Source organism: Sphingopyxis sp. (assembly GCF_035998965.1).
Taxonomy (GTDB): domain Bacteria; phylum Pseudomonadota; class Alphaproteobacteria; order Sphingomonadales; family Sphingomonadaceae; genus Sphingopyxis.
Genome location: NZ_DASYHE010000092.1, coordinates 1 through 42,543 on the forward strand (window position 1 = coordinate 1; position 42,543 = coordinate 42,543).

General features: G+C 64.4%; 51 protein-coding genes and 1 tRNA gene. 21 read left to right on the forward strand and 31 right to left on the reverse strand.

Annotated features, from left to right (window positions below):
- From VGN68_RS15960 to VGN68_RS15975, 4 genes are all read right to left on the reverse strand, one after another.
- A partial coding sequence (locus VGN68_RS15960; RefSeq protein WP_327477898.1) for a nicotinate-nucleotide adenylyltransferase occupies nt 1-549 on the reverse strand: 549 nt, incomplete at its 3' end.
- A complete protein-coding gene (locus VGN68_RS15965) occupies nt 546-833 on the reverse strand; it encodes a type II toxin-antitoxin system RelE/ParE family toxin (RefSeq protein WP_327477900.1) in 288 nt (95 codons plus the stop codon). The genes VGN68_RS15960 and VGN68_RS15965, both read right to left, overlap by 4 nt.
- Complete coding sequence (locus tag VGN68_RS15970; protein ID WP_327477902.1) at nt 833-1,102, reverse strand: ribbon-helix-helix domain-containing protein; 270 nt, start codon at nt 1,100-1,102, stop codon at nt 833-835. Before VGN68_RS15970 ends, VGN68_RS15965 begins: the two co-directional genes overlap by 1 nt.
- Before the next feature lie 31 nt (nt 1,103-1,133).
- A complete protein-coding gene (locus VGN68_RS15975) occupies nt 1,134-2,420 on the reverse strand; it encodes a glutamate-5-semialdehyde dehydrogenase (RefSeq protein ID WP_327477905.1) in 1,287 nt (428 codons plus the stop codon).
- 79 nt (nt 2,421-2,499) lie between these two features.
- Here VGN68_RS15975 and VGN68_RS15980 point away from each other — a divergent pair, with 79 nt between their 5' ends.
- On the forward strand, nt 2,500-3,624 hold the full coding sequence (locus tag VGN68_RS15980; protein ID WP_327477907.1) for a DUF3667 domain-containing protein: 1,125 nt from the start codon (nt 2,500-2,502) through the stop codon (nt 3,622-3,624).
- 82 nt (nt 3,625-3,706) lie between these two features.
- A complete protein-coding gene (locus tag VGN68_RS15985) occupies nt 3,707-5,338 on the forward strand; it encodes an alkaline phosphatase D family protein (RefSeq protein ID WP_327477909.1) in 1,632 nt (543 codons plus the stop codon).
- On the opposite strand, the gene VGN68_RS15990 is transcribed toward VGN68_RS15985, so the two are convergent.
- Nucleotides 5,335-6,258: a crotonase/enoyl-CoA hydratase family protein gene (locus VGN68_RS15990; protein WP_327477911.1), complete on the reverse strand. Its 924-nt coding sequence runs from the start codon at nt 6,256-6,258 to the stop codon at nt 5,335-5,337. The genes VGN68_RS15985 and VGN68_RS15990 overlap by 4 nt on opposite strands.
- Before the next feature lie 244 nt (nt 6,259-6,502).
- Here VGN68_RS15990 and purC point away from each other — a divergent pair, with 244 nt between their 5' ends.
- A complete protein-coding gene (purC, locus tag VGN68_RS15995) occupies nt 6,503-7,282 on the forward strand; it encodes a phosphoribosylaminoimidazolesuccinocarboxamide synthase (RefSeq protein ID WP_293697885.1) in 780 nt (259 codons plus the stop codon).
- A 102-nt stretch (nt 7,283-7,384) separates the two neighbouring features.
- Entirely contained in the window at nt 7,385-10,276 is a 2,892-nt protein-coding gene (locus VGN68_RS16000) for a M16 family metallopeptidase (protein ID WP_327477915.1), read from the forward strand.
- A 154-nt stretch (nt 10,277-10,430) separates the two neighbouring features.
- On the opposite strand, the gene VGN68_RS16005 is transcribed toward VGN68_RS16000, so the two are convergent.
- From VGN68_RS16005 to VGN68_RS16015, 3 genes are all read right to left on the reverse strand, one after another.
- A complete protein-coding gene (locus VGN68_RS16005) occupies nt 10,431-10,850 on the reverse strand; it encodes an addiction module antidote protein (protein ID WP_327477917.1) in 420 nt (139 codons plus the stop codon).
- A 207-nt stretch (nt 10,851-11,057) separates the two neighbouring features.
- On the reverse strand, nt 11,058-11,540 hold the full coding sequence (gene bfr / locus VGN68_RS16010) for a bacterioferritin (protein WP_327477919.1): 483 nt from the start codon (nt 11,538-11,540) through the stop codon (nt 11,058-11,060).
- Nucleotides 11,541-11,638: 98 nt separating this feature from the next.
- On the reverse strand, nt 11,639-11,812 hold the full coding sequence (locus VGN68_RS16015; protein ID WP_327477921.1) for a (2Fe-2S)-binding protein: 174 nt from the start codon (nt 11,810-11,812) through the stop codon (nt 11,639-11,641).
- Nucleotides 11,813-11,993: 181 nt separating this feature from the next.
- On the opposite strand from VGN68_RS16015, the gene purS reads away from it, so the two are divergent.
- Together purS and purQ are read left to right on the forward strand one after the other, a co-directional pair.
- Nucleotides 11,994-12,224, forward strand: coding sequence for a phosphoribosylformylglycinamidine synthase subunit PurS (gene purS, locus VGN68_RS16020; protein WP_327477923.1), 231 nt, complete (start codon nt 11,994-11,996; stop codon nt 12,222-12,224).
- A gap of 14 nt (nt 12,225-12,238) precedes the next feature.
- Nucleotides 12,239-12,904: a phosphoribosylformylglycinamidine synthase subunit PurQ gene (gene purQ, locus VGN68_RS16025; protein WP_327477925.1), complete on the forward strand. Its 666-nt coding sequence runs from the start codon at nt 12,239-12,241 to the stop codon at nt 12,902-12,904.
- On the opposite strand, the gene VGN68_RS16030 is transcribed toward purQ, so the two are convergent.
- Both VGN68_RS16030 and VGN68_RS16035 read right to left on the reverse strand, forming a co-directional pair.
- Nucleotides 12,866-13,261, reverse strand: a complete 396-nt coding sequence (locus VGN68_RS16030) for a hypothetical protein (protein WP_327477927.1) — start codon at nt 13,259-13,261, stop codon at nt 12,866-12,868. The two genes, purQ and VGN68_RS16030, sit on opposite strands and share 39 nt — an antisense overlap.
- Before the next feature lie 3 nt (nt 13,262-13,264).
- Nucleotides 13,265-14,053, reverse strand: a complete 789-nt coding sequence (locus VGN68_RS16035; protein WP_327477929.1) for a queuosine precursor transporter — start codon at nt 14,051-14,053, stop codon at nt 13,265-13,267.
- A gap of 58 nt (nt 14,054-14,111) precedes the next feature.
- Between VGN68_RS16035 and VGN68_RS16040 the strand changes: the two genes are divergently transcribed.
- Nucleotides 14,112-14,188 (forward strand) — tRNA-Arg (locus VGN68_RS16040).
- 376 nt (nt 14,189-14,564) lie between these two features.
- Here VGN68_RS16040 and VGN68_RS16045 read toward each other — a convergent pair.
- Nucleotides 14,565-15,260 carry a type 1 glutamine amidotransferase domain-containing protein gene (locus tag VGN68_RS16045; RefSeq protein WP_327477931.1) on the reverse strand — a complete coding sequence of 232 codons (696 nt, stop codon included), beginning with the start codon at nt 15,258-15,260 and terminating at the stop codon, nt 14,565-14,567.
- Between the two features lie 53 nt (nt 15,261-15,313).
- On the reverse strand, nt 15,314-16,066 hold the full coding sequence (locus VGN68_RS16050) for an SDR family NAD(P)-dependent oxidoreductase (RefSeq protein ID WP_327477933.1): 753 nt from the start codon (nt 16,064-16,066) through the stop codon (nt 15,314-15,316).
- Nucleotides 16,067-16,414: 348 nt separating this feature from the next.
- On the opposite strand from VGN68_RS16050, the gene VGN68_RS16055 reads away from it, so the two are divergent.
- Nucleotides 16,415-17,341, forward strand: a complete 927-nt coding sequence (locus VGN68_RS16055; RefSeq protein WP_327477935.1) for a LysR substrate-binding domain-containing protein — start codon at nt 16,415-16,417, stop codon at nt 17,339-17,341.
- Between the two features lie 191 nt (nt 17,342-17,532).
- On the opposite strand, the gene VGN68_RS16060 is transcribed toward VGN68_RS16055, so the two are convergent.
- The 5 genes from VGN68_RS16060 to VGN68_RS16080 form a co-directional block, all read right to left on the reverse strand.
- Nucleotides 17,533-19,602, reverse strand: coding sequence for a PBP1A family penicillin-binding protein (locus tag VGN68_RS16060; protein WP_327477937.1), 2,070 nt, complete (start codon nt 19,600-19,602; stop codon nt 17,533-17,535).
- A 175-nt stretch (nt 19,603-19,777) separates the two neighbouring features.
- Nucleotides 19,778-20,185, reverse strand: coding sequence for a peptide-methionine (R)-S-oxide reductase MsrB (msrB, locus tag VGN68_RS16065; protein ID WP_327477939.1), 408 nt, complete (start codon nt 20,183-20,185; stop codon nt 19,778-19,780).
- Between the two features lie 94 nt (nt 20,186-20,279).
- The gene (locus VGN68_RS16070; protein ID WP_327477941.1) at nt 20,280-21,377 is read right to left on the reverse strand and encodes an NAD(P)/FAD-dependent oxidoreductase; all 1,098 of its coding nucleotides are present in this window, start codon (nt 21,375-21,377) and stop codon (nt 20,280-20,282) included.
- Nucleotides 21,374-22,087, reverse strand: coding sequence for a methyltransferase domain-containing protein (locus VGN68_RS16075; RefSeq protein ID WP_327477944.1), 714 nt, complete (start codon nt 22,085-22,087; stop codon nt 21,374-21,376). Before VGN68_RS16075 ends, VGN68_RS16070 begins: the two co-directional genes overlap by 4 nt.
- A complete protein-coding gene (locus VGN68_RS16080) occupies nt 22,084-23,157 on the reverse strand; it encodes a type III polyketide synthase (RefSeq protein ID WP_327477946.1) in 1,074 nt (357 codons plus the stop codon). Before VGN68_RS16080 ends, VGN68_RS16075 begins: the two co-directional genes overlap by 4 nt.
- A 95-nt stretch (nt 23,158-23,252) precedes the next feature.
- Between VGN68_RS16080 and VGN68_RS16085 the strand changes: the two genes are divergently transcribed.
- Nucleotides 23,253-23,765, forward strand: a complete 513-nt coding sequence (locus VGN68_RS16085; protein ID WP_327477948.1) for a DUF4402 domain-containing protein — start codon at nt 23,253-23,255, stop codon at nt 23,763-23,765.
- An 8-nt stretch (nt 23,766-23,773) separates the two neighbouring features.
- On the opposite strand, the gene VGN68_RS16090 is transcribed toward VGN68_RS16085, so the two are convergent.
- On the reverse strand, nt 23,774-24,724 hold the full coding sequence (locus VGN68_RS16090; RefSeq protein ID WP_327477950.1) for a beta-propeller fold lactonase family protein: 951 nt from the start codon (nt 24,722-24,724) through the stop codon (nt 23,774-23,776).
- A gap of 164 nt (nt 24,725-24,888) precedes the next feature.
- Between VGN68_RS16090 and VGN68_RS16095 the strand changes: the two genes are divergently transcribed.
- From VGN68_RS16095 to VGN68_RS16105, 3 genes are all read left to right on the forward strand, one after another.
- Nucleotides 24,889-25,035: a hypothetical protein gene (locus VGN68_RS16095; RefSeq protein WP_327477952.1), complete on the forward strand. Its 147-nt coding sequence runs from the start codon at nt 24,889-24,891 to the stop codon at nt 25,033-25,035.
- Between the two features lie 72 nt (nt 25,036-25,107).
- Nucleotides 25,108-26,118: a HEAT repeat domain-containing protein gene (locus VGN68_RS16100; RefSeq protein ID WP_327477954.1), complete on the forward strand. Its 1,011-nt coding sequence runs from the start codon at nt 25,108-25,110 to the stop codon at nt 26,116-26,118.
- 83 nt (nt 26,119-26,201) lie between these two features.
- Complete coding sequence (locus VGN68_RS16105; RefSeq protein WP_327477956.1) at nt 26,202-27,113, forward strand: transposase; 912 nt, start codon at nt 26,202-26,204, stop codon at nt 27,111-27,113.
- Between the two features lie 206 nt (nt 27,114-27,319).
- Here VGN68_RS16105 and VGN68_RS16110 read toward each other — a convergent pair whose 3' ends face one another.
- A complete protein-coding gene (locus tag VGN68_RS16110; RefSeq protein ID WP_327477958.1) occupies nt 27,320-28,687 on the reverse strand; it encodes an N-6 DNA methylase in 1,368 nt (455 codons plus the stop codon).
- A gap of 518 nt (nt 28,688-29,205) precedes the next feature.
- On the opposite strand from VGN68_RS16110, the gene lepA reads away from it, so the two are divergent.
- The 3 genes from lepA to VGN68_RS16125 all read left to right on the forward strand — a co-directional run bounded on the left by lepA (nt 29,206) and on the right by VGN68_RS16125 (nt 32,684).
- Nucleotides 29,206-31,029: a translation elongation factor 4 gene (gene lepA, locus VGN68_RS16115; RefSeq protein ID WP_327477960.1), complete on the forward strand. Its 1,824-nt coding sequence runs from the start codon at nt 29,206-29,208 to the stop codon at nt 31,027-31,029.
- Between the two features lie 20 nt (nt 31,030-31,049).
- On the forward strand, nt 31,050-31,967 hold the full coding sequence (locus VGN68_RS16120; protein ID WP_327477963.1) for an alpha/beta hydrolase: 918 nt from the start codon (nt 31,050-31,052) through the stop codon (nt 31,965-31,967).
- Between the two features lie 69 nt (nt 31,968-32,036).
- Nucleotides 32,037-32,684 carry a GNAT family N-acetyltransferase gene (locus VGN68_RS16125; protein WP_327477965.1) on the forward strand — a complete coding sequence of 216 codons (648 nt, stop codon included), beginning with the start codon at nt 32,037-32,039 and terminating at the stop codon, nt 32,682-32,684.
- A gap of 224 nt (nt 32,685-32,908) precedes the next feature.
- Here the strand turns inward: VGN68_RS16125 and VGN68_RS16130 are convergent, their stop codons facing one another.
- The 3 genes from VGN68_RS16130 to VGN68_RS16140 all read right to left on the reverse strand — a co-directional run bounded on the left by VGN68_RS16130 (nt 32,909) and on the right by VGN68_RS16140 (nt 34,052).
- The gene (locus tag VGN68_RS16130) at nt 32,909-33,184 is read right to left on the reverse strand and encodes a hypothetical protein (protein ID WP_327477967.1); all 276 of its coding nucleotides are present in this window, start codon (nt 33,182-33,184) and stop codon (nt 32,909-32,911) included.
- A 185-nt stretch (nt 33,185-33,369) separates the two neighbouring features.
- A complete protein-coding gene (locus VGN68_RS16135) occupies nt 33,370-33,669 on the reverse strand; it encodes a DUF1153 domain-containing protein (protein ID WP_088442398.1) in 300 nt (99 codons plus the stop codon).
- A 2-nt stretch (nt 33,670-33,671) separates the two neighbouring features.
- Complete coding sequence (locus VGN68_RS16140) at nt 33,672-34,052, reverse strand: hypothetical protein (protein WP_327477972.1); 381 nt, start codon at nt 34,050-34,052, stop codon at nt 33,672-33,674.
- A 132-nt stretch (nt 34,053-34,184) separates the two neighbouring features.
- On the opposite strand from VGN68_RS16140, the gene mnmA reads away from it, so the two are divergent.
- The 4 genes from mnmA (at nt 34,185) to VGN68_RS16160 (ending at nt 36,803) form a co-directional block, all read left to right on the forward strand.
- Complete coding sequence (gene mnmA / locus VGN68_RS16145) at nt 34,185-35,336, forward strand: tRNA 2-thiouridine(34) synthase MnmA (protein ID WP_414713050.1); 1,152 nt, start codon at nt 34,185-34,187, stop codon at nt 35,334-35,336.
- A 66-nt stretch (nt 35,337-35,402) separates the two neighbouring features.
- Nucleotides 35,403-35,840 (forward strand): hypothetical protein, encoded by a 438-nt coding sequence (locus tag VGN68_RS16150; protein ID WP_327477974.1) that lies wholly within the window; start codon nt 35,403-35,405, stop codon nt 35,838-35,840.
- 106 nt (nt 35,841-35,946) lie between these two features.
- Nucleotides 35,947-36,093 carry a hypothetical protein gene (locus VGN68_RS16155; protein ID WP_327477976.1) on the forward strand — a complete coding sequence of 49 codons (147 nt, stop codon included), beginning with the start codon at nt 35,947-35,949 and terminating at the stop codon, nt 36,091-36,093.
- A 17-nt stretch (nt 36,094-36,110) separates the two neighbouring features.
- Nucleotides 36,111-36,803 (forward strand): DsbA family oxidoreductase, encoded by a 693-nt coding sequence (locus tag VGN68_RS16160; protein ID WP_327477978.1) that lies wholly within the window; start codon nt 36,111-36,113, stop codon nt 36,801-36,803.
- 20 nt (nt 36,804-36,823) lie between these two features.
- Here VGN68_RS16160 and VGN68_RS16165 read toward each other — a convergent pair whose 3' ends face one another.
- Nucleotides 36,824-37,501: a hypothetical protein gene (locus VGN68_RS16165; protein ID WP_327477980.1), complete on the reverse strand. Its 678-nt coding sequence runs from the start codon at nt 37,499-37,501 to the stop codon at nt 36,824-36,826.
- A gap of 146 nt (nt 37,502-37,647) precedes the next feature.
- Between VGN68_RS16165 and VGN68_RS16170 the strand changes: the two genes are divergently transcribed.
- Both VGN68_RS16170 and VGN68_RS16175 read left to right on the forward strand, forming a co-directional pair.
- A complete protein-coding gene (locus VGN68_RS16170; RefSeq protein WP_327477982.1) occupies nt 37,648-37,887 on the forward strand; it encodes a DUF2171 domain-containing protein in 240 nt (79 codons plus the stop codon).
- A 91-nt stretch (nt 37,888-37,978) separates the two neighbouring features.
- Entirely contained in the window at nt 37,979-38,533 is a 555-nt protein-coding gene (locus tag VGN68_RS16175; protein ID WP_327477984.1) for a hypothetical protein, read from the forward strand.
- A gap of 61 nt (nt 38,534-38,594) precedes the next feature.
- On the opposite strand, the gene VGN68_RS16180 is transcribed toward VGN68_RS16175, so the two are convergent.
- The 8 genes from VGN68_RS16180 to VGN68_RS16215 form a co-directional block, all read right to left on the reverse strand.
- Nucleotides 38,595-39,305, reverse strand: a complete 711-nt coding sequence (locus tag VGN68_RS16180) for a hypothetical protein (protein WP_327477986.1) — start codon at nt 39,303-39,305, stop codon at nt 38,595-38,597.
- 271 nt (nt 39,306-39,576) lie between these two features.
- On the reverse strand, nt 39,577-39,861 hold the full coding sequence (locus VGN68_RS16185) for a GIY-YIG nuclease family protein (protein WP_327478002.1): 285 nt from the start codon (nt 39,859-39,861) through the stop codon (nt 39,577-39,579).
- Nucleotides 39,862-39,938: 77 nt separating this feature from the next.
- A complete protein-coding gene (locus tag VGN68_RS16190; protein WP_327477987.1) occupies nt 39,939-40,370 on the reverse strand; it encodes a hypothetical protein in 432 nt (143 codons plus the stop codon).
- Nucleotides 40,367-40,699 carry a helix-turn-helix transcriptional regulator gene (locus tag VGN68_RS16195; RefSeq protein ID WP_327477989.1) on the reverse strand — a complete coding sequence of 111 codons (333 nt, stop codon included), beginning with the start codon at nt 40,697-40,699 and terminating at the stop codon, nt 40,367-40,369. The genes VGN68_RS16190 and VGN68_RS16195 overlap by 4 nt, the downstream gene beginning before the upstream one ends.
- Before the next feature lie 40 nt (nt 40,700-40,739).
- Nucleotides 40,740-41,153, reverse strand: coding sequence for a hypothetical protein (locus tag VGN68_RS16200; protein WP_327477991.1), 414 nt, complete (start codon nt 41,151-41,153; stop codon nt 40,740-40,742).
- 117 nt (nt 41,154-41,270) lie between these two features.
- Nucleotides 41,271-41,495, reverse strand: a complete 225-nt coding sequence (locus VGN68_RS16205) for a hypothetical protein (protein ID WP_088442384.1) — start codon at nt 41,493-41,495, stop codon at nt 41,271-41,273.
- Nucleotides 41,492-41,746, reverse strand: a complete 255-nt coding sequence (locus tag VGN68_RS16210; RefSeq protein ID WP_327477995.1) for a DUF2442 domain-containing protein — start codon at nt 41,744-41,746, stop codon at nt 41,492-41,494. Before VGN68_RS16210 ends, VGN68_RS16205 begins: the two co-directional genes overlap by 4 nt.
- 145 nt (nt 41,747-41,891) lie before the next feature.
- Nucleotides 41,892-42,543: ribonucleotide-diphosphate reductase subunit beta (locus VGN68_RS16215; protein WP_327477997.1), on the reverse strand; the 652-nt coding region annotated here is incomplete at its 5' end.

Here is a 42,543-nt window from a genome sequence, read left to right on the forward strand (position 1 = left end):
TATCGCAGTTGCGGATCGCACATCGGGCGAAAATCGCAGGAACACGAGGGCGGGCGGTCTCCAGTCCGTCCAATGCAATTTCTGGTCCGCGGGCCGGACGAAGCGCCGAAGCCAACCCATCGCACGTCTTGCGTGGGCGCGATCATTATAGCCCGGACGCGCGATAACCGCAATCGGCATGAGTCGGGCGATCCCCCGCCAGTCGCGCCATTGGGGCAGTTGGACCAGATTGTCGGCGCCCATGATCCAGATAAACTGCCGATCGGGGTAGCGACGGACGAGTTTTTTGAGCGTGTCGATGGTGTAGCGGGTGCCAAGCTCGGCCTCGATTCCGGACGCGCGAATCGGTGCACGCCGCGCCATATGCCGCGCCGATGCGAGCCGCGCACGTAGCGACGCCATGCCCTTTGCAGGCTTCAGCGGATTGCCTGGCGACACCAGCCACCACAGCTCGTCGAGTCCGAGTGCGTCGATCGCGTTCAAGCTGATTGCACGATGCCCGCCATGCGCGGGATTGAAGCTGCCGCCAAGGAGGCCGGTGGGGATCACTTGACCGGGTGCCAATCTTCGCGATTATGGTGGACGCGCACAATGCGAATATCTGTCTTTTCGATGCGATAGAAAAGAATGAAGGGTGTCGTGCGAACCGGCCATTTGCGAAACGGCTGATGGTCGAGCGGTGCACCCGCGCGCGGGTTCGCGAGCAGAAATCGAGCGGCTTCGACAACCGCATCCGATAATCGGTCAGCGAATTCCGGATCGACTGATTGATAATAGTCATCAATGCGCGCAAAATCCCGGCGGGCCGGTCCCGACCATTTGATCAGCGCCATCAGCCCGCTGCATGCCCTTGTTCGGCACGGTTGGCCCGACGCTCGGCCAACCAAAGTTCCATTTCTTCCTGGGTGCAGTAATCGCCATTTGTAATGGCGTCGTCGCCTTCCTGAAGGAATGCCAGCATCGCCGATTCCTGCTCAACATAGTCGACCACGGCTTTGTTCACGAACCACGCGCGACTGCGCCCCTGCGCTGCGGCGATTTTGTCGACGAGCGCCAAAGTTTCGGCGTCTATGCGGGCGGAGATAACCGAATGCTTGCTCATAGAGCACTTGTATCATTTGTATACAAATGATTCAAGGTCGCGTCTGGCCGCTGCCCCGCACTAGCCATTTATACGTCGTCAGCCCTTCGAGCGCGACCGGCCCCCGGGCGTGAAGACGACCTGTGGCGATGCCGATTTCGGCGCCCAAGCCGAATTCGCCGCCGTCGGCGAACTGGGTCGAGGCATTGTGCATGACGATTGCGCTGTCGACCTCGGACAGGAAGCGCTCTGCGGCGGAAATATCCTCGGTGACGATCGCGTCGGTGTGGCGGCTCGAATGCGCGTCGATATGCGCGAGCGCGCCTTTCAGACCATCGACCATGGCGATCGACACGATCGCGTCGAGATATTCGGTGTCCCAATCGCCCGTTGACGCAGCTTCGACGTGCGGGCTCAGCGTCGCAATAGCCCCGTCGCCGCGCACTTCGCAGCCCGCCGCGACCAGTGCATCGATAATTCCAAGCGGGGCGGGATAGGCACGGTCGATCAGGATCGTCTCGGTCGCGCCGCAAACGCCGGTGCGGCGCATCTTGGCGTTGACCGCAAGTTCTGCGGCTTTCGCCGGATCGGCGTCGGCGTCGATATACAGATGATTCACCCCGTCCAGATGCGCCAGCACCGGCACGCGCGCCTCGTCCTGCACCCGCGCGACCAGCCCCTTGCCGCCGCGGGGGATGATGATGTCGATCAGTCCCTGCGCGCGCAGCATGGCGCCGACCGCGGCGCGGTCCTGCGTCGGCACCAGTTGTACCGCGTCGGCGGGCAGCCTGGCTTCGACCAGCCCCGCCGCGAATGCGGCATGGATCGCGCGGTTCGAATTTACCGCTTCGCTGCCGCCGCGCAGGATCACGGCGTTGCCTGACATCAGCCCCAGCGCCGCGGCGTCGGCGGTCACATTGGGACGACTTTCGTAAATGATGCCGATCACGCCCAGCGGCACCCGCACGCGGCTCATCATCAGCCCGTTGGGGCGCGTCACGCGGTCGATCTCGGTGCCCGCCGGATTGGGCAGCGCGGCGACGGCATCGATCGCATCGGCAATCGCGGCCAGCCGCCCTTCGTCCAGCCGCAGCCGGTCGAGCATCGCGCCGGACAGGCCGTTTGTCCGTCCCGCCGCCATATCGTCGGCATTGGCGGCCAGGATTTCGCTCGCCCGCGCGCGGATTGCGGCCGCTGCGGCCACCAGGCCGGCGGCCTTGTCCGCGGTCGGGGTCTGCGCCAGCCGTTTGGCTGCGATGCGCGCCTGGGCGCCCATGTCAGCAATCAGGGCGGCGGCATCGCCGGGCATCGGCGGCGGGGTGAGGGCTTCGGCGTTCATGCTTCGGCCACTATCACGTTTCGCTGGGCGCCCGAAAGCCCCGTTGCACCCGGACCTGTACGGCTTTAGGCAAGGTGCCATGAGCGGGGACGTGGAAGGCATCGGGGCGGCGGTGACGGCGGGGCTGGCGGGCCGCGCGGTCGAACCGCAGCATGGCGGTTTCGGCGAATCGCACGGCGCCCTTCGCTGCCTCAACTGCGGCACCAGCCTCACCGGATCGCACTGCCATCACTGTGGCCAGCGCGCCGATGTCCACCGCAGTTTTGGCGCGATCGGGCATGATCTGGTCCACGCGATCTTTCATTTCGAGGGCAAGATCTGGAACACGCTGCCTCTCCTCGCGTGGCGGCCGGGCGACCTGACGCGCCGTTACATCCATGGCGAACGCGCGCGCTTCATCTCGCCGCTCGCGCTGTTCCTGTTCGCAGTGTTCCTGACCTACGCGGTGCTCGCGATGGTTGGCAGCGGCGGCGGGGTGGGCGAGGGGATTGCCAAGGCAGCGGCCGAACAGACGCGCTCGAACGCGCTGAAGGAAAGTTTCGAGAGCGAAATCGACCGCGTCGATGTGCGGCTGGCCGACAAGGCGTTGCCCGCTGCCGAACGGCAGGCGCTGGAGGACGAGCGCGCCACGCTTCAGAAAAGCGCCCATTATCTTGGCGTTGCGCGGCGCCTGAGCCAGGCGGAGCTAGATCAGGGACCGCCCGTCCTTGAAAACCCGGTCGATCAGGTAATGACCGGCGCCGATTTCCTGTCGCGCACCAAGGTCGATACCGGTATCCCCTTCATCGACCAAAGCCTGCAAAAGGCGATCGCCAATCCAGCGCTGATGTTCTACAAACTGCAAGCGAACGCCTATAAATTCGCCTGGGCGCTGATCCCGTTATCCTTGCCGTTCATGTGGCTGCTGTTTCCGTTCAGCCGCCGCTTTCATACCTACGACCATTTTGTGTTCGTCACCTATTCGATCAGCTTCATGCTGCTTCTGTTCGTGGCCGTCCGGCTGTTCAACCTTTCACTGTTCGGCGACGTCGCGACAGCGTTCGCGATGCTCTACATCCCCTTTCATATGCATCGCCAGTTGCGCGGCGCCTATCGCTCGTCGCGGTTCGGGGCGTTTGTCCGCACCAGTTTGCTGCTGTTTTTCAGCCTGTTTTCGGTGATGATGTTCATGTTCCTGCTGCTCGCACTCGGGCTGATGGGCTAGGGTCAAGGCCTTCGTTCGCCGCGCGCGCCGAATCGTAACAAAGGCCGGGCAAAGAACCCGCCGGTCGACGAGGAGATTTGTGATGCATCACCAATGGGGCGAAATGGATCGGCGCCAGTTGATCGCGCTGGGGACGGCAGGGCTGGCGGCGCTGTCGTTGCCCGGCGCCGCGAAAGCGATGATGGCGCAGGGCTTTACGCACGGCGTCGCAAGCGGCGAACCGGCGGCGAATTCGGTGCTGCTGTGGACACGCTATGCCGCGGCAAGCGATACGGCGCTGACCGCCGAAATGTCCGAGACGTCGGACTTCGCCAAAATTGTCGGCGGCGGCAATGTCATCGCGACCGGCGATCGTGACCACACCGCGAAGCTGATTGTTTCCGGCCTCGAACCGGGCCGCTGGTATTTTTATCGCTTCATCGCCCCCGACGGGACGAAATCGCTGACCGGTCGCACCCGCACCCTGCCGGACGGACCGACCGGTGCGTTCAACATGGCGCTCTTTTCCTGTTCGAACCTGCCGTTCGGCTGGTTCAACGCCTATGCCCATGCGGCGGCGCGGCAGGACATCGACCTGGTCGTTCATGCCGGCGACTATCTCTACGAATATCCGATCGGTGATTATCCTTCGCTCAAACAGGCGCTGCCGGGACGCGATATCCAGCCGGCGCACGAGATGGTGGCGCTCGCCGACTATCGCCTGCGCTACGCTGCCTACCGCAGCGACCCCGACCTCGCGCGGCTGCACGCGCTGTTCCCGATGATCGCTCAGTGGGACGATCATGAGATGACCAACGACGCGTGGAAGGGCGGCGCCGAAAACCACAATGCGGGCGAGGGCGAGTGGGCGGATCGTGTGATCGCCGCCGAACGCGTCTATCGCGAATGGATGCCCGTCGCCGACGCGCGCTGGCGCCAGTATCAGGTCGGCGATCTGGCGACGATCTTCCTGCCTGAAACGCGCGTCACCGCGCGCGACCGCCAATTCGAGGTCGACGAGATTATCGCCGGCGGCGACAATGCCGCGGCAAAGCTGAAACAATTTGCCGAAACCACCTATCGCGATCCGGCGCGTCAGATGCTGGGCGCGGAACAGGAAAAATGGCTGTTCGGCGGCTTCGCAGCCTCGACCAAGGCGGGCACCCGCTGGCAGGTTTGCGCGCAGCAGGTGGTGATGGGAACCATCTTCACCCCGCCGGAAACCCGCGATTGGTTCGGCGGCAACCAGCCTGACTTTATTCGCCGCCGGGTCGAGGCGGGGCAATTGGCTGCAAAGGCCGGGCTGCCGCTGAATCTCGACGCCTGGGACGGCTATCCCGCGGCGCGTAGCCGCCTGCTCGCCGCGGCGCAGCGCGCCGATGCCGACCTTGTCACCTTGACCGGCGACACGCACAACGCCTGGGCGCTCGACCTGGCCGAGGACGGCCGACCGGCCGGGATCGAAATCGCCGGACACAGCGTCACCTCGCCGGGCTTCGAATCCTATATCAAGGGCGTCTCCGACGAGGCGCGCGTTGCCGCGCTCCGCCGTTCGTCGCCGCAGCTGAAATGGGCGAACACCCAGGATCGCGGTTATGTGACCGTCCAGCTGACCCGCGACCGGGTCACCGCCAACTGGCACAATGTCGAAACCATCCGCACCCACACGCCAGCGCTGAAAAACACGCACAGTATGACCGCGGCACGCGGGCGGCGAAAATATGACGCGGCCTAGCTATAGGGCGGCGTGTCCTCAAATTCGGCGAACCACGGATAATCATTGGCTACGCTGACCGTGAAATTGGCAGGGCGTTTTTCAAGGAAGCTCGACACGCCCTCTGCCGCATCGGCGCTGCGGCCGCGCGCAAAGATCGCGCGGCTGTCCCAGCGGTGCGCGCTCATCGGATGCGGCGCGCCCAGCATCCGCCACAGCATATGGCGGGTCAGCGCGACCGATACCGGCGCGCTATGATCGGTCAGTTCACGCGCCTTGGCGATCGCGGCATCGATCAGCGCGCCGGGCGCGTGGACCGATTGCACCAGCCGTTTCTCATGCGCTTCCGCCGCATCGATCAACCGGCCCGAATAGCACCAATCGACCGCATTCTGGATGCCGACCAGCCGCGGCAGGAACCAGCTCGACGCGGCTTCCGGCACGATCCCGCGCCGTGCAAACACAAACCCGTAACGTGCCGTCTCACTGGCCAACCGCGCGTCCATCGACAATGTCATCGTCGCGCCGATGCCCACCGCGGCGCCGTTGATCGCGCCCAGCACCGGCTTTTTGCAGTCAAAGATGCGCATCGACACCCGCCCGCCCGAATCGCGGATCAGCGGATGCGACCAGTCGATCGTGCCGTCGTCGCCGACGGGGCTGGCTGCCATGCCATCGGGCAGCAGCGCCGCCTTGTCGGTGCGCTTGTCATAATCGAAGGTCGCGGCGCCCTGACCCAGATCGGCACCCGCGCAATAGGCGCGGTCGCCTGACCCGGTAAAAATCACCGCGCGCACGGCGTCGTCGGCGTCGCATTCGTCGAGCGCGGCGACAATCTCCAGCATCATTTCCGTGGTAAAGGCGTTCATCCGGTCGGGCCGGTGCAGCGTCAGCAGCGCGATGCCCTCGTGGCGGTCGAGGCGAATCTGGTCGAAGCTCATATCTCTCTCCCTTGGTTGCGGCCATGGTTGCAAGAGAGGCGGGCGAGTGCAAGCTCTAGTTGACGTAAACGTAAGGGCGAGCGTCGTAGCTTTTTTCCTCGCTCAATGGGAGAAGGATAGAGAGAAGCGAGGGATGACGCGCCCCCGCTTTGCCGCTATAGGCCGCCCGACCGCCCCGGCGCCGCCTCTTCCTGAGTCGCTTGCCGGGGCCATTCATTTGGTTCCGGCAGAAAGTTTGTACGCCATGTCCCGTCGCCGCCAGATCTACGAAGGCAAAGCCAAAATCCTGTATGAAGGCCCCGAACCGGGTACGCTGATTCAGTATTTCAAGGACGACGCGACGGCGTTCAATGCCCAGAAAAAGGGCACGATCAGCGGCAAGGGCGTGCTCAACAACCGGATTTCCGAGCATGTGTTCACGCTGCTCGGCAATATCGGCGTACCGCATCATTTCATCCGCCGCCTGAACATGCGCGAACAGCTGATCCGCCAGGTCGAGATCGTGCCGATCGAGGTGATTGTGCGCAACGTGGCCGCGGGTACGCTGTCGAAGCGGCTCGGGATCGAGGAAGGCACCCAGCTTCCCCGCACCCTGATCGAGTATTGCTACAAGGACGATGCGCTCGGTGACCCGTTGGTGGCCGAGGAGCATATCGCCTGCTTTAACTGGTGCAGCCAGGAAGAATTGCACGATATCCAGGACATGGCGATCCGCATCAACGACTTCATGTCGGGCATGTTCGCGGCGGTCGGCATCCGCCTCGTCGATTTCAAACTCGAATTCGGGCGGCTGTACGATGGTGATTTCAGCCGCATCATCCTGGCCGATGAAATCAGCCCCGACGGCTGCCGCCTTTGGGACATGACGACGAACGAAAAGCTCGACAAGGACCGTTTCCGCCGCGACCTTGGCGGCGAAGTCGAAGCCTATCAGGAAGTTGCCCGGCGCCTGGGCCTGCTGCCCGAGGGCGGGGACAATGCCGTGCTCGACCTCGAAAGCCATCGGAAGAAAAAGGGCAGCTGAGCGCACGGTCGCCCTCGGTCGGCCATGTCGCCGGTCGAAGGCACAGGCTGGCCCGGCGAACCCGTTCTTGACCGCAGGCGCGGCGGTGGCCAAACCGGCCTCATGACCAGCTCTTTTGTCCGGCGCGCTTCGACCGCGCTTTCGCCGCTTGCCCTTCTCGCCGTTATCGCTGCACCGGCGCATGCCCGGGAAGCATTGACCACGACCGCAACGGCGGCGGTGAATCCGCAGAGCGAGGCTGCCAAGGCGTGGAACTTCGCGGCCAGCGACGTGCCGGTCGATCCAAATATCGTGTTCGGCGTGCTGCCCAACGGGATGAAATATGCGCTGCTGCAAAACAGCACGCCCAAGGACAGCGTCGTGCTGCGGATGCGTTTCGACGTCGGCAGCTTTGCCGAGGCCGACGACCAGCGCGGCCTCGCCCATTTCCTCGAACATATGGCGTTCAACGGTTCGACCAATGTGCCAGAGGGCGAGATGATCAAGCTGCTTGAGCGCAAGGGGCTGGCTTTTGGCGCCGACACCAACGCCTCGACCGGGTTCGACGAGACGGTCTACAAGCTCGATCTGCCCAATGCGTCGGACGATCTGATCGACACCGGGCTGATGCTGATGCGTGAGACGGGCAGCGAGCTGACCATCGACCCCGCCGCGGTCGATCGCGAACGCGGCATCATCCTGTCGGAACGCCGGGCGCGCGACACCTATCAGCTGCGCAACCTGATCGACCAGCTCGATTTCCAGATGCAGGGGATGAAGGTCGCCAGCCGGATTCCGGTCGGCACCGAAGAGGTGATCCGCACCGCTCCCGCGGCGCGCCTTCGCGACCTGTACGACCGTTATTACCGCCCCGAGCGCGCAACGCTGGTGATGGTCGGCGATTTCGATCCGGCGGCGGTCGAGGCCAAGATCAAGGCACGCTTTGGCGACTGGAAGGGGCGCGGCCCCGCGGGCGCCGATCCCGACATCGGCAATGTCGATTATCGGCGCCCCGCCGCGGCCGACGATTTCATCGACCCCGCGATCCAGGATTCGGTCACGATCGCGGCGTTCAGACCGTGGATCGAAGAAGCCGATACCAAAGCAAAGCGCGCCCGCACGCTGGCCGAAGACATCGGCGAGGCGATCGTCAGTCGCCGACTGGCCAAGATCGCCCTGAACGAGGATTCACCAATCCTGGCGGGCTATTTTGCCGAAGCCGGCGGCTGGAAAATTTTTGACCAGGTTACCTTCGGCGCGATTGCCAAAGAAGGCGCGTGGAAAGAGGCGCTGGCGCTGATCGAACAGGAACAGCGCCGCGCCATCGAACATGGCTTCACCCAGGCCGAGGTCGACGAGCAGCTGGCGAACCGCCGCACCGCGCTGCGCAACGCCGTTTCCGGGGTGACGACGCGGCGCAGCGATGCGCTCGCCGACACGCTGATCACAGCTGCCAAAGGCGATTTTGTTTTCGTCCGCCCCGAAACCTCGCAGGCTTTGTTCGAAGCGACCGCGCCGTCGCTCAGCGCTGCGGCGGTGACCGCCGCATTCCGTAAGCGGATGAACGGATTCAGCGCCCCGCTGGCGCGAGTGTCGGCCAAGAAACCGATTGAGGGCGGCGCCGATGCGATCCTCGCCGCGCTGCGCAGCTCGGCCCAAGTCGCGGTGGCAGCGCCGACCGAGGCCACCAATGCGGCCTTTGCGTATGACAATTTCGGCACGCCGGGCAAAATCGTCGCCGATGACCGGATCGACGATCTTGGCATCCGCCGCGTCCGCTTCGCCAATAATGTGATGCTCAACATCAAAAAGACCGATTTCCAGAAGGACCGCGTGCTGCTGTCGCTGCGCGTCGATGGCGGCAATCTGCTCGCGACGCGCGAGGATCCGACCCGGGTGTCGCTGGCGGGTTCGCTGATGCTCGGTGGGCTCGGAGCGCACAGCCTCGACGAACTGCGTTCGATCCTTGCGGGCAAGACCGTCAGCCCGAGTTTCGGCAATGCCACCGACGCGTTCGGCGGCAGCGCGCTGACCTCGCCCGAGGATTTCGGGCTCCAGGCCAAGTTGATGGCGGCGTATCTGACCCATCCCGGCTATCGCCCCGACGGCCTCGCGCTGATCCGCCGCGCGCTGCCCCAGCAATATGCCGCGAATGATGCGACCCCGGCGGCGGTGATCGGCCGCGATGCGGGCGGCATATTGGCCAATGACGATCCGCGCTCGCAAACCCCGCCGCTCGAAAAACTCATGTCGCTCGACTGGGCGCAGCTGAAACCGGTGGTCGCCGACAGCTTTGCCAATGGCGCGATCGAGATCGGTGTCGTCGGCGACATCGATGAACAGGCGACGATCGACGCGATCGCGGCGACCTTCGGCGCGCTGCCGGCCCGCCGCGCCGCCTTCGATCCGCGCCCCGACGCGCGGGTGCGCGAATATGCCAGGGACCGCAGCGAACGGACGCTGATCCACAAGGGACCGGCCGAACAGGCCGAATTGCGCGTCTATTGGCCCGCCCGCGACGACAGCGATCTGGCGGAGGCGATGCGCCTCAACTTGCTCGCGCGGGTGATGCAGCTCAAACTGACCGAGGAACTGCGCGAGCGGCTCGGCGAAAGCTATAGTCCCGGCGCTGCCGCCAGCCTGTCGGACGAGTTTCCCGGCTATGGCCATGTGTTCGCTGCGAGCAACGTCGATTTTAAGGATCTTGCGACAACGCGCGCCGCGATCTTTGCTATCGCCAAGGAATTGCGCGACACCCCTGTCGATGCCGACCTGCTCGACCGTGCGCGCAAGCCGCTGGTCGAAGCGATGACCAAATCGCGGCGTGAAAATGCCTATTGGCTGCCCTACGTCGCCGAGGCCGCCAGCCAAAGCGCACGCCTCGACCGCAGCCGCAACGGCATCCGCGAAGTCGAGGCCGCCACCCCTGCGGACTTGCAGGCGCTGGCAAAGCGCTATCTGGTCGATGACAAGGCGCTGGTGATCAAGGCGGTGAGTGACAAGGCGGGGAAGTAGAGGGGGCTGTTGGCGGTCGAGAAAAGATATTTACGCGATCGTCATCCCGGAGAAGGCCGGGATCTCATCCTCTCGGTTTGCGGCACCGGCGAGATCCCGGCCTTCGCCGGGATGACGAATAGGTAAGGTCAGGAGTTCATTCCAACAACGCCGCCTAAACCCGCCCTGGCGCCCTTGCCCGGATGAAATTCTCCAGCGCGACAAAGATCATCTCGCGCGCATCGCTGCCCAGCATCTCTGCGGTCAGCACATCAAACTGCACCCGGTCGCCCTGCGCCGCGGCGCTGACCATGTTCGCCAGCAGCGCCTCGTCGAAACTCGCGCGCGGGCAGCAGGGCGGGGCGACGGCAAAGGGGTCGGGCCAGCTGTGGCCGATCGTCTCGACGACCAGCCGGTACCGCCGCGCCGCCAGCACATTGCCCCACCGCCGCTCCAGCTCGGGCATCGGGTCGCGGTCGCCCCGGCGACAGACGATGCAATACCGCAGCGCCAGCACCGCCTGCGCGGCTTCGACCGAGAGCTCGCGGATCAATGGCTGCTGGGTCAGTTGCCGGATCAGGGTGCTGCTTTGCATGGCTTTATGGTCTCCCGGCGGTGCCGTCCTCTGTCTCCGCTGTCGAAAAAGATGCCGGTCACTGCATAGGGCAGCGACCGGCAGGAGGGGACTGCCTCACCTTGCTATTGAGAATTATTCGCAAGTGCAAGCGAAAAAAGAGGCGCCCGAAAGCGCCCCTGAAAATTCCACGAAATCCCTACCCTTCAGGGGAGGGCGAACAAAGCGTCAATCCTCGCCCGACGGTTTCGACTGCAGCTGGATATAATTCTCGATGCCCATGCGTTCGATCATCTCGAACTGTTTTTCCAGCTCGTCGACATGATGTTCTTCGCTTTCGAGGATCGACCCGAACAGGTCGCGGCTGACATAGTCACGCACGCTCTCGCTATGCGCCATCGCATCCTTGAGCAAGGGGATCGCTTCTTCCTCAAGCGCCAGATCGGCTTTCAGGATTTCCTCGACCGTCTCGCCAACGCGCAGGCGGCCCAGCATCTGAAAATTGGGCAGGCCACCCAGAAACAGGATGCGGTCGGCCAGCTGATCGGCGTGTTTCATCTCGTCGATCGATTCTTCGCGCTCGAACTTGGCGAGCCGCGCGACACCCCAATTGTCGAGCATGCGATAGTGCAGCCAGTATTGGTTGATCGCGGTCAGCTCGTTCTTCAGCGCCTCGTTCAGAAAATCGATGACCTTTTCGTCGCCCTTCATGTGTAATCCTGTCATTTTATCTTGGAATGGAATGGACGCATTATACGCGCCCGGGACCCATCAGGCCAAGGTCAAAAATGGCAGAAAACCAAGAAAAATCAGGCGGTCGCGGCGACGTCGCTGATGATATTGCGAGCGAAAGGCAGGCATTGTCCGCACTTGGGTTTGCGACCCAATTGCGCGTAGGCGGCCTTGGCGCAGCGCAGCTGGCCATTGCGCGCGACGTCGCGCAGCTGGCTTTCCCTTATTGCGTTGCAGACACAGACGACCATGTGCGAATCCTTCTCAACAAGATCGATGTAGGGATAGTGCGATAGATTCGCAACAGGAAAGATGCGACTGGTTCGCAGTCTGAACAGCCCCTTTTTTCGCGGTTGCGGCCCTTGCCCGAAAAGCGATTCGCGGGCATAGGCGCGCGCATCTTCCCTGCACTCCTTTGCAAAGGTCCGTCCCATGAAAGTGAATGTCTATGTGACGCTCAAGCCGGGGGTTCTCGACCCGCAGGGCAAGGCGATCCATCATGCGCTCGAAGGGCTGGGCTTCGGCGGCGTTGCCGATGTGCGCGCCGGCCGCTTTATCGAACTCGATGTCGCCGACGGGACCAGCGATGCCGATCTCGACGCAATGTGCGCCAAGCTGCTCGCCAACACGGTGATCGAAAACTACCGCATCGAACGCCTGTAACGGGAGCCCAACCCATGAAGACCGCCGTCATCGTCTTTCCTGGCTCCAACTGCGACCGCGACATGGCGGTCGCGCTGGAACAGGTCACCGGCCGCGCCCCCGCAATGGTGTGGCACCGCGATACCGACCTGCCCGACGGCACCGATTTTATCGCGCTGCCCGGCGGCTTTTCCTATGGCGATTATCTGCGCTCGGGCGCGATGGCGGCGCGCTCGCCGATCCTGCGCGCGGTCGCCGATGCTGCGGGCCGCGGCGTGCCGGTGCTCGGCGTGTGCAACGGTTTCCAGGTGCTGACCGAGGCGGGGCTGCTGCCGGGCGCCCTGATGCGCAATGCGGGCCTCAACTTCGTGTGCCGTACGGTGCCGCTCAAAGTGGAGAACAACCAGTCGCTGTTCACCGCCAGCTATAACGCGGGCGAAGAAATCAACATCCCGGTCGCGCATCACGACGGCAATTATTTCGCCGATGCCGCGACGCTCGACCGGATCGAGGGGGAAGGGCGCGTCGCGTTCCGGTACGCCGACCGCGTCAACGGGTCGGCGCGCGACATTGCCGGGGTGCTGAGCGATGCGGGCAATGTACTGGGGATGATGCCGCACCCCGAACGCGCGATTGACCGCGCGCATGGCGGCACCGATGGGTTACGCTTGTTCGAAGCGGCGCTCGGCGTTCTCGCCTGACATTTCGTCCACTGTCACCGCGGCCTCCTTGGCACGCGGTTGCAGCCAGCGCCCGACGAGCAGCAGCACGGTGGGCCAAAACATAGTGTTCCAGATGTCGTGCCAATGCGCGGCGTCGGGCTGGATCGTCGAGCGCCCGTGTTCGACGGTCAAGTCGAGCCATTCGCCGCCACAGGCCATCGCTAGGACCGCCAGCCAGGCGACGAACCAGCCGCCGCGCCACCGCCAGACCAGCCGTACCGCCAAGAACAGCGCCATCCCGAAATAGACATGCAGCGCGTCCTTGCCGAGACCGCTCGCTTCGATGACCGAGAGTTTCTGTTCCTCGAACAGCGAGGCGATTTCAATGAGCGTCACGGATCAAACCTTGGCAGCGAATGGCGTAAAGTTGGTGTCTTCGTCGAACACATCGACACCTTCGCGGCGTTTCAACGCACCCACCACGACATAGGTTGCCGGGGTCAGCGCCGCTTCCCACGCCACCTTCAGTGCCCAGTTCGTGACCATCACCAGCAACACCTGTTCGGTTTCCCAGATGCCGAGAAAGGCGATGGGGTAAAAGATCAGGCTGTCGATCCCCTGGCCGACGATCGTCGATCCGATCGTTCGCATCCACAAAAAGCGTCCGCCCGTCGCGACCTTCATCCGTGCCAGGACATAGCTGTTCACAAATTCGCCCGCCCAGAAAGCGAGGATCGAGGCGAGCACGATCCGCCACGCGCTGCCGAACACGCTCTCATAGGTCGCCTGGCACACCGCGCCGCTGCCGCTGGCTTCGCCCGACGTCAGGGTCAGACTTTCGGTCCCGCTGCACCACCAATCCTGCGCGGGCGGCATTGCCAGCACGGCCCAGCTCATCACAGCCATAAACACCAGCGCGCCAAAACCGGCCCAGATCACCCGCCGCGCGCGGGCATAGCCATAAACCTCGGTCAGCACGTCGCCGATGACATAGCCGATCGGGAAAAACAGGATCCCGGCGCCAAAGGTCAGCCCGCCGAGCGTCGACAGCTTCGACGCGCCGATGATGTTGCTGAGCAGCAGGACGGTGACAAACGCCGCCATGACCAGGTCATAATAGCGAAAATGATGGACAGCCGCGGCGGATGTCCGGGCGGGCGTGAACGAGGGCGGCGGCGATTCAGTCATCGGCCCGCTGCTTAACCCGCTTTGCAGCCCAAGCAAACCACGCTATTCGCGCCTCCGGGCGCCCGTAGCTCAGCTGGATAGAGCACCCGCCTTCTAAGCGGGTGGTCGCAGGTTCGAATCCTGCCGGGCGCGCCAATGACCGCCGTCTGCCGCCTTTATCTGCACTTGGGCCGCGGTCCCTACGACCCATGAGAGGTCGGCCGTCTCATAATGATAAAAGCGGAGAGAGCAGGCACAAGCAAGGTTCGCATCCTGGCAGATGAAGCGTCAGAAAAGCGCTCCCATTCTGGTGAGCACCGAAGGTCAGAGGCCTGCCCGATAGTGGCTTGGTCGCCAGTTATCCGCCACCTTCAAGGACCAAGCCGAAGGACTGGCACAGTCAAAGATATCGTTGACCAAACTGCGACTCCATGCGGACATTATCAATCGCTCCCATTATCGCCGCTGCGCGGATACGCCAATCGGGCAGCCGACGATAACGACGGCTGCCCGATCCGATCGCGTCCGGTGGTTACTGGAGCGCGGCGATCACGACCTCCGCCAAGGCCGTCGAGGATTGCGGGTTCTGGCCGGTAAACAGATTGCCGTCCTTGACAACATGCACCTGCCAGTTTGGCCCCTGCTCGAACACGGCGCCCTGCTTGCGCAACGTGTCAGCAAGCAGCCAAGGCGCATTCTCAGCCGTCCCGAAGGCGATTTCCTCCTCATCGCTGAGCGCGGTCATTTTGCGACCCGCGAAGGGCCAGCGGCCGTTTTCGTCGCGCGCCGCCAGCAGCGCCGCCGGCCCGTGACAGACGGCGGCAATGACCTTGCCAGCCCTGTCAGCCTCGATCAGGACGCGGCCCATGTCGGGATCCTTGTACAGATCTTCGACCGGGCCATGTCCGCCGGGAACGACGACCGCATCATAGTTCGCGGTCGTAATGTCGGCGAGCACGAGCGGATGCTCGGTGCGCGCCGCATTACCGCCGAGATAGGCCCGCATCCGCTCCGCAACGCTCTCTCCGACCATGTCGGGGTCAAGGCTGCGCTTGTCCATCGTCGGCATGATCCCGCCAGGGCTGGCGAGATCGACCGTGAAGCCGGCCCGGACAAAGGCTTCGTCGAGATCGACAAACTCCTGCGCCCACACGCCGGATTCATAGAGGGAACCATCGGCACGGGTCCATTTGTCCGCCGCCGAAAGAACGATCAGGATTTTGGTCATGGTCTGTCTCCTGCCGGTCGCCGTGCCGGCGACCGGTTGATTGCATCGACGCGTCAGATGTTCTGGCCGCCGGACACTTCGATCCGCTGGGCGGTGACCCAGCGATTGTCCGGGCCGAGCAGGCTGGCGATGGCCGGCCCGATGTCGTCTGGCACGCCGACCCGGCCGAGCGCGATCATGTTAGCGAAGGCTTCGTTATATTCCGGCGTGTCGCGCACCGCACCGCCGAGAAAGTCGGTCTCGATGGCGCCGGGCGCGATCGTGTTTGCGGTGATGCCGCGGCTGCCGAGTTCCTTGGCCAGGTAGAGCGTGAGAATCTCGACCGCACCCTTGGCCGCCGAATAAGCGGAAAAGCCCGGATAAGTGATGCGGGTCAGGCCCGACGAGAAGTTCACGATCCGGCCGCCATCGGCGATCAGGGGCAGCAGCGCCTGGGTGAGGAAGAACACGCCCTTCACATGCACGTTGAAGAGCTGGTCGAACTGCGCCTCGCTGGTCTCGTCAAAGCTTACCATTTCGCCGTGACCGGCATTGTTGATTAGATGGTCGAAGCGCTCGCGCCCCCACGACTGCAAACTGTCGCGAACCTGGTCGGCGAACGATGGCAACGCCGTGACATCGCCGACATCGAGCTGCAGCGCGACCGCCCGGCGGCCAAGCGCCTCGATTTCTGCGACGACATCGCGGGCCTGCTCGGCGCCGCTGCGATAGGTGAAGATCACGTCGCCGCCGTGGCGCGCAATGCTGATGGCGGTATTCCGCCCGAGGCCCCGGCTGCCGCCGGTAACGATGGAGATGGTGGTCATAGGAGTTTCCTTTCGCAGTGCTTGATGTGCCGGCAACCCGCCGACGGGGATCAAGTGATCGTCAGGCCGTGGGGCCTGCCGGGATGGGCATGTGGCCGATTGCCCGCCTTGGAACGGAGGCCAGTGCGCACACCGGATCGCAGGACATTCGACCTGCTCCCTTCCGCGCAATCGCGCCCGCCCAAGGCCGAAACATGTCGGCGGTCAGGTAAAGTGCTTCGACTTGTCGTGATGCCTGGCCGGCATATCCGCCTGCCAGTCGATTTCCGATGCCGTCTAAATGCACCATGCAGAGGGGGAGCGGAAAGACTTTGTAGCTTTACTGGCCATACCTGCTAGGCATGGCTGATGGAGCTTCGTCATCTGCGCTATTTCGTAGCCGTCGCTGAGGAAGGCAGCCTGACGGTGGCCGCCGAGAAGCGTCTGCATACGGCGCAGCCATCGCTCAGCCGCCAGCTTCGCGATCTGGAGGCGGAGGTCGGTGTGCAGTTGCTGGTTCGCAGCTCGCGCGGCGTGACTTTGACCGCTGCGGGCGGGGTCTTTCTTGACCATGCGCGGCTCGCTTTGGCGCAGGCCGCCGAAGCCGTCACAGCCGCGCGGCGCGTTGCGCGTCCGGCCAAGACCAGCTTTTCGGTCGGCTTCCTGACCGGACAGGAGGTCGAGTGGCTCCCCCACGTCACCCACATCCTCCGCGATCAGCTCAAGGCGATCGATTTCCGCGTTTCCAGCGACTTTTCGCCCGCCGTTGCCGAGGCGGTGCAGCGCGGCGAGATCGACCTGGGCTTCTCCCGTGTCGAGCCGCAGCCTGACGTGACCTATGTGGTGATCGCTTCCGAGCCGATCCTGGCCATTCTCGCCGGCGACCATCCACTGGCCAGTCGATCCGAGATCGATCCGGCCGAACTCGGCGAATTTCCGTTCATCGGCTATACTGAAACGCCGCACGTGCTGCGTGGCGTCGTGGACCGATATCTGCGCGAACGCGGCGTTACCGTTTCGCCGAGCCACTATCTCGACGGCTTTGCGACCGGCATATCGCTGGTGGCGTCAACCGGCGGCCTCACGCTGCTTCCAGCCTATGTCGAAAAGCTGTTGCCTCGATCCGTTGTCAGCAGGCCGCTGGCACAACCTGCTCCGGTGATCGAGATCGCCATTGGGTACCGGGCGGACAATCCATCGTCTGTGCTGCAGGACTTCCTGCGGCAGGTCGATCAGCTGATGGCTGCTCATTCGGCGGTTGCCGGGCTCAGCTACGCAAACCAATCTCGCCAATAGGCCCGTCACAAGCGGACTTCACTTATGGCGGGTTAGCAAAACAGCAAGCACGTGAGTTCGGCGGTGACGCGTGAGCTTTCAAGGCAGCACTAAAGTAGCGCAAATGGCGACACATAATCGTCATGTTTATCCAGCACGGCGCATCACCAACAATTCGTCACGTGATCGACGCGCGCGCCGCGAGCTCGACCCTAATTGAAGTCGGCGGGTGCCGGGCGCTGCGTCGGTGCTTTCACCGTTGGCGGCGCCGCTTTTGGCTGGCCGCCATTTTTGGGCGCCGCGCCGGTGTCGCCGGACCCGCGCCGGCCGGTTTGCTCCTCGATCCATTGCTGGTCGAGCACCGGACCCTCTTCGGGCGGTGGTGGGGCGGCTTCTTCGGGTGGGCGCATGTCGTATGGCAGTTCGATCGGCATACCATTTTCATCGACCAGCCCGCCTTCGCCGGGCTCGCCCATATAGGCCTCGCCTTCGTCCTCCAGCTGCCATTCGGGCAGGACGACCTCGGTGTCGAACGCCTCGACCGGCCGCCGCGCCACTGCGACGCGCATATAATCGGCAAACGCCTGCGCGGGCGCGCGGCCGCCCTGCAACCCGCCGACCGCCTTGGCATCGTCGCGCCCCATCCACACGCCCGTGGTCAGCCCGCTGGAGAAGCCGAGGAACCAGCCGTCCTTGTTGCTCGACGTCGTGCCGGTCTTGCCCGCGACCGGGCGGCCGATCTGGGCGGCGCGGCCGGTGCCGGTGTTGACCGCGGTCTGGAGCAGGTCGGTGATGCCAGCCGCGACCCAATTGTCGACCAGCACCTGTCCCCGCTCGGCGGGGCGCTGGTACAGCAGCCGTCCGTCGGCGGTCGTCACCTTGGTAATGCCATAGGGCTGCACCGAAATACCGCCGCGCGACACCGCGGCAAAGGCGGCGGCCATGTCGATCACCCGCACCTCGGCGCTGCCCAGCACCATCGACGGGTGGGTGTTGACCGGGGTGGTGATGCCAAAGCGCCGCGCCATATTGGCGACCGACGAAAAGCCGACCTCGTCGCCCAGCTTCGCCGCGACGGTGTTGACCGAATAGGCAAAGGCGCTGCGCAGATCCATCGTCCCGGCAAAGCGCCCCGACGAGTTGCGCGGCGACCAGCCGTTGATCGTCACCGGTTCGTCGACCACCGGATCGTCGACCTTATACCCCGCCTCCAGCGCCGCCATATAGACGAACAGCTTCCATGCCGATCCCGGCTGGCGCAGCGCCTGCGTCGCGCGGTTATAGTTGGAGGCGACATAATCCTTGCCGCCGACCATCGCGCGCACCGCGCCGTCGCGGTCGAGCGACACTAGCGCGCCCTGGACGCCGCTGGGCGTATTGGCCTGGATCGCTGCGGTCGCGGCGCGCTGCATGTTGAGGTCGATGGTGGTATAGACGTCGAGTGCTTCGCTGCCCTCGTCGATCAACAGATCGAGCTGCGGCAGCGCCCAGTCGCTGAAATAGCGGGCGCTGTTCTGTCCGGTCTCCTGCGCCAGTTTGACATTGGCGGGCTCGGCGCTGTCGGCCTGGCTCTGGGTGATCACCCCGGCATCGACCATGACGTCCAGCACCACCCCGGCGCGGCCGAGCGCGGCGCCGGCATCGGCGGTCGGCGAATAGCGCGAGGGTGCTTTCACCAGACCGGCGACCACAGCGGCCTCCGACAGGGACATTTCGGTGGCGCTATGCCCGAAAAAGCGGCGCGAAGCGGCATCGATGCCGTAACTGCCGCCGCCGAAATAGACCTTGTTCAGATAGAGTTCGAGGATTTCGTCCTTCGAAAATTTCCATTCGAGCGCGAGCGCCAGGATCATCTCGCGCGCCTTGCGCTTGAAATCATAGCTGTTCGACAGGAACACGTTGCGCGCCAGCTGCTGGGTGATTGTCGACGCGCCCTGCAGGCGCCGCCCGCTGCCGCGATTCTCCACCGCGACCACTGCGGCACGCGCCATCCCCACCGGGTCGAGCCCGGGGTGATAGCGAAAGCGCCGATCCTCGACCGCCACCATCGCGTCCTGCATCACCTGCGGCGTTTCGCGCAAGCTCAGCCAGCGGCCATAATTGGGGCCGATCGACAGGAAAACGGTGCCGTCGGCGGCGCGGACGCGGATCGTCTGGCCCGCGGGCGATTTCTTCAGCTCTTCAAAACTCGGCATCCGTTGCACGGCCAGTCCGACCGCGACCGACAAGGCGATCAGGCAGACCACGCCGAGGCCGAGGCCCCAGCGAAACAGTCGCCGCATCCAGATGCGAAAGCGCGATGGCTCTGCCGTGTCGGGCGCGCGCGGCCTGTCGCCCGAAGATGATGATTTTCCTGACGATGACGGCTGTCGGTCGCGGCGCAAAGCGATAGTTTCCTTCCCTCGCTGCGCCCTGTCGCGACAGCCGTTTGACGTCAGCCCCCCGACGACGGCTGGTTCAGCCCGCGTCGGTGTTGGCGTCATCCTGCCCACGACCCGCGAAGTCAAGCGCCGCGCTGTTGATGCAATAGCGCAGCCCCGTCGGTCCGGGGCCGTCGGGGAACACATGGCCCAGATGACCCTCGCATTTCGCACAGCGCACTTCGGTGCGAACCATGCCATGACTGGTGTCAGTCAATTCCTTGACCGCGCCGCTCTCGGCAGGCGCGGTGTAGCTGGGCCAGCCCGAGCCGCTGTCATATTTGGTGCGGCTGTCGAACAGCGGCTCGCCGCATCCGGCGCAGCGGTACATGCCATCGCCCTTGTGATCGGTATATTTGCCGGTGAAGGCGCGTTCGGTGCCGCCTTCGCGCAGCACATGATGCGCCATCGGGTCGAGCGGCTTGGCGTTGGTCGGGTCGGTCATGATGGCTGTCTCCTTCGCGGCGCGCCGGTCGTCGGCTGCATCGCACTTGCCGCCAATATCGGATCGAAACCGCGGTCGTGCAAGGGCGAGTGGCTCAGCTGCCCCGGATTCGCGTCGCTTGTGACATCCAATGGACAAGCGAGGGGAAGGATGACGCCAGCGACGTCAAGATGCCCGCGGTACGGGGATTCTCGCCGGTGCGCCAGACGGCGCTGGCGATGGCAAAGGGCCGCGCCATCCGCGCCGCCAGCTGGCGCTGGAATGCGGGGGCGCCGCCTGCGCCGCCGTGACGCCACGCCGCCACTGCCGCGCTGCCGCTGGCGAGCGCCAGCCCCATGCCCTCGCCTGCAAGGCTGGGGATGACCCCCGCCTGATCGCCGAGGCGGAACAGGCCCGGGTCGGTATTGGCTGTGCGCCAGCCATAGGGGACATGCCCGATCGCATCGATGGGACGCGACCAGTCGGCATAGGCCAGCCGCTCGCCGAGCATCGGGTGCGCGGCGCCGAGCGCGCGCAGCAGTGCCGCCGGATCGCCATCGGCTTCGTCGAGCCGCGACTTGTGGGTGGCAAGGCACAGGTTCGCGCTGCCGTCCTCCTGCCGCACCAGCCCGGCATAGCCGCGGTCGAACAGGTGGAGTTCGACGGCGTCGCCGATCAGGCGGTCGAGCGCGGCGTGGGGTGGCAGCCGCAGCCGCAAGCCCATGACCGGGTCGTGTTGCTGCCACAGCGCTGGTTCGCGCGGCTGGCCGCGAAAACCGTGCTTTCCCGCGGCGAGGAAGAGTGAGGGAGCGACGAGCGTTTCGCCGTCACGGGTCTGGACGGTGGCACCGTCGATCGCGGTGGCATGAACGCCGCGCTGAAGATCAGCCCCCGCCGCGACCGCTGCCGCCTGCAAGACGGTGTCGAGACGGCGGCGCGACACCCCCATCGCAGCTTGCGGCAAGCTGGCCTCGCTACGCCGCGATCCGGCGAACAGCCGGACGCGCCCGACCTGCTGCCCGCCCAGCGCCGCCCTATCGATGCCGAGCGCGTCGAGCCGCGCCAGTGACTGCCAGCTCAGAAATCCGCCGCACAGCGCGTCGCCGGTCTCGCGCGTTCGCTCCAGCAGCAGCACCTTGGCACCCGCGCGCGCCAGCCCGATCGCGGCAGCGGTTCCGGCGGGTCCAGCGCCGATGACAATCGCGTCGGTCATCGGATGCGCTCGACGCAGAGCCGGTACGGGAAGCTGCGAAAGATGCGCGCATGGGCCGCGGTATCGGGCAAAGCCTCGGCTAGCATTGCCTGCCATTCGGCACGGCGGAAACTGCGTCCGACCGACAACTGGCCGTCGCGGCGCACGATCGGATCGACCAGCGCCAGCGCCGCAAGCAAGGGATAACCGGCAAAGGGCAGGCGCTGGCGGTGGAGGTCGTTGACCAGCCAGCCGCGCATCGCTTCACCGTCCATAAACCGCAAAAATTCGGTGCGTTCGGCAACGCTCATATGATGGGTGACCAGGCTCGACAGGATGATGTCCCAATCCTGCCCCGCCAGATCGCGATAATCGCCGGTGACCAGCCGCGCGCGCGCGCCCAATCGGCGTTTGGCAACGCTCTGGCTTTTCGGATTGAGATCGACCCCCACCAGGTCGAGCGCTATGCCGTGCTTGGTTCCCCATCGGTCGATCCGCACCAGCATGTCGCCGCTGCCGAAACCCACATCCAGAATGCGCCATGGCCGCGCGCCGACCCCGCGCGCGGCAACGCGGTCCAGAAAAGCCAGCGTTGGTCGCGCCGCAAGCGTCAGCGCGTTGATCCGCGACAGATCGTCCAGCACCTTGGCATAGCGGGCGGGGGCCAGCTCGACCGCGTCCATCTCCTCCTCGGCGTCGATCGGCGCGCGAAGGCTGGTGAAGGGGTTCATGCCGCGGTGAAGCGGATCGCTTCGGCAGCAAGGCCGGGACCGAAGGCGATCGCCAGCCCGTCGCCCTTGGCGTTGCGCGCCATCATGTCGGCGAGCACGAACAGGATCGTCGCCGACGACATATTGCCAAAGCGCGCGAGCACCGCGCGGCTGTCGGCGAGCGCCTCAGCCGGAACGCCCAGCGCATGCTCGACCGCATCGAGCACCGATCGGCCCCCGGCATGGACAGCGAGGAGCGGCGGCGGATCGCCGGCGCCGAACAACTGGCTTCGTACCTCCGGGGCGGACAACGCTTCGCGCAGCCGTCCCGGCACCTCGCCCGACAGCTGCATGGCAAAACCGGTGTCGCCAATGTCCCAGCGGATCAGGTCGGCGCTATCCTCCAGCGCCAGGCTGGCGCCCTCGCCCAATGCGAACCCGACCGGATCGCTCGACACGATCGCCGCCGCGGCGCCGTCGCTGAACTGGAGCATCGCGAGCAATGGCTCGGGCGCGTCTTCGAGTTGCAGGTGCAATGTCGACAGCTCGACGCTGACCACCAGCACCACCGATTGTGGTTCGGACCGCACGATGTGCCGCGCGGTACGCAGCGCGGTGACCCCCGCGTAACAGCCCATGAAGCCGATCAGCACCCGCTCGACCGTCGCGGACAGGCCGAGCCGCCGCGCGAGGATCTGGTCGATCCCCGGCGCAACGAAACCGGTGCAGCTGGCGACGACGATATGGGTGATCCGCGCCGCATCGAACGCATCGCCGAGCGACGCGATCGCCTGCATCGCCAGGTCGGGGGCATGGTCGGCATAAGCCCGCATCCGCGTCGACGTCGGCGGCAGGCCCGGAACGTCGTAAAAGCCGCCGGCCGCAACCGGCGATCCGCCGCCTGCTGTGGGGGGCAGCACCGACCAGCGATGGTCGATCCCCGACCGCGCGGTCATCCGCGAAAATACCGCGCGCACCCGCTCGTCGGCCAGCCGCGGGGTCGCCCAGTCGATAAAGGCCTGATGGATGTCGTGGCCCGGCACCGCGGTGGCAAGCGCGTTCAGCCGGGGGGACGGCGGGGATGTGGTCATCGCGCATCTGTGGCCGAAAAGCGCCAAACTAGCCAGCGATTCGCGGCGCGGTTGATTTACGCCGGGTTAACCATGGCGCGGCTATGCACAGAGCGGTGAAACTGCGCCTTTTCCTTGCTTTTGCGCTGACATTTATCGTTGCGCCCGCGGCGGCGGCGCAGTGCCTGCTCTGCGCGCCAGACAAGCCGGGCAGCGCGGCGGCGCGCGAGGCCGAGGTGCCGCTGCGCGTCGAGGTCGAAACCCGGCTCGACATGGGGCGTATCGCGGTCGGCGCGATGGGTGGCACGGTCGCGGTCGATCCCGTCTCGGGTACGCGCCGTGTCAGCGGCGACGTCGTCGATCTCGGCGGCTTTGCGCTCACCGGCACCGTCACCGTGCGCGGCGCCCCGGGCGCCGAAGTGCGCGTGATCCTGCCGGCCAGCGTCGATCTGGAGGGCGGCCACGGCCGCACCGCGCGCGTCACCGACCTCAGCACCGACCTTTCCGCTGCGCCACGGCTTGGCCCCGACGGCCGCCTGCAATTCCGCTTCGGCGGGCGGTTGCAGATCACCGGCGCCGACGACGGCGATTATCGCGGGCGGATCCCGGTGACCGTCGAATATCAATAGGGCGCGCGCTAGGGCGCGATCGCCAGTCCGTCCCCCTGTTTCCCCGCCGCAATACGGCGCAGCACTTTGCCACTCGCGACATCGATCTCGGCGACCTTGTCGACCCCCGTCTCCGCCGCATAGAGCCGCTTCGAATCCGGGCTGAACAGCAAGGTCACTTGCCGCGCCGCATCGCCCTCCGACACCGCGATCGTCCGCACCGGCGCGCGTGTCTCTGCATCGAACAGGCTGATCGTCCCCGCGCCGATATTGCTCGTCGCGATCAGTCTGCCGTCGGGGCTCGCCAGCACCCGGATCGCCACCGGATCGACCGCTTTCTCATCGACCTTCGTGCCCGTCGCGACATCCCACACCGATACCCGCGGCGCCGCCAGGTCGCCGACCCACAGCTCGCGCCCGCCCTTCGCCAATGCCAGCCCCTCGGGCCGCCCGCCGACCGCTAGATCGCGCAGCTTTGCCCCCGCGTTCAGGTCCAGCACGCTCACCGTCCCCGACCCGATGTTGGCGACATAAGCGGTGCGATTGTCGGGGGCGACGACGACCATGTGCGACCCCTGTTGCCCCGTCGCGATCGATGTCACCGTCCCGTCTGCCGCGACCACCGCGACCGACTGGCTGCCCTCGGTCGTCGCGACCAACCGCCCGTCGCTCAGCCACAGCAGCCCGTGCGGCCGCTGGTTGGGGCTGAGGTCGATGGTTTTGAGCTTCTTGCGCGCCGCGACGTCAAACACATCGATCGTCGTCCCGCCATAAGCGACCACCGCCGCCTGCTTGCCGTCGGGCGACACCGCGATTTCGTGCGGCATCTTGCCCGTCGGCAATCGCGCCAATTCCTCGCCCGACGCCAGCGCCACCAAACTCAACGTGTCCTCGCCCTTGTTCCCGATCAGCAGCGTTTCGGCCGCGGCGGGCGCCGACAGCAGCAGGGCGGCGAAGGCGGTGGCAAAGGTACGGCGCATGGCAAATCTCCCGGTGTGATCGCGCCATCCTATGCCGCACCGCCGCCGGGGCAAGCCGCCTTCGACCAGCGACATTACGACAAGTTAACTGGCGCCCCGTTCAGGGCCACCTAGCCTCGATCCCCGGCGGCAGGTCGCGCCGCCGGTCATCACAGGAGGGGAATATGGATCTGCCAGCCATCGACATCGACGCGCTGCCGTTGCTCGACACCGCAGTCGGGCTGTTCGGCTCGCTCGTCGGGGCGAGCGCATCATCGGGGCCGTCGGTGTTCGAGATCGCGGTCACGATCGCGCTGATCATCCACGACTGACCGGGTGGCGGGAAAGGGCAGGGGCTTCGTCACCCGCCCTGTCCCGCCCATCGCCCTGTCACTCCCGCCAAGATGCTCGCCCGCCCCTCGCGCCACGATCATTTCCCCCGCGCCGATGCCGCGCGCCGCACCGCGATCCGCACCGCGGTCAGCGAGCTCGACGCCGCCTGGACCGCCGCCGACACCGCCCCCGACGGCCTGCTTACCGCAATCGATGCGCAAGCCCACGCGCCCGCCGACGCAGCGATCGCCGCGCTGCTCCCATGGCTCACCGACAGCGAATGGCTCACCGCCCGCCTCGCCAGCGCGCTCGCGCTCCTCCGCACCGACCCCTTCGCCCGCCCGCCGCTCCGTCCGGTTGGCGGGGCAGACGGCGCCCCCGGCGGGCTCGTCCTCGCCGATCGCGGCGCCATCCGCCTGACCCTCCGCCTCTGGCCCTTCGCCACGCACACCCCGGCCCCCGCGCCCGCCATTTTTGTCCCCGGCCGCGCCGCGCTCCACATCCTCGCCAGCGGCGGCGCGCAGCTGTGCCACCACAGCGTCGCAGTCACCCCCGCCGAGGAGGCCGGCGCCTTCACCGCCCGCGCCGCCGCGCCGTGCCACAGCGCCCCGCCGCGCCCGCTCCACACCGGGGAGACGCTCCACCTCGACACCGCGCGCGAAGGCTTCACCCTCATCCCCGGCGCGCACGACACGCTGCTCCTCGAACTCACCGTCCAGCCGCCATCGGCGCTGCCGATCCGCAGCTACGACCCCGCCACCGGCCGCCTCCTCCACGTCAGCGCCTCGCGCCGCGACAGCAGCTTTCGCGCCATGGCGCTGACCCTGCTCCGCCACCTCGGCCGCCCCGACGCCGCGCCGTTGTTCGAGGCCGAGACGCAGAGCCCCGACTTCGCCGCCCGCTGGCACGCCATGCGCGAGCTCATCGCGCTAGCCCCCACCGCCGCCCGCGCCCCGCTCGCTGCGATGGCTGCGGATGACCCGCACCCCGAAGTGCGCGCCGCGGCAAAAGCCACGCTGGCGCTCCTCCAACCCCCTCCCGCAAGCGGGAGGGGCAGCGAGACTTGCGAACTCGTTCGCTAGTCGCAGCGGGGTGGGCACGACCGCACCGCCGCACCCCCACCCCCAACCCCTCCCGCCTGCGGGAGGGGAGCAGAAAGCCCCCTATGCCCCGCGCCATAACCCCGCTCCCCGGTCCCGCACTCACCCTGACCGAAGTCACTGCCCAGCTCGACCAGCACGGCGTCGACCTTACCGACGAAGCCAGCATCCAACGCTGCGCCACCCTCCTCGCCGGCCTCGCCCAAAACCGCGACTTCCTCGCCGACCACCTCATCGCCGCGCTCCGATCCGACGCCGCCGACCCACAGCCCGCGAACCGCTATTCGGCGCAGGTCATCCTCCTCCACCGCAGCCCGCGCGGCTGGTATCTGCGCGCCAATATCTGGCCGGCCGCGACCGACGCCGCCTATCGGGCCAGCGGCGCCGCCGCCTTCTCCTACGGCGTCGCGCACGACCATAATTTCAACTTCCTCACCATCGGCTATTTCGGCCCCGGCTATGTCAGCGATGATTGGGAGGTCGATCCAGAGGCGATCGACGGCCGCCACGGCGAGCCGCTCAACCTGACCTTCACCGGGCGCAGCCAGCTTGGCGAAGGCCAGATGCGCCTCTATCGCGCCCACCGCGACCTCCATTGCCAGCACCCGCCGTCCAGCCTGTCGGTCAGCCTGAACATCATGGACGAGGGCGAGCACGTCCCCTGGCGCGACCAATATATCGTCGATCTGGGCCGCGAAGCGGGCGAGCGCGCGGGCCAGCCCCCCACCATAGCCCGCCGCCCGACGCTGACCAGCGGCGAACTGCTCCTACGATGCGCCGTCCACCTGAGCGCCGAGGCGCACGGCATCACCGACCATATCGCCCAGACGCACCCCGTCCAGAGAGTCCGCGCGAACGCCATCGCCGCGCTGGCGGCGGTGGCAGAGGGCGAGGGCCGGGCAGCGGTGCTGGAGCGGGGGATGCGCGATCACGATGCGCGGGTCCGGGACGATTGCAGGCGGTGGCTGGCCCGCTAATCCTCCCTGTGGCGAAGCCATGGGGAGGGGGACCGTTCGCGAAGCGAATGGTGGAGGGGCGGCGACGGCAGCGCCAAAGCCCCTCCGTCAGCGCTACGCGCTGCCACCTCCCCATCGCTACGCGACAGGGAGGATCAAACCCCAACCCACCAAATAATCTCACGCAAAGGCGCAAAGGCGCAATGCAAGACAGCCGCGAAGCCCGGCTATTCCGCTGCCGCCCACCCGCTCCGGTCCAGCGCCTTCATCGCCTCGGTAATCGCCACCGTATCGACGCTCAGGCTGCCGAGCAAGTCGAACTGATATCCCGAATGGATGCCCAGCCCGTCGACATTGTCCAGCGTGTCGACAAAGCACAGATTTTCGAACTCGGCGAACTGGCCGGTGATCGCCTGATATGTCGCCTCGATGTTCAGATTGGCCACATAATAGGGCAGGATCGCCACCTCATTGGCGTGCAGCTCTTCCTTGTACTTGCGGCGCAGCTTGTCGTGGTTGCCGCGAAAATATTCCAGCAGCTCGACGATGAAGGTGCCGGTGCCGGTCGCGGGGTCGAGGATCTCAACGCCTTGATCCTCCAGATTCTTGCCGAAATGCTTTTCGCACAGCCAGTCGGCGCTGCGGATCATGAACCGCACAATCTCGCCCGGCGTATAAACGACGCCCAGCCGGTCGGCGGCCTTCTTGTTGTACGCCTTGTAAAAATCCTCGTAGAGCGCCTTCAGAAATCCCTGTTTTTCCGAATGGCTCTGGATCAACGCGGCGGTGCTGGCGATGCCCGAATAATAAGGAGCGAGTGCGCGCAAGAGCTGCTGCTTTTCGCCGTGCCCGAACAACGCATCCTCGACCTTCTTCAGTTCGGCGGCGATATTATTGTGCTGGTGGAAATCGGGGTTGTCGAAAACCTTGGCAAAAATATCTTCGGTCAGGACATGCTGGATCAGCATTTCCTGCACATCCTCCTCGCTCACGATCGGATTGATCGCGTCGCGCGCGTGCTGCAGGAACGCCGCTTCGGCGGCGGAAAATTCGCGGCTGGCGGCGCGCTTTTCGGCGATCCGTTCGCGCAGCGCTTTCAAAATCTCGGGCAGGTCGGTGGCGAACTGTTTCACCGCCTTGTTGAAATCGGCAACCTCCTGCCGCTCGTGCGCGAAAAAGCGCGCGAGCAATTTCAGCAGGCTGTCGTCGTCAGCCTGCATATGGGCGCGCATGACCTCGGCGCCGTCCTGCCACAGCACGGCGGTGGCATCGTCGGTAAATATGATATTGTCGCGCGGATATCCCTTGCGGAACTTCGCCTCGATCTCTTTTTCCAGATCGTCGCTCTCATCCTTCGCCTCCCAATAGCCAAAGGGGACGCGCAGGCTGTGGAGCAGCGCTCCATCGACATAGATGCGGTTCATCGCCTTGGTGACGATGTCATGCTCGGCGATGAATTGCAGGTCGTGCGTCTTGCCCCAACGCTTGAGCAAATCCTTGAACGCCTCGCGCAACACGCTTTCGCGGCGGCTGCCCGACACGGCGCGCAGCCGGTCGAGTTCGGCGCGATACTCGTTAATCAGTTGCTGGCTCAAGAATATCTCCCCGCCTCGTCATGCCGCCGCCCAACGCTGCACGCAAAATCTTCGCGCCTTCGCGCCTTTGCGAGAGGCCATCTTCCTCCTCCTCCGCGCCCTCCGCGTCTCCGCGTGAAAAACCGCTTTCCTACATTATTCCGCCATGCCACCCTCTCGATCTGGCTCTTTGACTCGTCCGAATCCGCTGCTTCCCCGCGCGCCATACATCGCGGCCGCGCGCGACCTTTACGATCTTTCCCGCCCCCGCCGCGCTGGGCAACCTTGGCGACGTTTTGCGCCATGCCCGACCGCCAACCCTTTGTTTCCGGGGTCGATGCGGTGACAAGTTTGACAACTTCCGCCTGCCGGGGGGGCCCTTGGCGATCTGGGGTCAAAACAGACACACATTGGGCTGAACTTTCCTGAACTTTGGATCGCTAAAGCCACAAAGGACACAAATCCGATGCCCTCATGCGGGGCTTTTGTGGCTTTAAGAGCCTGCTGACAGCGCGCATTTCCCCTGCTAACGCGCCCGCATGACCACGCCCATGTCCCACATCCGTAACTTCTCCATCATCGCGCATATCGATCATGGCAAATCGACGCTCGCCGACCGGTTGATTCAGTTCACCGGCGGGCTGACCGCGCGCGAAATGTCGGCGCAGGTGCTCGACAATATGGACATCGAAAAAGAGCGCGGGATCACCATCAAGGCGCAGACGGTGCGCCTGAAATATAAGGCGCATGATGGCGAGACCTATGAGCTCAACCTGATGGACACCCCGGGCCATGTCGACTTCGCCTATGAAGTGTCGCGGTCGCTGGCGGCGTGCGAGGGCGCGTTGCTGGTCGTCGACGCGGCGCAGGGGGTCGAGGCGCAGACGCTGGCCAACGTCTATCAGTCGATCGAGCACGACCATGAAATCGTGCCGGTGATCAACAAGATCGACCTGCCCGCCGCCGACGTCGACAAGGTGAAGGCCGAGATCGAGGATATCATCGGGCTGCCCGCCGACAATGCCGTGCTCGCCTCGGCCAAATCGGGAATCGGGATTGAGGAAGCGCTCGAGGCGATCGTCACCCGCATCCCACCGCCGAAGGGCGACGCCAATGCACCGCTGACCGCGATGCTCGTCGACAGCTGGTACGACCCCTATCTGGGCGTCGTCATCCTGATCCGCGTCATCGACGGGGTGCTGAAAAAAGGCCAGCAGATCAAGTTCATGCAGGCGGGGACCACCCACCTGATCGACCGCGTCGGCTGTTTCACGCCCAAGATCGAGCAGCTTGCCGAGCTGGGTCCGGGCGAAATCGGCTTCATCACTGCGCAGATCAAGGACGTCGCACAGGCGCGCGTCGGCGACACCGTGACCGACGCCAAGCGCCCCGCGGCGGCGGCGCTGCCGGGGTTCAAGGAAGTCCAGCCGGTCGTGTTCTGCGGCATGTTCCCGACCGACGCCAACGACTTCGAGAAATTGCGCGAAAGCATCCAGAAGCTGCGCCTCAACGACGCGTCGTTCAGCTTCGAGATGGAGAGCAGCGCGGCGCTCGGCTTTGGCTTCCGCTGCGGCTTCCTTGGCTTGCTCCACCTCGAGATCATCCAGGAGCGGCTGACCCGCGAGTACGACCTCGACCTGATCACCACCGCGCCGTCGGTGGTGTACAAGCTCAAGCTCGGCCATACCAAGAACGAGGCGGCGAAGGAGATCGAGCTCCACAACCCCGCCGACATGCCCGACCCCAACCGCATCGACGAGATCCAGGAGCCGTGGATCGAGGCGGTGATTTATGTCCCCGACGAATATCTCGGGTCGATCCTGAAGCTGTGCCAGGATCGCCGCGGGGTGCAGAAGAACCTGACCTATGTCGGTGGCCGCGCCCAGATCACCTACGAACTGCCGCTCAACGAAGTCGTGTTCGATTTCTATGACCGGCTCAAGAGCATCAGCCGCGGCTATGCGTCATTCGACTATCACCAGATCGGCCACCGCCCCGGCGACCTCGTCAAGATGAGCATCCTCGTCAACAACGAGCCGGTCGATGCGCTGTCGATGATCGTCCACCGCGGCACCGCCGAGGTGCGCGGCCGCGGCATGTGCGAGCGGCTCAAAGATCTGATCCCGCGCCACATGTTCAAGATCCCGATCCAGGCCGCGATCGGCGGCAAGGTGATCGCCCGCGAAACCATCGCCGCGCTGCGCAAGGACGTGACCGCCAAATGCTATGGCGGCGACGCGACCCGCAAGAAGAAGCTGCTCGAAAAGCAGAAAGAGGGCAAAAAGCGGATGCGCGAATATGGCAACGTCAACATCCCGCAGGAGGCGTTCATCGCCGCGCTGCGGATGGGGGACGACGCCTGATCACGTTTGGCAAAGGTGCGGTGGCCGGGCTGGCGTTGCTGCTCGCCGCCTGCGCTCCGGCAGTCGTCGGGCCAGTGAAGGGAGAGCGCGCGGTGCGCGACAAGCCGATCATGACCTGGCCCGACCTGCTGACCCGCGCCAAACCGGCGCCCGACGCGACCGTCCGCTATGGCGAGGATGCGTTGCAGATCGTCGATGTGTGGGTGCCGAAGGGGCAGGGACCGAACCCCGCGGTGATCATGATCCACGGCGGCTGCTGGCAGACGTCGGTGGCGGAGCGGGACATCATGAACTGGATCGCTGACGATTTGCGGTCGCACGGGGTCGGGGTGTGGAACATCGAATATCGCGGCGTCGACCGCGGCGGCGGGATGCCGGGAACCTATGAAGACGTCGCCCGCGCCGCCGACCTGTTCATGGTCGAGGGGGCGAAGCATGGCTTTGACACCGGCGGGACCCGGATTGCCATCGGGCATAGCGCCGGCGGCCATCTGGCGCTGTGGCTGGCGCGGCGCCCGGCGCTGGCGGCGGACGATGCGCTGCGCGGCGCGAATCCGATCCGCATCGATCTCGCCATTAGCCAGGGCGGGCTCCCCGACCTGCGCGCGGGCGCGGCCAGCACCGGCCATGCGTGCGGCGCTGACGCCCCGGCAGCGATGGCGCGCGGCGACTATGCCCGCACCTCGCCCCCAGAAATGCCGCTCGGCAGCGCGCGCGAACTGCAGTTCAACAACGACCGCGATCATGTAACCCCGCCCGCGACCGGCGCCGCTTACAGCAGCGCAATGGCAAACCGCGGCGTGACGGTGCCGATGGAAATAACCGCCGGCGAAGGTCATGTCGAACTGATCGCGCCCGACAGCGTCAGCTGGGCGAAGCAGCGCGGCGCAATCTTGACAGCGCTGGGACGGTCCGTCGCTGCGCCCACATCGCGATAACGATCCGCAACGAACGGCATTTGCCAGCCGGGCTTGCGGTGCCTATCATGACCCAACTGGGAGGCCGCGATGACCGCGACGGACGGACAGGCGCCACGACGGGCCAAGGCGATCGAGGATATCGCAGTGCATAGCGCGCTGAACGACGGGACCGTGGTGTGCCTGCGCACGATCACGCCGGACGATGAGCAATTGCTGCGCGACGGCATCGCCAAATTGTCCGCGGAATCGCGCTATCTTCGCTTTTTCTCGCCCGTTCCGGTCCTGCCCGATGCGGTGATCGAGCGGCTGGTCGATGTCGATGGCCATCACCATATCGCATGGGGAGCGATCTGCACCGAATGCGAGGGGCAACCGGCGATCGGTGCGGTTCATGCGGTGCGTTATCGTGATGGCGGCCGCGCGGGCGAGTTTTCGGTCGCCGTAGTCGATGAATTTCAGGGGCAGGGGCTGGCGCGGATGATGACCGCGGCGCTGCTTGTCCACTGTCTGTCGGAGGGGCTGGCTGTGCTCGACGTCCATATATTGTCGGAAAATGCTGCCGCGAAGCGATTGGTCAAATCGCTCAATGCCGAATGGACCGGAGAGTCGGCCGGGGTGGCCGAATATCGGCTCGAAGTGGCGTCAGGGCTGGCAGCGCTCCGCGCCGATACCGAAGCGCCGGGGGTGCAGGATGTCCTGCGTGCGCTCGACCCCGGTACGAAAGGCGCTGCCTAGTCCCTCCCGCCGCCGGGGGTCGCTACCGGCGCCGGGAGGGTAGGCCGTGGCACAATAACGCCAAAACGCTCTGCCACGCTGCCCCCCATAGCGGGGATAGGATTACAAAGTGGTGACGGGCGTCACACGCGGTTCGACATGAGGGAAAAAGCTGCCACCCACGACAAAGGGCGCCGGAACTATGTTCCAGCGCCCTTCACCCTGCCTGTTTAGGGACGGCAGTATTATTTCTTCTGCGTGTCGCCGACGCCGGTTTCCGACGGAGCGATTTCGCCGTTGTCGTCCATGGCGTTGGCCTTTTCTTCGCCCATTTCTTCGACGACATCAGCCTTGTTTTCCATGGCTTCCTTGGCGGGGCCTTCGGGCATGGCATCGGCCTGATCGTCGATCACTTCAGCCTGTGCTTCGGCCTGATCTTCGACCTTGTCGGCAGCGGGGCTCTGGCAAGCGCCAAGAGCGAGGGCCGAAGTGGCAGCGAGGGTAATGAACATCTTACGCATAATCGAGTGACTCCCAAAGTTGACTCCGGGGCTTAACGCGGGGTGAACGATAGGGTTGCAACGAAAACGTCAAATAGCCGAAACGGGTCAGAATTTTCGGATCGTACGGGCGGATTATATGCGCGGCAGGCAAAAAAGAGGACGCCGTAGCGCCCTCTTTGGTCGGATGTTTCGCGCGAGCGCGATCAGAAGCGCTGTTGGCGCTCGTAGAGATCGCGGTAGTGCTGGATGCGCGTGACGCGCAGCCCTGGCATGCCGCTGCGATCAATCGACCGCTGCCAGCTGGCAAATTCTTCAAGCGTCAGGCTGTAGCGTTCGCACGCTTCATCGACGCTGAGCAGGCCGCCATTGACCGCCGCAACAACCTCGGCCTTGCGGCGCACGACCCAGCGGGTCGTCGATGGCGGCGGCAGCGAGTCGATCGTCAGCGGTTCGCCAAGGGGGCCGATGACCTGAGCCGGACGGATTTTCTGATTCTCGATCATATTCATTCCATGGTTTCGACGTCGGGGGGGAATTTGTCCGACGCATTTGTCTCTAAATCGGAGGGACTCAACATCGGCTGAAATCCTCTGGTAAACAGGTCATTCATAGTTTCGGGCAAAGCGTTCACCCCGTCCGACAGGTCGAAGAAACGAATGATGCGCGTGGTCTTTTGTTCCTGGGTACGCCCCTTTCCACCCAGCATTTGGCGCAGCGCGTTAAGCGTTGCGCCATGTGCTTGACGACTCGCCTGAGCACGCAGCAACCTTACGGTCGGCTGCGCTGCCTGCCGCGCGCTCGACACCGCCAAGATGATGTCAAAGCCCGGTTTTGACAGGCTGGCTGCGCCGGCAAGGCGCGGAAATTCGGACGGGGCCATGTTCATAACGCCGGTCTAGCGCGAACCGCCTAAGGTCACGTAAATGCCCATTTCATGCCTTGTTAGCGAAGCTTAACCCCCGTCAATATCTTGACACGAGCGGCGGAAAAGCTGGCTTTTTTGGCTTTGCATCCCTAGATGACGCGCATCATGGCGACGATGATTTCTTCTGCCGGGCTTGCCCAGGCTGACTTCCAGCTGGCGATACCGCTGAAAGATCGGCGAATCGTCGTCGCGATGTCGGGCGGAGTCGATTCGAGCGTGGTCGCCGCGCTCGCGGCGCGGTCAGGCGCCGAAGTGATCGGGGTCACCCTCCAGCTGTATGATCATGGCGCCAAGGCGAAGCGTGTCGGCGCCTGCTGCGCCGGACAGGACATCAAAGACGCGCGCGCGGTCGCCGACCGGCTGGGCTTTGCGCATCACGTCTATGACCATGAAAGCCGGTTTCGCGACACCGTGATCGATCAGTTTGCGGACGAATATCTGAACGGGCGAACGCCGATCCCCTGCGTGCGTTGCAACATGGGCGTGAAGTTTACCGACCTGTTTGCGCTGGCCAAAGAGCTTGGAGCCGACTGCCTTGCGACCGGCCATTATGTCCGGCGCATGATGGGACCGAACGGTGCCGAACTGCACCGCGCGGTCGATCCCGCGCGCGACCAGAGTTATTTCCTGTTTGCGACAACGCAGGATCAGCTCGATTTCCTGCGCTTTCCGCTGGGCGGGATGGAAAAAAGCGTCGTGCGCGAAATCGCGCGCGACATGGGGCTGGGTGTTGCGGGCAAGCCCGACAGTCAGGACATCTGTTTTGTCCCGGACGGAGATTACGCGACACTGGTGCGCAAGTTGCGTCCTGAGGCCGATGACCAGGGCGAGATTGTCCATATCGATGGCACGGTGCTGGGCGCGCACAAGGGACTGATCCACTACACCGTCGGCCAGCGCCGCGGGATCGAGATCGGCGGGCAGGCCGAGCCGCTCTATGTCGTGCGGCTTGACGCCGCGGCCAAGCAGGTGATCGTCGGGCCGCGCCGCGCGCTTGCGGTATCGGCGGCGCGGCTGGGCGAAGCGAACTGGCTGGCGGCGGTCGATGGCCGCGAGGTATTCGCGAAGGTGCGCAGCATGGCGCGGCCCGTACCGGCGCGCGTGGTCGGCGACCGGCTGATCTTCAACGACGCCGAATATGGCGTCGCGCCGGGACAGGCCGCGGTGCTTTACGATGCGGCGGACGAAAGCCGCGTGCTGGGCGGCGGCTGGATCGAAGAGACCTTTGCCGCCGACGCACGATAAGCCGGTGCAACCATTGACATTCCCGCCTGTTGGTTCAGCTTGGACGACAGCAACGGGGAGACAATCATGACCAACTGGATCTGGCGCGGCGCGGTGCTTCTGTGGGCCGCCTTTTTTGCGATCGTCGGTTTGCGGGGGCTGTTCGATCCGGCGAGCTATTCCGAAACCTTCAACTTTGCGATCACCGGGGTTGCGATCAATACGCTGCGCGCCGATTTATCAGCCTTCTTCATCGTTGCGTCGGGCGCGGCGGTGCTGGGCGCACTGGTTCCGGGCTGGGTGCGCGCCTTGCTGGTTCCAGCGGCGCTGTTTGGCACCGCGTTCGCTGGCCGTCTGATCGGCGCCGCCATGGGCGATCCGACCAATTGGGGCATCATCCAGGCGATGATTGTTGAGGCGCTGACGGTCGTGCTGATGCTGGCTAGTTGGTGGGCGCTGTCGCGACCCGCGACGGTCCCGGATTCCGCGTTCAACGCGGGGGGGGCGGACAATATCGCGGCATAGAGTCGCGTCTAGGCCAAGCGGACAGGGCGCTGTTCTTGTCTTTTTAGTCATTTTGTGACCACATCGCTGCCGGGTCGCTTCTTTTCCTTATCTGGTGGAGGGGCGTATGACAGCCGAGGATGACAAGCGGGCGCGTTCGGACAGGCGGTCGGCCGAAAGGCGCGTCGCCGACGATCCCGATTTCAAGGGGCCGGAGCGTCGCAAGGACGACCGGCGCACGGGCAAGGATCGCCGGTCACCCGACGGGGCGTGACGGGCAGGAGATTTTCGTTGGCCGAACCGAGCGTGCCGCGTCTGAGCGTCGATATCGTGTCCGACGTGATGTGTCCCTGGTGCATCATCGGCTGGCTGAAATTTCAGAGCGTGATGACGCATTTCGAAGGTCGGCTGGACTTCCGCGTTCAGTGGCACCCGTTCGAGCTCAATCCCGACATGCCGCCCGAGGGCGAGGATGCCGCCGAGCATGTGATGCGCAAATATGGCATAACCGTCGAACAGAGCCGCGCGAACAGCGGAAAGATGGCGGGCATTGCGGCCGACCTCGGCTTTGTCTTTAACCGCGGCCCCGAATTCCGGATGCGCAACAGTTTCGACGCACACCGTCTTCTGACATGGGCGGGGGCGCTGGAAGAGCCTGAGCAGGCGGCAGCGACGGGCGTGCAGACGGCGCTGAAGCTGGCGCTGTTTGCGGCGCATTTCACCGACAATCGCGACGTCAGCGATCATGGCGTGCTGGCCGACGTCGCCGCGTCGGTCGGGCTCGACCGCGGCCGTGCCGCCTCGATCCTGGCATCGGGCGAGTTTGGCGAGATGGTTCGCACGGAAGAAGCCTATTGGGCCGACCAGAATATTACCGGCGTCCCGGCCTTCATCCTGGACGGCCGGATGCTGATCCCCGGTGCGCAGGATCCTGAGGTGTTCATTCGCGTCATCGAGAAGAAGGTGCTCGCCGCCGCCGCGTGATTGGTGAGGCTACCATCCGATCACTGGTCTGCGGCTTCGTCGAGAGCCGGCGGCAATTTCTCGCGCAGCGGCGCGTTGGGTCCGGCGAGTTGGCGGGCGATGTCGGCGGCGATCAGTTGCGCCACCGGATTGTCGCGCTCGGCAGCATATTCGTCGCGGCGCGCGGTCAGGTAAGCGGTGCGGTCGCCGGCGGGTAGTACCGCGGCTTCGGCATAGAGGCGGACGACTTGCAACCACGGGGCTTCGTCGGTCAGCACATCTTCGGCCCAGCGGCTGAACGGTCCGCCCGCGGCGCGCCAATGATCGCCCTGCCATTTCAGGAAGAACAACACGCGCGAGCCGCGCGGGAAGGTGTAGCGATTGCACGCACCCGCCAGGCTTTGCGGATGCGCGTCCTTCAGTTCGTAGGGATTGCTGAGCAGCGCTTCTTCGCCGCTGGCGATCGATCCCGGCATCGCGAGCGGGCCGGTCGGCATTTCGCCCTTGATCGCCGCCAGCGGCTGGACCTCGATCTGCTGTTCGGAGGTGCTGTCGGGCGCGAAATCGCCCTCCGACACCGTGGCGAGCAGGATCAGGTCGGCGTCGGCGACCAGCTCGATGTTCGTCGGGACGCGGTATCCCGGCGCAACCGAACAGGCGATGGCGGGCAGCGGCATGGCGAGCAACAGGATGGCGACAAAGGCAGCGGAAAAGCGCATGGTATGCAGGCTAGGCCTTTGCGCGGCGCTTGGGAAGCGGCGCGGCTTTCGGGCGGCTCGTCGGCGGGTCGGGATCGAACGCCGCCGCGGGGCGTATCTGGCAAGACCTTCGCGGGCTGTCCCGCAAAGCGGCAAGGAGAATGACGATGGCTGAGCATGACCATAGCGCGATCAAGGAACATATGACGATTATCGGCGCCGACGGCGTCCATGTCGGGACGGTCGATCGTCTCGATGGCGAGCGGATCAAGATGGCGAAGAGCGACAGCGCCGACGGCAAGCATCACTACCTGCCCGCCGGCTTGGTCGCGGCCGTCGAAGGCGACACGATCCGCTTGTCGGCGACCGGTGCGACCGCGGTCGGCCTGTTCGAAGAGGCCGAATAACCGGCACGATCATCCGGGGTTGGGTGCGCGATAGCGCGCGTCGGCCCCGAAACTGGCCCGCTCCCCGCGTCCCTCGGAGCGGGCCATTTTCATGTCAGATACGGGCCGCGACTGGCGCTGCGCGGCGGCGATGGCTATAGGCGCGGCGATGGCGCGGTGGGACCACAGGATAGTCGTGATCGGGCGGTTACAGGCGAAGCCGCTGGCGGCGGGGCAATTGCTGTGCGCGCTGGCGCTGGTCGGCTTGCTGATCCGGCAGGCGCAGGGCGAGCAGGCGGGTGAGATCATCCGCAGCATCCTGTTCGGCAATCTGATCGTGACCGCGCTGATCGTGGCAGCGGCGCTGGGGCTGGTGCATTTCCACCGGCTGTGGCGGCAGCGCGAGGCGTATATCTTTCACGACGGCGCGCGGCTGTACCGCGGCAGTTCGGACAGCTGGCCGCTGAGCCTGATCCGCGATGTCGTGATCTCGCGCAATGAAATCGGTATCGAATCGCTGCGGCTGGTCGTCGACGACGACAGCGAAGTGACGCGCGAGCTGGTCAAGCTGGCGCTGCTGGCGGATGCGCCCGAGGCGGTGCGCGGCGGGGTGATGTTCGCGGTCGCGGGGGTGCGCGGATTTCCGAGCGGATCGGTACTGAATTAGGCGGGCTGCGCGCCAAAGTTCAGCAAAGTTCAGCCCAACGACGCGGTGCACGCGTCAAAGTTCAGGAAAGGTCAGCCTCATCCCACGCCGCCCCCACGGGCGGGGTCGCGGGAGGCACCAGCGCTGTGTCCGCATCGTCGCGATACCAGCGCGGCAGTTCGCCGTCGCACAGATCGGTAACCTCTAACGCCACCGCAAGATCGTCGGGCGCCATCAGCGCCGCGGGCGCGGCGGGCGGTTCGGGATGGAGGTGGACAAGCGCCTCGGCGACCGGGGTCGCGGCAGGGGCGGGTGCCGCGGCGCCCTCACGGAAGCGGTCGGGGCCATAGGCGCGGATCAGGAACATCAGCAACCGGTCGCTGTGGCGCAGGCGGCGGCCGACGCGGTTGCCGTCGCGGTCGAACACCGGCTCTTCGCTGCCGACCAGCGCGCGTTCGAACGCGGCGTCGAGCAATCTCTTCGACGCCGCATCGATCGCCGCGGACCAGGCGCGGTCGAATGCCTCCGCGCCCGGCGACCGGCGCAGGCGATAGGCGGAGGATTCGGACATGCCGACCTGCCGCGTCGCGGTGGCGACCGAGCCGCTATCAGCCAGCGTCTCGATAAACGCGCGCTGTTTATCGGGCGACCAGCCATCCTTGCGGCGCTTTTTCAGCACCGGCACCCAGTCGTAAGCGGCGGGGTCGTGGCCATGTGCGTCGAGCGCGGGGGTGGATGCGGGGACGGCGGCGGCGGCCGCGTCGGGCGAAGGGATGGGGGCGATGTGGCTCATCTGCCAGTTTGGAGCATATGGGAATAATGTAGGAAAGGGGTTTTTGAGGTGGGGTGTTCGAAATAGGATTTGGGGGGGTGAGCGTGTGGGCTGGGGTGCGGTGCTCCGGTCTGATGCTGGCGATTTTTGATTTCACATAAAGGCACAAAGGCACGAAGAATTGCGCCTCCTCGTCATCCCGGACTTGATCCGGGATCCATGCGGCGAGGCAGGAATGGATGCCGGATCAAGTCCGGCATGACGAACGAGGGGACCGTGTAAAGGTTCGGCGCTACCCCCCCAACGGCGGCAACCCCAATTCCTCGGCCAGATCGCGCCATTCCGGGTTCGCCGCCTCGATCAACGCGATCTTCCACTTGCGCTGCCAGCTCTTGATCGGCTTCTCGCGCGTGATCGCGGCGTGCATCATCCCGGCGCGTTCGAACCAGACGAGCGTTTTGACGCCATAGCGTTTGGTGAAGCCGTCGAAACTGCCGTCGCGGTGCTGGGCGATGCGCTGGATCAGGTGCGAGGTGACGCCGGTGTAGAGCGTGCCGTGCCGTGCGCTCGCCGTGATGTAGACGCAGGCGGGAAGTCGGCGTGCATGGGGTGGAAACTAGGGCGGCGATGGACCCCAGATCAAATCCGGTGCTTTTAGGATTCAATCTCCATCAGGCTCCCAGCCTTTATTTTGATAAAATCGGAACAATCTCCTGCCTCGAATTTGAACTCCAAGATATCTCCTTCGTCAAATTCCAAATTATCTAGCGCAAGATTTGAAAAAACTGACCAGTCAAAATCTAGGTCGTTGTCATCTTCATTGCGGCTATATTCAACAGAGAATGATCTTGATTTTTCTTCATCAACAATATTTGACTTTCTATCCCATTTCATAGTCAGCTTGGCAGTGATTTCTGATATTTCCTTGCTGATCCTAATTATAGTAACAACGTGCATTCGTTCCATGGTCAAAGGATATTCAACCGGATGAAAAATGGGAGACATAAGGCCAAGTATCATCGGCGTGCCGTTTGCCTCCCATCTTATATCCTCACAAGCAAACATGCTTACCCTAATGTTCGTCATGAGAGCGCCTCGAAAAGGGCATTAAAATCTACGTCGAGTGCAGCGGATAGTTTTTGAATATTTTCAAAAGAAGGTTTCTCGTTACGCGATTCCCAGCTGGAGAGCCTTGGCTGAGACGTTCCCACTAAGTCCGCAAGGTCGGCTTGGCTCATTCCTGCTTGTAGTCTCAGTTTAGCTAGACCTTTGGGTTTGGCCTCCGCCGAATCCCGCCTTGCAGCGCAAAGCTCATCGCGAGTCACGGAATCTCGGTATTCATCAAGAAGGGCGTCGAGGGATATGAATCCGTCAGGTACGCTATCAAATTTGGCAAGGTCAAACTTTTGCCACATCCGTGCACTGCGAACCGTGTCGATGTTCCAAGTGCGGCGTCTAGTGACCGAAGCGGTAGAAACCGAGTTTCTCATAGCTCGCTTTTAATCTTTCAATTAGTTTCGGATCATTTTGGTAATCTTGGGATCGTTCCATGATCGCCAAAATTGCAATTTCCCGATTTCGGTGGTCCGCGGCTGTGAGTATTCGCCAGCCATGTATTTCTACCAATTTGAGGCGAAACACATTGTATTTCCTGTCTTGGAGAAACCAAAATGGAGATATGTTTTCGATTGTTTCGTCAGCGAAATGTTCATCAGCCAATTTGGCACAATCATCGATACTGCCCTTGAGTTCTTCGAGAAAGACATAGAGCTTCGCAAATGCATATCGATCCTTGGTTCGAACCTGCGCCAAATCACCACTGACATGCCCATCGACGATGAGCTTGTAGCGGCGTTCAACGGACGACATATATCACTTCCAGTATAATTGCAATGCGGCCTGATGCAAACTCCAACTCGGGGACCTGTAGAAAAAATGCGCTCATGCTTTATTGTAGCCTGCCAGCCCCTTTTATCGGTAGTTGCCTCAAACCGAAAACCCGCCCGCATTGCGCCGGTTTGAGCTTGCCGCCAGCACCTTCTTGCCCTGCGGGGTCAGCGCCCATTTGGCGCCCTGTTTCACCACCAGTCCCAGCGTGACGAGTTCGTCGCGGATCGGATCGGTGGGGAGTTGGGGGCGGCGGTTCGACAGGCCTTCGAGCGTCGAACGCTGCGGCTGGCTGAGGATGATGAGTTTCTGTTTTTCGGTCATGCGGCTTCTTTCCGGTTGCGTGTCTGGTCGCCGCGGCCGGCGATCAGGCCGGCGATGGAGATGTCTTCGTCGATCTCTTCCCAATGCAGTCCGGCGCGGCTGAGCGAAACGGCTTCGCGTTGGGCGGGAGTGGCGTGGAGGAGGCGCGGGAACCAGGCAAGCGGAATGCCCAGGGTGCGACCGTCCTCCAGATCGACCCAGAAGCTGTCGTCGTCGAAGCGAACCGCGACGGGTTCAGGAGAAATGCTCATTCTGCGCCCTTCCGATCTGCTTGCGTTGCTCCAGTATCACCTTGTTCAGAAGCCGAAACTGTCGGCGTCCTTGCCCACCCCGCTACACTAAGCCAGCAAGCTGGCAAGTTTCGCTGCCCCTCCCGCAAGCGGGAGGGGGTTTATCTTACTCTGCCGCGATCCCTGCCTTCGCGAACATATCCTCGCCGTCGGTTTCGGCGGTGATCACCGGGGCGAGGTCGTCGTTCGCCTTGGCTTTCTTGCGGTTGTCGAAGCTGGACCAGACATTGTTCCACTCGCCGCGCGTCGCGCCCTTGCTATATTCGGTCGCGCGGGTTTCGAAGAAGTTGGCGTGCTCGACGCCGTTGAGCAGCGGGGCGAGCCAGGGGAGCGGGTGTTCCTCGATCATGTAGATCGGCGCGAACCCCAGCTGGCCGAGGCGCCAGTCGGCGATGTAGCGGATGTAGCGCTTGATTTCCTTGGGCGTCATGCCGGGGACGGGGCCCTGTTCGAACGCCAGGTCGATGAACGCATCCTCGAGCCGCACCGTTTTCTGGCAGGTGTCGATGATGTCTTCCTTCACCGCCTTGGTCAGGCAGTCGCGTTCCTTGGTGAAGGTGTGGAACAGCTTGATGATGCCTTCGCAATGCAGGCTTTCGTCGCGGATCGACCAGCTGACGATCTGGCCCATGCCCTTCATCTTGTTGAAGCGCGGGAAGTTCATCAGCATCGCGAAGCTGGCGAAGAGCTGCAAGCCTTCGGTAAAGCCGCCGAACATCGCGAGGGTGCGCGCGATATCCTCGTCATTGTCGACGCCG

Excerpts from the sequence above, each read along its gene's own strand:
- VGN68_RS15965 (WP_327477900.1), bottom strand. The coding sequence starts at position 833 with ATGGCGCTGATCAAATGGTCGGGACCGGCCCGCCGGGATTTTGCGCGC.
- VGN68_RS15970 (WP_327477902.1), bottom strand. The coding sequence starts at position 1,102 with ATGAGCAAGCATTCGGTTATCTCCGCCCGCATAGACGCCGAAACTTTG.
- VGN68_RS15975 (WP_327477905.1), bottom strand. The coding sequence starts at position 2,420 with ATGAACGCCGAAGCCCTCACCCCGCCGCCGATGCCCGGCGATGCCGCC.
- VGN68_RS15980 (WP_327477907.1), top strand. The coding sequence starts at position 2,500 with ATGAGCGGGGACGTGGAAGGCATCGGGGCGGCGGTGACGGCGGGGCTG.
- VGN68_RS15985 (WP_327477909.1), top strand. The coding sequence starts at position 3,707 with ATGCATCACCAATGGGGCGAAATGGATCGGCGCCAGTTGATCGCGCTG.
- VGN68_RS15990 (WP_327477911.1), bottom strand. The coding sequence starts at position 6,258 with ATGAGCTTCGACCAGATTCGCCTCGACCGCCACGAGGGCATCGCGCTG.
- purC (WP_293697885.1), top strand. The coding sequence starts at position 6,503 with ATGTCCCGTCGCCGCCAGATCTACGAAGGCAAAGCCAAAATCCTGTAT.
- VGN68_RS16000 (WP_327477915.1), top strand. The coding sequence starts at position 7,385 with ATGACCAGCTCTTTTGTCCGGCGCGCTTCGACCGCGCTTTCGCCGCTT.
- VGN68_RS16005 (WP_327477917.1), bottom strand. The coding sequence starts at position 10,850 with ATGCAAAGCAGCACCCTGATCCGGCAACTGACCCAGCAGCCATTGATC.
- bfr (WP_327477919.1), bottom strand. The coding sequence starts at position 11,540 with ATGAAGGGCGACGAAAAGGTCATCGATTTTCTGAACGAGGCGCTGAAG.
- VGN68_RS16015 (WP_327477921.1), bottom strand. The coding sequence starts at position 11,812 with ATGGTCGTCTGTGTCTGCAACGCAATAAGGGAAAGCCAGCTGCGCGAC.
- purS (WP_327477923.1), top strand. The coding sequence starts at position 11,994 with ATGAAAGTGAATGTCTATGTGACGCTCAAGCCGGGGGTTCTCGACCCG.
- purQ (WP_327477925.1), top strand. The coding sequence starts at position 12,239 with ATGAAGACCGCCGTCATCGTCTTTCCTGGCTCCAACTGCGACCGCGAC.
- VGN68_RS16035 (WP_327477929.1), bottom strand. The coding sequence starts at position 14,053 with ATGACTGAATCGCCGCCGCCCTCGTTCACGCCCGCCCGGACATCCGCC.
- VGN68_RS16045 (WP_327477931.1), bottom strand. The coding sequence starts at position 15,260 with ATGACCAAAATCCTGATCGTTCTTTCGGCGGCGGACAAATGGACCCGT.
- VGN68_RS16050 (WP_327477933.1), bottom strand. The coding sequence starts at position 16,066 with ATGACCACCATCTCCATCGTTACCGGCGGCAGCCGGGGCCTCGGGCGG.
- VGN68_RS16055 (WP_327477935.1), top strand. The coding sequence starts at position 16,415 with ATGGAGCTTCGTCATCTGCGCTATTTCGTAGCCGTCGCTGAGGAAGGC.
- VGN68_RS16060 (WP_327477937.1), bottom strand. The coding sequence starts at position 19,602 with ATGCGGCGACTGTTTCGCTGGGGCCTCGGCCTCGGCGTGGTCTGCCTG.
- msrB (WP_327477939.1), bottom strand. The coding sequence starts at position 20,185 with ATGACCGACCCGACCAACGCCAAGCCGCTCGACCCGATGGCGCATCAT.
- VGN68_RS16070 (WP_327477941.1), bottom strand. The coding sequence starts at position 21,377 with ATGACCGACGCGATTGTCATCGGCGCTGGACCCGCCGGAACCGCTGCC.
- VGN68_RS16075 (WP_327477944.1), bottom strand. The coding sequence starts at position 22,087 with ATGAACCCCTTCACCAGCCTTCGCGCGCCGATCGACGCCGAGGAGGAG.
- VGN68_RS16080 (WP_327477946.1), bottom strand. The coding sequence starts at position 23,157 with ATGACCACATCCCCGCCGTCCCCCCGGCTGAACGCGCTTGCCACCGCG.
- VGN68_RS16090 (WP_327477950.1), bottom strand. The coding sequence starts at position 24,724 with ATGCGCCGTACCTTTGCCACCGCCTTCGCCGCCCTGCTGCTGTCGGCG.
- VGN68_RS16095 (WP_327477952.1), top strand. The coding sequence starts at position 24,889 with ATGGATCTGCCAGCCATCGACATCGACGCGCTGCCGTTGCTCGACACC.
- VGN68_RS16100 (WP_327477954.1), top strand. The coding sequence starts at position 25,108 with ATGCTCGCCCGCCCCTCGCGCCACGATCATTTCCCCCGCGCCGATGCC.
- VGN68_RS16105 (WP_327477956.1), top strand. The coding sequence starts at position 26,202 with ATGCCCCGCGCCATAACCCCGCTCCCCGGTCCCGCACTCACCCTGACC.
- lepA (WP_327477960.1), top strand. The coding sequence starts at position 29,206 with ATGACCACGCCCATGTCCCACATCCGTAACTTCTCCATCATCGCGCAT.
- VGN68_RS16125 (WP_327477965.1), top strand. The coding sequence starts at position 32,037 with ATGACCGCGACGGACGGACAGGCGCCACGACGGGCCAAGGCGATCGAG.
- VGN68_RS16130 (WP_327477967.1), bottom strand. The coding sequence starts at position 33,184 with ATGCGTAAGATGTTCATTACCCTCGCTGCCACTTCGGCCCTCGCTCTT.
- VGN68_RS16135 (WP_088442398.1), bottom strand. The coding sequence starts at position 33,669 with ATGATCGAGAATCAGAAAATCCGTCCGGCTCAGGTCATCGGCCCCCTT.
- VGN68_RS16140 (WP_327477972.1), bottom strand. The coding sequence starts at position 34,052 with ATGAACATGGCCCCGTCCGAATTTCCGCGCCTTGCCGGCGCAGCCAGC.
- mnmA (WP_414713050.1), top strand. The coding sequence starts at position 34,185 with ATGACGCGCATCATGGCGACGATGATTTCTTCTGCCGGGCTTGCCCAG.
- VGN68_RS16150 (WP_327477974.1), top strand. The coding sequence starts at position 35,403 with ATGACCAACTGGATCTGGCGCGGCGCGGTGCTTCTGTGGGCCGCCTTT.
- VGN68_RS16155 (WP_327477976.1), top strand. The coding sequence starts at position 35,947 with ATGACAGCCGAGGATGACAAGCGGGCGCGTTCGGACAGGCGGTCGGCC.
- VGN68_RS16165 (WP_327477980.1), bottom strand. The coding sequence starts at position 37,501 with ATGCGCTTTTCCGCTGCCTTTGTCGCCATCCTGTTGCTCGCCATGCCG.
- VGN68_RS16170 (WP_327477982.1), top strand. The coding sequence starts at position 37,648 with ATGGCTGAGCATGACCATAGCGCGATCAAGGAACATATGACGATTATC.
- VGN68_RS16175 (WP_327477984.1), top strand. The coding sequence starts at position 37,979 with ATGTCAGATACGGGCCGCGACTGGCGCTGCGCGGCGGCGATGGCTATA.
- VGN68_RS16180 (WP_327477986.1), bottom strand. The coding sequence starts at position 39,305 with ATGAGCCACATCGCCCCCATCCCTTCGCCCGACGCGGCCGCCGCCGCC.
- VGN68_RS16190 (WP_327477987.1), bottom strand. The coding sequence starts at position 40,370 with ATGACGAACATTAGGGTAAGCATGTTTGCTTGTGAGGATATAAGATGG.
- VGN68_RS16195 (WP_327477989.1), bottom strand. The coding sequence starts at position 40,699 with ATGTGGCAAAAGTTTGACCTTGCCAAATTTGATAGCGTACCTGACGGA.
- VGN68_RS16200 (WP_327477991.1), bottom strand. The coding sequence starts at position 41,153 with ATGTCGTCCGTTGAACGCCGCTACAAGCTCATCGTCGATGGGCATGTC.
- VGN68_RS16205 (WP_088442384.1), bottom strand. The coding sequence starts at position 41,495 with ATGACCGAAAAACAGAAACTCATCATCCTCAGCCAGCCGCAGCGTTCG.
- VGN68_RS16210 (WP_327477995.1), bottom strand. The coding sequence starts at position 41,746 with ATGAGCATTTCTCCTGAACCCGTCGCGGTTCGCTTCGACGACGACAGC.